The organism is Psychromonas sp. (assembly GCF_047632995.1).
Lineage (GTDB): Bacteria > Pseudomonadota > Gammaproteobacteria > Enterobacterales > Psychromonadaceae > Psychromonas.
Map to the genome: position 1 here is coordinate 1 of NZ_JBLIEK010000014.1, position 49,901 is coordinate 49,901.

Consider the following 49,901-nt stretch of genomic DNA (forward strand, 5'->3'; position numbering starts at 1 on the left):
GGAAAGGGTTAGAAGAGCGTTTAGAATTCTTATTTGATAAAAACGCCCCTGATTTTGCCGAAATCCGTAAACCCTATGATGAGCGTCTGCAGATTGAATTAGACGTTATCAATACCATGGGATTCCCAGGCTACTTCTTGATCGTTATGGAGTTTATTCAATGGAGTAAAGATAACAATATTCCGGTTGGACCTGGCCGTGGTAGTGGTGCCGGTTCTCTGGTTGCCTATGCACAAAAGATTACCGATCTGGATCCTCTGGAATTTGAGCTGCTGTTCGAACGATTCTTAAACCCTGAACGTGTTTCCATGCCCGATTTTGATATCGATTTCTGTATGGACAGGCGTGATGAAGTCATCGATCACGTTGCCGAACTGTACGGTCGTGATGCGGTTTCGCAGATTATCACTTTTGGTACCATGGCGGCTAAAGCGGTAATTCGTGATGTCGGCCGTGTACTCGGTCATCCTTACGGTTTTGTGGACGGCATCTCTAAACTGGTGCCACCAACACCGGGTATGACCCTGACCAAAGCATTTGAAGAAGAGCCCAGATTACATGATCGTTATAATGGCAGCGAAGAGGTGCGCGCGCTGATAGACATGTGCCGCACGCTGGAAGGGACGATTCGTAATGCGGGTAAACACGCCGGTGGCGTGGTTATTTCACCGACGACTATTACCGATTTTTCTCCGCTCTATTGTGATGAAGCGGGTAACAACCCGGTTACTCAGTTTGATAAAAATGATGTGGAATATGCCGGTTTAGTCAAATTTGACTTCTTGGGTCTGCGTACACTGACCATTATTCAGTGGGCGTTGGATATGGCTAATGCGCATAAAAAAGTGCGCGGTGAAGAGCCTATCTTTATTGAGAAAATCGATCTTACTGAGCCAGCTTGTTTTGAGCTGTTAAAAAAGTATGAAACTACTGCAGTATTCCAGTTAGAGTCGCGCGGTATGAAGGATCTTATCCGCCGTCTGCAGCCTGACTGCTTTGAAGATATGATAGCACTGGTTGCACTGTTTCGTCCCGGACCCTTAGGCTCAGGCATGGTAGATAACTTTATCGAGCGTAAGCACGGTCGTGAAGCGGTCTCCTACCCGGATGAAAAATGGCAACATGACTCATTAAAAGAGATATTGGATCCAACTTACGGCATCATTCTGTATCAGGAACAGGTGATGCAGATTGCGCAGATATTATCTGGCTATACATTGGGCGGCGCGGATATGCTGCGCCGTGCAATGGGTAAGAAAAAACCGGAAGAGATGGCCAAACAGCGTGCCGCTTTTGAAGAGGGGGCTGTTGCTAACGGTATCGATGCCGAACTGGCGATGAAGATCTTCGATCTGGTGGAAAAATTCGCCGGTTATGGTTTTAACAAATCCCACTCAGCGGCTTACGCCTTAGTTTCATACCAGACGCTGTGGATGAAAACCTTTTATCCCTCCTATTTTATGGCTGCGGTTATGTCGGCGGATATGGATAATACCGAGAAGATTGTGACATTAGTGGCTGAATGTCAAAACATGGGATTAGATCTTGGTCCTCCGGATGTCAATGAAGGGTTATTTAAATTTAATGTCGATCCTGATCTGCGTATTGTTTACGGGATCGGCGCGGTTAAAGGGGTTGGTGAAGGCCCCGTTGATGCGATTATTGAAGCACGTGAAGCGGGCGGTAAATTTAAAGATCTCTTTGATTTTTGTAATCGAATCGATCTTAAACGTTGCGGAAAACGGATCTTAGAAAAACTTATTTTATCGGGTGCATTAGATAAATTGGGGCCGCATCGGGCGGCTTTGATGGAAACATTGCCGAATGCACTGCAGTCCGCTGTACAGCATAAAAAAGCGGAAGCATTCGGGCAGCACGATCTGTTCGGGGTGCTGACCACAGACAGTGATGAGATAGCCAATAAATTTGCATGTGTCGCAACATGGCCTGAAAAAAAATGGTTGGCGGGTGAGAAAGAGACGCTTGGTTTGTACCTGACCGGTCATCCGATCAATCAGTATGAGTCGCATCTGCGCGCTTTTCACTGTACAAAACTGGTGGATCTTATCGCTAATCGCCGCGGTCAAAACAGCCGTGTGGCAGGTCTGATTTTAAGCATGCGTGTGATGGTCACCAAAGCGGGTAAACGGATGGGCATTATTACCCTTGATGATAAAAGTGCACGCATGGAGATCACCGTATTTGCCGATCTGCTCGATCAATATGAAGAATTATTAGTGGCTGACAGCGTTGTCGTTCTGCAGGGGCAAGTCAGTGAAGATTACTTCAATGGCGGGCTGAAAATGAATGCTCGCGAAGTGATGAGTATTGATCAGGCGCGCGAGCGATTTGCATCAAAATTACGTTTAAAAGTAGATTCCGAGCAGCTAGGGGATGATTTTCAAGATCTGTTAAGCGATGCTCTGCAGCCTGCCATGGGCGGTTTGTGCCCGGTTTTCATTGAATATAAAAACCGGCAGGCACAAACCGAGCTTTCATTGGGGCGGGCTTGGTCGGTAACGCCTTCTGATGACCTGTTATTTGCCTTAGCACGTTTATTTGGTGAACAAAATGTCACCTTGCACTTTGATCATCTCAGTTAACTTCTGTTGCGGGTAAGCGAATGAAAGAAAATGATTTTTTGAAAGAATTTGCAGGGCAGTTGGCGCCTTTAGCAAAGCAGCCAGAGGTGAATTTCCATATTGCCTTAAGCGGCGGTTTAGATTCGGTGGTGCTGCTGCATCTTTTTACGCGCCTGCGTGAAACTGCGCCGAATTTAATCCTCTTTGCCCATCATATTAATCATGGCTTAAGTAAAAATGCGCAGCACTGGCGTGATTTCTGTAGTCAGCTCTGCGCTCAGTTGGGGGTTGATTTCACCTGTTCAACGCTGCAGTTAACTAAACCCACGCGTACCAGTCTCGAGGCACTGGCCAGAGATAAACGCTATGGCTGTTTAAGCGAAAAATTATCATCGCAGAGCTACTTAGTCACCGCTCACCATCAAGATGATCAGCTTGAAACTGTGCTGCTTGCGTTAAAACGTGGCTCTGGTAATACCGGATTACAGGGTATCCGTTATAAGCAAAAATTGAGTTCGGGGTATCTGCTGCGTCCTTTATTAAATTACTCTCGGGCGCAGTTAGAGGGCTACGCGGCTCAGTTCCAGTTAAATTGGATTGAAGATGAAAGCAATAGCGACCAGGCTTTTGACCGCAATTTTATCCGCCATACTATTTCTCCCTTATTAAAAGCGCGCTGGCCGGGTATAGCTAAATCGGTGGCGCGCAGCGCGGCTATTTGCCAAGAGCAGCAACAGATCTTAGATGAAATTGCGCAGCAGGATTTTGCAACACTGGTGTTTTATTTTTTAAATCAGCAAGCCCTTGATTTTGAAAAATTAAAAAAATTGAGCAGCGGCAGGCGCAACAATGTATTACGTTTTTGGTTTAAAGAAAATGGCTTGGATTACCCCTCTGCTGCGCAGTTGCAAGCCGTTTGGAGCGATCTTGTTTTAGCAAAAATTGATGCGTTACCTGTTATCCAATTTAAAGGTTATTCTGTGCGCCGCTACCGCACCCATATTTATCTGCTCAAAGATACGGATATTGCAGCAAACTGCAGCGAGTCAGTTATTTGGCAGGGAGAACCGATACTCAATTTAGCCGATGGGCGGATAGCCTTAGCATTCAGTGAGCTTGAGTTTAAAGATAATTTAAGTGGCGCGTTGCTGGTGCAAGAAAATTCAACCATTGAAATCTGTTTCCGCCGCCAGCTTGCTGCGCAATTAAGCTGCAAACCGATTGGCCGAACAGGCTCGCGCAGTATTAAAAAATTACTGCATGAATACCACGTTCCGCCCTGGTTACGTGATTTTGTGCCGTTTATTCTGATCAACGGTGAGTTGAGGATGGCGGTTGGTTTATGGCAGTGCCAGACTTCACTCAGTGAAGAGTACGCTTATAACTTAAGCGTCTCCTTCGCTTAACGCGGGTTAGCTAAAAGTCATCTGTGCGACTATCTTATTTAAGATAGGGCGCTAACTCTTTGGCCATAAACTGTGCAATCCAAGGCTGTGCTTTTACGGTGGGATGCAGTCCATCTTTCATTAGCAATTGTGGTTTTTGCATTAGAGGTTCGAGAAAAAAAGGCAGTAAGGGCAGGTTATTGCGTTCACTCAATTGTGGATAAAGTGAACTAAAGGCCTCTGTATAGCGTTTACCATAGTTAGGGGGAATTTTAATCTGCAGCAGAATGACCTGACTGTTTTGCGCTTTAATCAGACTTATTATCTGTTCAATATTAGTTATAATGGTCTTTACCGGGAAGCCGCGTAAGCCATCATTGGCACCTAATTCAATTAATACTGTGCTGGGTTTATATTGTGCCAGCAGGGCAGGCAATCGTGCTAAGCCATTGCCTGTTGTATCACCGGAAATGCTGCCGTTCACCACTGTGGTTGGCGTATCCAGTCGCTTAAGCTGCTCGCCCAGCAGTGCCGGCCAGCTTTGCTCTATCGGCATTTGATAACCCGCACTTAAACTGTCACCTAGAATAAGAAGCGTGCTACTGTTTGACTGCACTGAAAACAGCAGCATAAATAGCAAAGGGAATATTTTCATCATGTCATCATCCATTATTAAAGCAATATCGGTCTGTAAGTCGGTTATCTCCAATGCAGCCGAGTTATCTATTTTAAAAGATGTCTCATTGGAACTCTTTGCATGTGAGAGTGTTGCTATTATTGGCACATCTGGGGCAGGTAAATCAACCCTAATGGCATTATTAGCGGGTTTAGATAGCCCAAGCTCAGGTGAAATTGAGCTGCTCGGTCAGCCATTGTCATCATTGAATGATGAGCAGCGCGCGAAAATCCGCAGCGAGTCAATTGGTTTTGTGTTCCAAAACTTCCTCCTGATCCCATCATTAAGTGCACTAGAAAATGTCACCTTACCTGCGATTTTACGCGGTGATGGAGAAGATATAGAAAGGGCTAAACAGTTGTTGCTGTCGGTCGGTTTATCGGGTCGTGAAACGCATCTGCCTGCGCAGTTGTCAGGTGGCGAGCAGCAGCGTGTGGCATTGGCGCGGGCGTTTATGACGCAACCCAAAATCCTCTTTGCTGATGAGCCCACGGGCAATCTGGATCAAAAAACAGCAGAAAACATTATTGAACTGTTGTTTGAAATGAACCGTAATAATGGCACAACCTTAGTGCTGATAACCCATGATGCCATGCTTGCTAAGCGCTGTGATCGCACACTTATTATTGATGCCGGTCAACTGCAGGAGGCGTAATGAAAAAAATCAAAACTGCTTCAGGCAATACCATGCTCTTTCGTTGGAGCCTGCGCGAGATATGGCAAGGACAACTTTGGCCTGTGGTGGCTGCGCTTACCCTGATTGTTGCCTGTGTCGTGGCGTTATCGGCCTTGGCTATTCGCGTTGAAAAGGTCATGACAGCGCAGGGCCGCACTATGATGGCTGCCGATTTGGTGTTCAGATCCGCCAATCCCGCGCCGCAATGGCTGATTGAAGATGCGCACACGTTAGGATTGACTGTGTCTGTGCAAACGCGTTTTCAAACCATGGCGTTTAGTGACAATGACATGCAGTTGGTCAGTGTTAGATCCGTTGAAACGAGTTATCCGTTACGGGGTGAGTTTAATTTAGTGGGGCAAGGGGGGAAAGTCAGCCACTCTGTATTGCCTGGCGAATTATGGATTTCGGCGCGACTGTTTTCATTACTGCAGGTGGGCATAGGAGATCGCCTGGCAATTGGTGATGCCGAATTAACTGTGGCGGGGAGCATAGCTGCGCAACCTGAACTTACTTTTAACCCGTTTAGAACCATGCCCAGCGTGTTTATTCATCAGTCTGATCTGCCTAAAACTGGGGCGATTCAATTGGGTAGTCGAGTGCAACATAGGATTTTTTTTAATGGTGAAGAGAGTGCATTAAATAAGCTCCAGCGCGGTCATCAACTGCAACCTTCTGAGCGCTGGATAAGTGAAGATAATCAAGGAAGAACCGCAGATTTAATTAAAAAAGCCAAACAGTATTTATCGCTCACTATTGTGATGGTGATATTAATGGCAGCAGTGACTTTAGTGCTTACCTGTCAGCATTATGCAAGCAGTCGGACTGATACTGTGGCGATGTTAAAAAGTATGGGCGCGAGTAAAAAATGGCTGCGTAGATGGTTATTGGCGCAAGTTAGCTTAATGTTTGCTGCGGCTTTATTGTTTGGATCATTGCTTGGTTTAGGATTAGAGCTACTTTTACGTTTACCCCTGCAGGATATTTTGCCTGCTCAATTGCCAGGTTACGGTTACCTGCCTTTTGTCGCTGCGACATTGGTCGCGTTGTTGATTGGTTTACCCGCTTTAGGTATCCCGTTAATAAGATTATTGGATACCTCCGCCGTTGCTGTGCTGCAGGCTCAAGCCGTAGCGCCATCTAAAAAGGGATGGTGGCTGGCAGGACTGCCGGTGCTGGCTTTTATGCTTTTCTATGGTGGTAACGCCTTAGTGTGGATGGTGCTTGGCGGCTTAATCATGCTTTTCGTACTCTTAGCAGGCAGCAGTTATAGCTTGCTCTCTTTGCTGCAAAAACAGCGTTGGGGGCCAGCGATGACCCTGGCATTAAGCCGCATTAGACGCTCAAAGAAAGGCAGTATAATGCAGTTGGCTGCACTTTCAGGATCTCTGATGCTGGTGACTGTTATCTGGCTGCTGCGCAGTGATCTGTTGGTTGATTGGCAGAAGAGCTTACCGGCCGATGCCGCTAATGTCTTTGCTCTCAATATTGCCCCAACGCAGCGGTTGGAATATCTACAAAAGTTGGATGCAAATAATATTGAACGATCACAAGCTTATGCCATTATTCGGGGCCGTGTGACGCAAATTAACGGGCTTAATATTAAAGAGGTCATTACCCAGGAGAAACAAAATTTAAATGTGCTGCACCGTGAAATTAACTTTACGTGGGCAGAACAACTGCCTGTTTATAATGAACTTCTTGCAGGACAATGGACAGCAACGAAGGGGGTGTCTGTTGAGCAAAGCGTCGCGCAGGATCTGGGGATTGAAGTCGGGGACAGTTTAAGCTTTTCTATTAATAGCCAGAGCGTGAGTGCGACTGTTAACTCGATTCGCTCTGTGCAGTGGCAAAGCATGAAACCTAACTTTTACTTTATTTTCACTCCGGATCTGATAGCCAACTTACCGGCAACTTGGTTGCTCAGTTTTCGTATCAGTGAGCAGCAAATTCCTCTATTGAATCAGCTTGGCCGTGATTACCCAACCGTAAGTTTATTGGATTTTCGTATTGTGGGCGAGAAAATTCAACATCTGCTGATGCAGATAGTCTGGTCGTTAACTGTCTTAGCCGGGCTGGGAGTGGTTAGCGGTATTTTACTGATTTTTACACTGCTGCGTTTAAGTTTAACGCAGCGCCAGCGAGAAATTACGCTTTATCGGACATTGGGTGCGAGCAGAAAAAGGATCAGCCAAACATTATGGAGTGAATATGGCGTAATGGCGATAGCAGCCGGTTTTGTTGCCGCTGTTGGCGCAGAGTTGGTTGTCTTTAGTTTGATAAAATGGGGGTTCAAATTAACGCCGAGTTTGCATCTCGGCATCTGGTTTGTGCTGCCGCTACTGGCTGCGCTGCTGGTCTTTGCCAGTTTGATAAGTGCCATTAAAGGGCTATTAAAACCATTGAAATAGCGCTGAAAAATGGCGGTAGAGAGAAACGACTTGAACAGACTCTAATCTGCATCTTCAAGTCGTTTGGCTATATGGCTATTGATTTGAAGTTTTCTGTGACGCTTTATTAATGTATAAGTTTTGATCGGCAATGGAAAACAGTTCGTTAGCACTGAGTCCCATCAGCCAGTGGCTAAAACCGATACTGCTTGAAAAATTTAACTCAGTGAAAAAACTATTATTCGAAATCTCCTGATGCAGGCGCGCAATCACTTTATGGACCGATTTTTGGTCACTCGGCTGAAGAATAACTGCAAACTCATCACCGCCTAAACGAAATACCATATCCGAGGTACGTATGCTTTTAATAAGAGCACCGGAAAAGTGTTGTAATACTTGATCACCTTTCAAATGACCAAAGGTATCATTAATAATTTTAAAGTCGTTAATGTCTAATACGATTAACGACAATCCCTGATGACTACGGCTACTTTGTAATATCGCTCTTTCCAAACTTTCATCATAGTAGGCACGATTACCAATATTGGTCAGGTGATCTTTAAACACCATGGAGTTTAATTCTGAAAATTTTAATGCATGCCTTAAGCTGGGCACCAGTAACTGATGTAATTCAGTTAGTAATTTATTTTCTTGTGCAGAGAGAGGAGTTGTACTTTGGTAGGTAATAGAGCCGATTCTTGCACTTGTCGATGAGATAGATAGATTGAAACTGTCGCTGCAATGGAATTTATTTTCATTATTAAGGCTAAAAAAGCCATGTGCAGATTGAAAACGTATATTAAAGGGGCGGATAAATCTTGCCACTAAAGAGGCAAAAGTTGTCATCATCTCCTTTAAATCAAGAGATGTTTGTAATAGCTCGAGGCAGAGCAGTTTATTTTCAACTGTTAAAGCAGGATTATTAGAAAATACCGTAAACAGTCCATTGCCGAGGGGATAATTCCCCGTTTCTGCTTGTGTTAATGTTTTGATAATAACCTCCTTATTTGACAATCCCATCTTACCCTAAAATTTAATGCACATTTCATGCCGTATTTAGCTGTGTTGCCATAAATAAACCGTTATAAATATTCATGATTTTGTCGGGATTGGCTATGCTTAAGGTATGTGCTTTAAAAACTAAATTTTTTTCATTTTCTGTGAAAAATAGGGTATCCATTTAAACAATGAAAACAGGGAATTTATAATCTTGTACTTTGTTGTTACTTTTTTTTTGACGCTAAAATAGGACGTATAGCAAGTGATGCAATGAGGAGATAGTAAAGAGAGTGTTAAGCGATCTTTTATTACTGTTATTGTTTGCCATTATTAGTGTGATTGTATTGCGGCAATTTAGGTTGTCGAATATCGTTGCATACCTGTTTACGGGGTTTATGCTTGGTCCTTCCTTGTTAAATTTTCTTAATTCCTACCATGAAATAGAGTTAGTTGCTGAATTTGGTATCGTTTTTTTAATGTTCTCATTAGGTTTAGAATTTTCCTTAAATAAAGTAATCGCGATGCGACGCTCACTGTTTGGCGTGGGGGTATTGCAGGTCAGTGGGTCATTTTTGGTGTTTTATCTGTTAAGTCAGTTATTGGCCATGAACTGGCAGCAATCTTTTATGGTGGCGTGTGTATTAACTATGTCATCAACGGCAATTATTGTTAAAATTTTATCCGATCAGCAAAGGTTGCATTCGCAGCAGGGGAAGCTGGCTGTTGCAATTTTACTATTTCAAGATCTTGCTGTTGTTCTTTTTCTTATTATTATCCCTATTATTGCACGGCCTGCATTAGACGGTGAATTTGTAACATCCTTATCGGTTGCTTTTGTGAAAGGGATATTTGCAGTTACTGTTTTACTCTCCGTTGGTCGTTGGTTACTACCACATTTTTTTTATGAGATGGGGCGCTTACGTAGTGATGAAGTTTTTATTTTATCGACCCTTTTTGTAACCTTATTAGCCGCTTGGTTTACACAATTACTTGGTTTATCAATGGCACTCGGGGCTTTTTTGGCAGGTATGATGCTGGCAGAAAGTCATTATCGCCATCAGCTCTCCGCGGATATTCGCCCCTTTAAAGATATATTGATGGCGATGTTTTTTATCTCTATTGGCACCTTACTAGATTTCGGTGTATTACGAGATAACCTGGCCACATTGTTTTTGATTGTAGCGGGTATGATGGTGGCGAAAACACTAACGACCATGCTGGCCGCCTTAATTATGAGAGAAAAGCTGACCACCTCTCTGGCGGTGGGGATTGCTTTAGCACAAATGGGCGAGTTTGGTTTTATATTGGTGGCAATGGCAAATAAATATCAGTTGCTCGATGAGCAATTATCGTCGCTGCTTATCGCAACCGGGGTGATTAGCATGTCACTCACACCTGTGTTAGTTAAATACAGTAGCAGGATCACCCGTGAGTTTTTGCATCAGTACGAAAATGTTTTTCGTTTTCAAAAAACCTTACCCGGGCAATTTAACGATCATATTATTATTTGTGGTTACGGGCGTGTCGGACAGATAGTGTCGCGTTTTTTAAGAAGTGAATCATTACCTTTTATGGTATTAGACAGAGATCCGATGCGTGTTAAAGAGGCGCGTAAGGGAGGGGAGCAAATTGAATTTGGTGATGCCAGTCGGCGCGAAATCTTGCTGGTAGCGGGCATAGAAAAAGCCAAGCTATTAATTATCACTTTTGATGATCTGCAGCGTTCAATGGCACTGTTAGCACAGATTCGTTTACTCAACCCCAGCGTTAAAGTATTAGTACGTACGAAAACGGATAAAGGGTTAGAGGCACTGAAAAAAGCGGGGGCAACGGAGGTAGTGCCGGAAGTATTAGAAGGCAGCTTGATGTTGGTTGCGCATGTTTTATTTTTATCCGGTATTCCCCGGCGGCGAATAATGGAACGGTTAGAGTGTGAGCGGAGAACTAAATACCAGCATCTGCATGGTTTTTATTACGGCCAAAAAAGTCCCAAAGACAAGGAAACATGGGTTATTGAACCTTTACATGCGGTTGTATTAACTGAAAATTCAGCAGTACTGGACAGTTTCGTTGAGCAGTTTAATTTTTCTGGGATAATTATCAAATCATTACATCGTCAAGGTGGTGAAGAGGTTGTTATCTCGAAAGATGTGCGTTTTAACGTGGGGGATGTGGTGTTGCTGCAGGGCGCAAAAAAGGATCTACTGAAAGCTGAAAAAATTTTATTGGGGAAAACAGATGAACCCTTAATCTAGTCAGCATTGAGTAACATATGCAAAAAAGTTAAGGGATAAAAGTCCTTATTTAGTGCGTTAAAATATCTGTTACCACTTAACCCGGGCGCTGATCGGTGCGGGCTGAAAGTAACATTTTAGCGTAAAACAAAACAAACAAGACAAAAGCGCAACACCAAAATAGTATGCTAATCCAATATGCCATTAGAATAAGATCCGGCATTAAGTAGGGAAAAATGAGTCTTACTAGCGCTGAAATGATGGTCGCAAAAAAGGCAATATTCATCCACTTAGAAGGATTTAATGGGCGGCCAGTATGGCCCAATGAAACCCGACTGATCATCGCTAAAATAATACCGCCAATACCTGCGATAGCAGCAAGGTGAATCATAGTGGTGGCATTGATAGTAGGAATAAACAGCCCTAGCGAATAAAAAACCAGACCCAGTGAGAGCAGCAGATAACTAAAATGTAATGACCAGAGTAATGGCACTGACAGCGTAATTAAGGGTTTCCAGCGAAGAACTCTAATTAAATTAGCAACACCTGCAAGCAGAGCAAGCGCCGCTGAAATAACAGATAAATTAGGCAACCAGATAAAAATTGCCAATAATAGTAGCGGAGCAAGCGCTAAATACTCAAGGTAATTGTGAGGCTGTACTTTTTCCGTGCCCGTGCCTTTGCTGGTAAAAAAAGGAATAACCCGCCCGCCCATTGCCGCGATAATAAAGAAAACTAAAAACAACATACTCCAGATAGCGTGTTGGGAGAGAATATAATCATAATGTAGAAAACCATAAAGGCTCACGGCATTTAAGATGGACATAAGCAATAAAAGCGGCACAAAAAACAGATTGCGCCATTGCTTGGCATGGATAACCGCTTTACCTAGCACTAAGGCGGCCAATGGCATCCAGCTTAATTCTAAAATAAAGGTGAGCCAGTAGAACGGGGGGGGCAAAGCAAACATTGCGATTCTCCCAGCTAACCAAAGAAACAGTAGGGCGGCCAGTTTTTTCCCCTTTAGTCCGGGATAACCTGTCCAGTTTTGTACTGCGGTGAGCAAAAAACCTAAAATAATAGCGCCCGCAAAACCAAATAACATTTCATGGGCATGCCAAAGGCTCGCGGGTAATAAAGAGGGAAGTGTGATTTTTGCCGAAAGTAATAAACCCCACACTAGCATGCTAACGAGGGAAAAAACCGCGCCAGCTAAAAAGAATGGACGAAAAGCCAGACGAAATAACGGCAATAATTGCTGTTCTTTTATATTATCGGTAATCTGTAACATTATTAATTCCCAATTTATATTACGCTATGCCAGCGTGAATTTTATAAGACGAGTAGCTTATGTCAGAGAACTTATCCAAAACACTTTTTGCTCATAAATTTAATGCGCAAGAAACTACAATGATTATCCCTAATTCATCAACAAAAAAAAACCATGTTTTAAATGATGTCATTATGGATGGCGAGAAACACAATGGTTGGTATCGTTTGTTAAAATTTATGCTTTGGTCATGGCAAGGTTTAGATCTTATCGATTGTTACGATGTGCTTTCGCATATTTCAGCCTCCACGAATCAACGCAGTAATGAGGAGATATTAGACAGCGTTATTGGTTTTAGAAAGGGTAATTGGGCTTATGAGTGGACGCAACAGGGGATGCGTTATCAAAAAAAGGGCAATGAATTTGCTAAACTGGGCGAACGGAAAAATGCAAAACAAGCTTATTATTGCGCTTCTCAATTTTATAGTGTCGCCAGCTACCCGCATTTAAAAGGTGATGAATTAAGTCTCCAGGCTCGGGTTTTGGCGTTTCATAATTATCGTGAGTCATTTAAGTTTGATGACAATCACCTGCTAAAAGAGATAAAAGTGCCTTTTCAAGGAAAAGAGGTTATTTGTTATCTGCATCTTCCTGATACCGAGACAATCCATCCTGTGGTTATTATTAGCGGTGGAGTGGATACCCTGCAATGTGATCTGTTACAGCTATTTGAAAAAGATCTTGCTCCGGCGGGGATTGCGATGTTGAGTGTTGATCTGCCGGGGATAGGTCATTCTACGCATATTAAATTAGATCAAAAATCCTCTGACTTATACCAGGAAATTATTGCCCATTTGAAAAGTGTACCCTGGGTGGATCATGATAGAATTTCCGTAATGGGGATGCGTTTTGGCGGTAATATTGCTGCCCGCCTGGCTTTTTTAGAGCCTAAAAAGGTCAAGTCTGTGGTCTGTGTGGGCGCGGCGGTCGGTAGCCTATTTGATAAGAAAGAGAGCTTTAAACAGTTACCTCCTATGTTCTTGGATTGCCTCGCGTCACGAATGCAAATTAAGAACTCCAGTGTTGAAACCCTATACCCGTATTGCGTGCCATTTTCCTTAATCAAACAAGGATTGCTGGCGCGCAGACGCATCGAAACACCGCTGCTCAGTATCGGTCATAAAGATGATATTATCTGCAATCAGGAAGATTTACGCCTAATCGCACGTGCAAGCCGCGAAGGGGAATCGCATATTATTGATAAGCCTCCCATTTTTGAATCATATTTAAACTCTTTAAGTTATTCTGCACAGTGGTTAACAAGACATCTGTCTGAGTGAGTGTTAAATTAAGATCCGTACATTTCGCCAGTATCAGGAAGATATTTTTATGACACTAACGGTTAGAACAGGACCTTCTCGTGGCCGACTATTTAAGTTGTTCACTGATTTGGGACCTTATTTTCGCAAGCTACAATCAACGGAATTTTCATTCTTTTTTGATTGTTTGGAAATTTGTATCGATTCTGAAAATGAACCAGAGAAAAGAGAGTTTTATGGTTGGTGGCTAGTTGTTACAAAAGAGGAAAATGGTTTTTATTACCAGCGATTTGATGGCACTTATAATTTAGAAGGCGATTGGGTTATTGAAAATATTTGCCAAAAAGATCTGCAACAGCTTGATAACTCATTTGAGTTATTTATAAAACGACTGGAAGCCGTCATTAATATTGAAACCGGGCAGAAGTTTGAAGCGCTACAGCAAATTGCGCTGACTGAGGTGTAGGCTGTTGGTAATTATGCCCACGAGTGAACAGAAAATTAATAGTGGTATACTTATACCAAACCACCTGAATATACAGATTCAGGTGGTTTGGGTATCAAAACAGTAACTATAATGGAGTTGCTGTTTTTTTATATTGCGTACAAATTTTTTTTCTAGTTGCTACGCAGCGCAAGGCTCCGCGTAGGAATTTATATCTCTTAACTTCTAAGTAAAAATGAAATAAGCATGAAAATCAAGAAAAAAACGATTGTTGTTAAGTTAGGCACCAGTGTTCTCACCAGTGGCACAACAAAATTAGATCGTGCGCATATGGTTGAAATTGTCCGCCAATGCGCGCAGTTACAAAAACAGGGCCATCAAATTATCGTGGTGACCTCTGGCGCCATTGCTGCCGGTAAAGAGCATTTAAATATGCATGATATTGCGCCGACCATTGCCAATAAACAGATGCTTGCCGCTGTTGGTCAAGGTCAACTGATACGTGAATGGGAAAATCTTTTTAAAATTTATGATCTGCATGTCGGGCAAATGCTATTAACACGTGCTGATTTAGATGATCACGGGCGCTTTTTGAATGCACGGGATACCATTAAAACACTGCTTAAACATCACATTATTCCGATCGTTAATGAGAATGATGCGGTTGCAACCAGCGAAATAAAAGTGGGCGACAATGATAATCTTTCTGCATTAGTTGCGCTGTTAGCGGATGCGGACCAGTTACTACTGCTCACTGATCAGGCTGGATTATTCACGGCCGATCCGCGCAGCAATCCAGACGCGCAACTACTCACTGAAATTTCCCAAATCACCGATCAAATTTATGCGCTAGCGGGCGGCAGCGTTGGCGGTTTAGGTACGGGAGGCATGGCCACTAAAATTCAGTCGGCAACGGTTGCACATCGCGCTGGAATTGAGGTGGTGATCGCCTCTGGTCATAAAAAAGAGGTGATTATTGATGCGGTTAATAATCAATCGGTCGGCACACGATTTACCACGGTTAAATCCCGTTTGGAAACGCGTAAAAATTGGATTTTTGCAGGATCGCGTATTGCTGGTACTATTATTGTCGATGCGGGCGCCGAGCAGGCCATTCTTGAATCTGGCAGTAGTTTATTAGCAAAAGGTGTTATCGGTACTATCGGGCCTTTCTTGCGTGGCGACATAGTGGTGATTGTAAATCATGCAGGCAAAAAAATTGCCCGTGGTGTGGTAAGATATAAAAGTATTGATATCGAAAAAATTAAAGGTCTTCATTCAGATCAAATAGAAAATTGTTTAGGGTTTGAACATGGTCGTGTGGTGATTCACCGTGACGATTTAGTACTGCTCTAAAAATGTTTAATAGCGGCCTAACTAGGTGGTAATACAATAAGGAAACACAATGAATTTACAAACAATAGGAAAGCTCGCAAAAGAAGCAAGTTATGAACTTGCGATTGCAGATAGCAACCAAAAAAATTCGGCATTAGAAGCTATTGCATTAGCACTTGAAGCAAATGAAAGTGAGATTGTTGAGGCAAATAAACTAGATATACAAGCCGGTATTGATGCGGGACTAACCGATGCGTTATTAGATCGTCTATTACTCGATGAAACACGCTTAGCAGGTGTTATTGGCGATCTGCGCAGTGTTATTAATTTAGCCGATCCCGTTGGGGAAGAGTTTGATAGTAAATTACTTGAAAATGGCCTGAAACTGAGCAAACGCCGTGTGCCAGTCGGGGTGATTGGGGTTATTTATGAAGCGCGTCCTAATGTTACTATTGATATTGCGGCGCTTTGTTTAAAAACAGGTAATGCCAGCATTTTACGCGGCGGCAAAGAAACAATCCGCTCCAATATGGTGTTAGTGAAAGTGATCCAATCTGCACTGCAAACAGTGGGTTTGCCGAAATCGGCGGTACAGTATATTGAAAATACCGATCGCGCTTTAGTCGGTGAGCTGTTAAAAATGGATAACTATGTGGATATGATTATTCCGCGTGGCAATGCAGGGCTGCAAAAGTTCTGTAAAGAAAACAGCACTATCCCCGTTATTATTGGCGGTATCGGCATCTGTCATATGTTTATGGAGCAAAGCGCCGATTTTGATAAATCACTGGCGATTATTGCAAATGCCAAAATACAGCGCCCGAGTGTCTGTAATTCGCTTGACACACTGCTGGTCGATGAAAAAATAGCCGCAACATTTTTACCAAAATTAGCGGACTATATTGTACCAAAGGGTGTGACTTTAGTTGCTGAAAGCAAAGCCAAAGCAATTTTAGGTGATAAGGCGGTAGTGGCACAAGAGGGTGATTTTTCCCGTGAATGGTTATCGCTTAATTTAGGTGTAAAAGTGGTAACAGGGTTAAACGAAGCGTTAACACATATTCGCGATCATAGCTCAGAGCACTCTGAGGCTATTCTGACCAATGACTTTAGCATCGCCAATAAATTTGTGAATGCAGTTAATTCGTCGGCAGTCTATGTGAATGCCAGCACCCGTTTCACCGATGGCAGTCAATTTGGTTTGGGTGCTGAAGTGGCCGTTTCAACACAAAAGCTACATGCGCGCGGTCCGATGGGGCTACAAGAGCTAACTACTTATAAGTGGATTGGTATTGGCGATTATCTGGTAAGACCTTAACTCAACGTAGATAGTTCAAATCAAAATTAGCAATATGATTTTGATTTGACACTGCCATGATGGCTGGTTGATAGTGTTGCTGTTTTTCAAGCAAGAACGTGATACAAGAGCAGCTTTTATGGTATGGCTCAGCTTTTATTTAGGGTAAGATCTGATTATCTCTTTCAGGTAAGTTTACTATTGCGTGAATTTTTTAAATTATTCGTTGTCTAACTCCGTAGTTTTACAACACACAACACACAACATTTAGAATACAGGATTTACATATTATGAAAAAACAATCAGGTTTTACGTTAATTGAATTAGTTATCGTAATTGTTATATTAGGTATTTTAGCTGCAACGGCCGTACCAAAATTTATCGATCTACAAGGAGATGCGCGTGCAGCTTCTCTGAAAGGGGTTAAAACCGCCTTAGAAGGGGCTGCAAACTTAACTTATTCGCGAGCTGCTATTAAGGGCTTTGAAAAAACTGCATCTGGTGAAAGTATTGATGGAGTAGACCTTATTTTCGGTTATCCTGACGCGACAGAAAGTTCACTTCTTGCTGTAACTGAATTACCTGCTGAATATTGGACTATCGTTGATGGTACTGATCTAGCAACGATTACGGCTACGGGTTCAACGTCAGGCGCATCTAGTACCTGTAAAGTTACTTATAACGTAGCAACAAGTGTTGCTCGCCCAACAATTACAGTTGATGAAACTGACTGTTAATTATTAAACGAGTTGAATAAAAACTTCCAAATCCCACGTTTACCGTGGGATTTTTTTTACCTTGTTTTTTGCTCAGCGGTAATAAATATCCTCTATGCTTAGTTTAAGAAGTAAATAACGATGGAGAGTGGTGATAGTGAGCCGTAAATATCAATATAGAGAAACTGGCTTCACATTGATCGAATTGATTTTAGTGGTGACCTTAATCGGTATTTTAAGTGCAACAGCGCTGCAAAAATATATTGCTTTGGATGTTTCTGCTAACCTTGCTGTACTGCAAAATATGAAAGCAACACTCGAGACGGCAACCAGTTTAACTTATAATAAATCACTGTTAGCAGGCAATGAATCTAAGCTGTCTGGTTTAGTGTCAATACAGCAGGATCATCTGATTGATAGCAGTAACTTGAACGATCCCTTTGTGGTTGCTACCCGTTATGGTTACCCGCAGGCGGTTTGGAGTGAAATAATAAAAACCATCACCTTAGATAAAACGGACTGGCTTTACAGCGACCAGTTGGGCGCGATAGATCAACCTGGAACTCTTTATTTGTGGACCAAACAGGGGCCCGGATCGCTTTCTAGCTGTAATATCAGCTATCAAGGTGCTTTGGACAGTGGATTTCGCCCGCAAATCACCATTAATGAAGCAGGCTGTTAAACTAGCCGTTAACCCACATATTTAACTGGATTTAAAATGCCGTCAGCCAGATACAATAATGCAGCAATTAAAAGCGCAGGCTTTACACTGGTAGAGCTTGTGATTGTGATTATTGTGCTTGGCGTATTGGCAGCGACCGCCATTCCTAAGCTCGCCAGCAAATCAGGATTTGAAGATTATACTGTGCGCGATCAATTGATCGCCCGCTTACGCCTTGTGCAGCTGCAGGGGATGAATGCTGATCCTACTGCGGGGGCAACAGATAACGCCTGTTACTGGCTGGTGGTAAAAGACACTTGCTTTTATCATGAGCAGACGGAGAGAAGCAGCGTGGCGTGCATTGAACCCACCTCTAATCATTGTAGTGACGACAGTTACAATGAATTCAATAGTGTCAGCTTTCCAGAAAACATGTTAATTCCTGCTAAATACCGCTTTGATCTGCAAGGCAGATTAGTTTCAGGATCTAGCCTAATTAAGATTACTGGTGATAATAATTTAAAGGTTAAAATTGAAACAGAGGGGTATATTCATGATCAGTAAGGTTATGAATAAAGGCTTTACGCTGGTTGAGCTGGTGGTGGGAATTGTGGTATTAGCCATTGCTATGGTGGGCATGAATACCATGCTGGTATCACAAAGCAAAGATGCGCTGGAGCCTTTATATCGCCTGCGCGCATCGCAGTTAGGTCAGAATATTATGGAGGATATCCTGACCCGCTCTTATGATCAAAAATCTGATCATAGCGGTGGTTATTATCGCTGCGGGGAAATCTGGGGCGATGCTAATTTATGGTTTGACGGTACAGCCTGGCAAACAGCTGGCACGCCTACAGCGGTACCCTGTACTGCTATTATCGATTATGGCCCTGATGGTGCGCATTCAGATGGGGGAGAGAAACCCGATCCTATTAACCTCAATGAACAAAAACATCCTACCTTTAACGATGTGGATGATTTTGTCCTGACTGATTTTATTAGTGCGGTTAATTATGGTGACGTGGTCGGCAATCCCTTAACCGCTCAATATAATAATTACGCCGTAAAAATTGCAGTACGTGCAGACAGCACATCGCTTGCTGGCACAACCATGAAACGTATTGATGTGACCATTAAAACCCCCAGTGATGAAGAGATTGTATTTTCCGCGTTAAAGGGGAATTATTAATGGCTGCTGCACAGACGGCTTTACAAAAAGGCTTTACCTTAATCGAGCTGGTGATGGTGATTATTATTCTCTCCGCACTCGGTATTATGACCAGCAGTTATATCGGCACCGGGGTAGATATCTATACGGATATTACACAGCGCGACAGGTCATTAAACAGCGTGCGCTTTGTGATGGAGCGGCTACGAAGAGAAGTCTCCAATGCCCTGCCAAATAGCGCAGTGGTAACATCAGGCGGACAGTGTTTAACCTTTACTCCCATTATTGCCACTTCATTGTATGGCAGTGACTTTCCTATTCTACCGATAAGTAAGGCATCTGGCGCGATAGCGACAATTCCCGCCGGTGATTATAGCTTTGAGAGTGGCGACAAAGCTGTGGTATATCTTTTATCTTCGGATGAAATTACCAATACTGGTAAAGTTAAAACGTTAGTGGCTGGTACGACAAATAGTCGTTTGATGTTTGTTGATGCCGATGGTTTTGCTTTAGCTTCTCCTGCTAAACGTATTTATATTATCCGAAATAATATCAGCTACTATTTTAGTGCTAATCAGATCTTTCGTGGCAGTCAGTGCGATAATGGAGTCTTAATGGCGGCCAACATCACTGGCAGTTTTGCCGTTGAAGCTGCGACATTGCAACGCAATGGCTTGGTGCAAGTCACTTTTAATCTTGATTTTGATGGGCAGGAGGTACCGGTTGAACAAACCATACATATCAACAATGTCCCATAAGCAAGGGGGGCGTACGCTTAAAAAACAGTCGGGCAGTGCGCTGCTTATTGCCGTTTTTGTGATTATTGTGATCTCTTTATTGGGGGCAAGTTTAATGTCACTGCAGCGAGATAGCGCACAGGGCACAAGCTATGAAATATATGCCGCACGTGCTTATCTGGCCGCTTATTCAGCCAGTGAAATTGCTTTGACGCAGCTGTTTCCTCTGGGGGCTTCTGAGGCATCAGCGGCAAACTGTACTGGTAATAAAATAGAGCCAACACTGCCAAGCGATACCGCTGGTTTTCACGGCTGCGGCGTTAATTATACCTGCAATATCATCTCATCCGCTGTTGCTACCCGTTATAAAGTGGTTAGCACCGCAACCTGTAAAAACAGCCAAATCAATACCCGCCGTCAAATAACCGTCGAGGCGAGCAGTTTATAAACGCTCAGGCTTAATCGATTTCAGTGTACTATTTATCACTTTGATTACTTTATTGAAAAGACAAAACTGGGGACTTTAGCCCGCTTGGTTTGCTAATATGGGACTAAAGCCCACGGCCAAATGTACAGAGCTGAACAATGGGTTTCCGCAATATCACTCAAAAACTTCCCTGCGGTAGATAATGCGATCATTACCGCGATACAGTCCAAAGGTTGCCTGTGCAGAAGGATTGTCGTTATAGGGACCATTATTCAGGCCATCATCATTATTCCAATCGAATTGCAGCCAAGCTGGAACGCTGAACCTAACCGTTACAGAGCCTCGTATATTAGTGCCAGGCGATGATATTGTAAGGCGATTTGTTTCACCATTAAAAAACTGCCCCAATCCCCAAATGGTTGGATCGGGTGCTGCGGGTACTAACTCATTATCAATGATATTGGCATCTATAGCGTCAAATGTGCTGAAACTGTCACTTATATTGCGGATAAAATCACTTCCATCCCAGTATTGAACAGCCATAGGTATGCGAAGATCCGAGGTTTCCGGCCCGTAACTATTTTCCATAACCCAGCGACCAAAACGAATTTCGACACCAAGCGGTTGCATAGTTAAAACACCATTCGTTATGTCAGCATCAATATCTTCAGCAACCACACCGTCACTATCAGTAATTGAGGTTATCTGCAGATCGATACCAGCACTGAAGGGTGCGATGATTGCATTGCTATCACGGGTATAAACAAAATTATCCGTACTGTTAAATTGATAATTGATCACGCCATCAAGCTCTGGCAACGTTATTGGATCTGTTAACTTGGCGGTTAAGTTAACGTTATTAGTGCCATCAGCACCTTTTCGAGTCGCATCCTTTGTTGGCACCGCACTACTGATACCCCCAATGAGTAGCTTCATAAAATTACCCGTGTAATTTTTTGTCGTAGGGCACGTCGCTGGGGAATCGCACTTTGATTTGGCGGTAATGGTAAATTCAGGCTTTGTTGCATAAGAAATTTGCCCAACAGTTTCGCCCGCATCTGCAGATATCATCTGCCCGCTATAGACAAAGGGATTGCCGCCGCTGAGCGCGCCATTTTCGGTAGCTGTCAGAACAAAATGGTCGGGAATAAATCTACCCAGAAAAGGTAGGTCTCCCAGTACATTATTGCTGTCAAGGTAACTGCTGCTTGCATCCAGACTGATAATTCCAACTTCAGCCCAGCTTAGATCGCTGCGACTGCGGCTACCACTGTTAAAGTTAGTGAAACTACTATTAAGTAAAGGGGGATTATTTCCAGGGGTCGGTAAAAGAAGGGTAGGTGTGAGATTCGCCGTTGCAGGGGTGATCTCGTTACCAAAATTTGGCGTTACACTATTATCGCTTAATGCGTCATTGCTGTCAGGCTGTCCATCATTATTGCTGTCATTCCCCGTTTGCCATTGCATTGCTGTTAGCGTGGTTGAAAATGTTTCACCCGCTTTTTTAAAAGCCGCATCACCGGCACCTTCAGCAGCGGGATTACCGGTTACTTCGACATAAAAACCTAATGGTTTGACCACAAAACTATTGCTGTTACCACTCATATAATTGCCTGTTGGCGTGTCGTCGACAGGAATATTATAACGGGCGTGTAATTGTATCTTTCCTGCATCTGGATAATTGAAAACAAATATCGCACTACTCTCATTGCTGTTGCCAAAATCTAGGCTTATATTGCTATAAGACAATGAGGCACTGTTAGCTAAGGTCGGAATTGTACTGCTGTTAATCGATACTTGCTGCCCCGCACAAGTTGTTGGGTTTTTACACTGTGCGGCCATTTCAATATTGATATTATCGGTCAGTGCAGCTTCACAGGCACCGCTTACCGGATTGGTTTTTATTGCCTGTAATGATAAAACGGCCGCGTTATAACCTGTATTTGATGGTTTTCCTGACAGTTGCGTAGGAATCACTTCTGATATCGCGTTTGGTATCACTTCTGGCAATTTTTCAACTAAAAAACGAAAGCCAGTGTCAGCAAAAACAAGATCACAGCTGCTGCCGCTTCCATCATTACAAACGAAATCATGAATAGGGCTAATGCTGGGGTTGGCAAGTGACAGGGTTAACGTTTCAGCTAATGTATGACTTAAATTTAAACTGCTACTGCCAATAAAGAGGGGGGAGATTATCGTTGTCAAAGTGGGCGATGTCTGATTTTTCACCTGAAAATTTACGCTTACCTCTTCTGTACTCAAGCTTGTACAATCGCTATTAGTACAGGCATTGATGGTCACTGTTTCAGGTGCACAGGTTAAACCGCTGCCATCATGAATTATCTCATAATGATCGATTTGCTCCACATCACAAATCCTAGTCTCATTGTATAAATCAGTGACCTGAGCATCACTTAATACACTGTCATAAATTTTCAACTCATCAAGCTGGCCTTCGAAATAACCATTCCCTCCTTCTATGCGCCCAATACTACTGAATGCTGTACCAATCAACCCTGTACCTATTGTGCCACTTTTATTTAGGCTGCCATCGATATAGATTTTGTAGGCGCCTGTCACAGCATCACGCGTTAATACAATGTGGTGAAAGCTACCGTCATTAATGGCTGAGTTTGATTTACTGGAGTTATCATCGCCCACCGATATGCCGATATTTCCAGAAGCATCGATCCAGCCCCAAAAGATATCATCAGTCCCTCCATTTTGTTCAACGCCAGAAATTCCCGGCGCTCTCCACGCAGTGTTGTTCCCTGTTTGTGATGTTTTTATCCAAAAGCTCATCGAAGCAGTATTACTTAAAACGTCATATATGTCTGAGCTCTCGATGTAATCATTTATGCCATTAAATTCACCGGCTCGACAAATATGTGCGTCATTGGTAGTCGATAGACTGTTTTGAGCTGTGCCATGTTTGTCGTTACCTGTACTATCGATCACTTGATCCACTGTTCCGTCCCAGCCATTTTCATCCATACGCCATTCCACTAAGGGGGATAAGCTACAATTTACTGGTTCGCGCGTTGTACGATCATAATTGAATTCTGCATTTTGGTTAGTATATATTGAATGTATTTGACTTGCTGTCAGTACTGAATCGAACACTATAAATTCATCTAAGGGCGCTCGAAAACCTTGTGCATTATTACTTGTAACACCATCAAATGAAGTGCCAATATATTTTAATGTGCCTGTCGGTGCTCGATTTACTGAATCTTTATAAGTGCCATCAATATATAACTGAGTTTTCCCTCCACTATAAACTAACACCAGATGATGCCAGTTATTGTCTAAATCAGCGAATGAGAACCCGCCATCTTTTGATCCCGTATCAGCATTATATACCCCCCAATGCCAATCATTATTGCGATCTAAATACAACAAATCACCGCCATATTGCATAGCACCTAAGACAAAATAGGGATTATTAGTATTACTAGTCGGTCTTTTAAACCAAGTGCTTACGGAGAAGTTAGCCGACAAAGGTATACTCGTTTCAACGTGCTGATCTTTATCTGTTAGCTCGACTGCACGCTGTATTTGGCCATAGTCAAAAGTATTTACTGCGCCACCGCGAGTAGTAGCCGGATGGCTGCCAGTTTGGTCTATGACTTCAGGACCCATTCCTGTGTATTCACATTCATCGAAGCGGTATTCAGCAATGGGAAGAACAGGCTCAGGTAAAGTAACCGTAAGACCCTCATTGAGGGCCTTAGAATAGCTTGATGACCCGTTACAGTTATTTTTTTCATAGGTATCAAAAATAACATCATAACCGCCTGCAACGGCAGGTGCCTTAATGTAAAAATCTGTTGTATAAGTATTATTCCAGTACCAGTTCCCATGGTAGTTTCCGGTATCAATGCAAGAAGTAACACCACCGAAGGTATAAGATGTTGACTTCCACTTACTATTATTGTCTAAAATAACTGTGATAGTGACTTTAATCTCCGCGCCACTCGCTACTGTGATTGCCGATGCGTCATTAAGTAACACTTCATCAATGACTGTAGCTGCTTGAGCTGTATTGAAAAATAGACTTAATAATAGCAAAAAATTAATAGTTAAATACTTCATGGCGCATCCTTTCTAAATACTTCACGGCGATAGTAAATGCAATAATATCTAAGTAAAAATTTATTGTGAAATTTATCAAAATAAAATAAGGCTATGTTTGATTTTTTAAACTATTAGCGCTAATTAAGTTTTTAGTTGGCAGGAAAGAGGAACACTTCAAGCTGATAATAGCTGTTAACTCTCCAACACCTGCGCCTTAATCTCACCTTTATGCAAACGCACGTTTATTTTATCTCCCACCGCGAGTGCCGCGGCATCTGTGGTGACCTTGCCTTTTTTATCTTTAACAATAGCATAACCGCGTGCCAGTGTGGCCAGCGGACTAACCGTATTTAATTGTGCTATGTTGCTCTGTAAATCGCTTTCACTCTGCTTGAGTTTGCTTAACATTGCTGTTTGTAAACGGGTTTTAAGCTGTTGTTGTTTTTGCAGAGCAATGTTAACTGTCTGCTCCGGGCTAAACTGTAATAACCTGTTTTGTAGCTGTTGCTGTTTGTGTGTCTGTTCATCGAGTATTCTGCTCATCCCATGGAGCAGACGCCGCGATAACTCATCGAGCTGCATGCTTTGCTGCTGTAATTTATGTTTAGGATCGTGCTGCAGTAATTTCTGTTTTAATAAATTCTGCTGATGTACCTTTAATTGCAGACGGCCTGACATGGCGCTTTTTAAACGTGTTAGCAGGGTCTGTAACTGCGTTTCCACAAACACTTTGTTTTGACTGACCAGTTCTGCGGCGGCGGAAGGCGTTGCCGCACGAAGATCGGCAACAAAGTCGCTGATGGTTACATCTATTTCATGTCCGACCGCACTGATAATGGGTAACTGACTGTTGAAAATAGCATAAGCGACCACTGCTTCATTAAAGCACCAGAGATCCTCCAGAGAGCCGCCACCGCGTCCTACAATCAGCAAATCACACTCATTACGTGCATTGGCTAACTGGATTTGCGCGGCGACCGATGCGGCGCTGCCAGCTCCTTGCACTTGGCTTGGGTAGATAATCACCTGCAGACGCGGATCGCGGCGTTTTAATACACTTAAAATATCGTGCAGTGCGGCACCCGTCGATGATGTGATAATACCGACACGCTTAATAATTTGCGGTAAGGGCTTTTTATTGCTCGGTGCAAACAAGCCTTGTGCGGCCAGTTCGCATTTTAGCTCTTCAAACTGCTGTTTTAATAAACCGTCACCTTCGGGGGACATACTTTCCACAATCAGCTGATAGTCACCGCGCGCCTCATAAAGGCTTAGTTTGCCGCGCACTAGGACCTGTTGGCCATGTTTGGGGGTGAAACCGCTGCGCCTATTATTGCCTTTAAACATAGCGCAGCGCACTTGGGCGCTGTGATCTTTGAGGGTGAAATACCAATGTCCGGATACGGCGATGGTTAAGTTGGAAATTTCACCGGATAACCAGATGACGCCAAGACCTGTTTCTAATAGTGATTTAGCTGCGCGGTTAAGGCTGCTAACACTATAGATATTCTTATTTTGTGAGATCATTATTGTTTATCGCAATTTGTTAGCCGTGAAAAGTGAGCTGAATCTTAACATTATTTATAAATTGTTAAAAAGAGTTGCTTAACAAGTGAATTTTTAATTGTAGTTAGCTCACAGAACGATTAAAATCCCAGCGCAATATCATACTCAGAAATTTGAGTATATTGAAAAACCCTCCCAACTATAAGTGAGATATTGCAATGTTACGAATTGCCAAAGATGCATTAACATTTGATGATGTATTATTAGTGCCAAGTCATTCGACTGTACTTCCAAATACTGCGGACTTAAAAACGCAATTGACTCCAACCATATCATTAAATATTCCAGTTGTTTCTGCAGCTATGGACACTGTTACTGAAGCGCGTTTTGCGATCGCTTTAGCGCAGGAAGGTGGTATGGGTTTTATTCATAAAAACATGTCCATTGCGCTGCAGGCAGAGCAGGTGAGATTAGTTAAAATTCACGAAAATGGTGTGGTTGCAAAACCCGTTACTGTTTCTCCTAGTACGACATTGGCTCAAGTCAAAGAATTAACCGAGCATAATGGCTTTGCGGGTTACCCGGTTGTTGAAAAAACGGGGGAATTAGTGGGCATTATCACCGGACGTGACGTATTGTTTGAAATTGATCTAAACAAACCTGTCTCTTCAGTTATGACCGGAAAAAATGATTTGGTGACAGCTAAATCAAATACGCCGCGTGATGAAGTCGAAGCATTAATGCACAAGCACCGTATTGAAAAAGTATTATTAACCGATGATAACTTTAAACTGTGCGGCATGATCACAGTTAAAGATTTCCGTAAAGCTGAGCAGAAACCCAATGCCTGTAAAGATGAATTTGGTCGTTTACGTGTGGGCGCGGCTGTTGGCGCGGGTGCGGGTAATGAAGAGCGTATTGCTGCATTAGTTGACGCAGGTGTGGATGTACTGTTAATCGACTCTTCACACGGCCATTCTCAAGGTGTGTTAGATCGTATTAAAGCAACCCGTGCAAACTATCCTACACTGCAAATTATCGGTGGTAACGTTGCCACAGCGGCAGGTGCATTAGCACTGGTAGAAGCCGGTTGTAGTGCGGTTAAAGTCGGCGTCGGCCCAGGTTCCATCTGTACAACACGTATCGTGACGGGTGTCGGTGTGCCGCAGATAACAGCTATTTCTGATGCGGTTGATGCACTTGAAGGTACGGGGATTCCAGTGATTGCCGACGGCGGTATTCGTTTCTCGGGTGATATCGCTAAAGCATTAGCTGCTGGCGCATCATGTGTCATGGTGGGCAGCATGTTCGCCGGTACTGAAGAGTCGCCTGGGGAAATTATTTTATACCAGGGCCGCTCATACAAATCTTACCGCGGCATGGGATCATTGGCCGCTATGTCAGAAGGCTCATCAGATCGTTACTTTCAGTCAGATAACGCGGCAGATAAACTCGTACCGGAAGGTATTGAAGGGCGCGTTGCTTATAAAGGCAAAGTGAAAGAGATTATCCATCAGCAGATGGGTGGCGTGCGTTCATCAATGGGGTTAACGGGTTGTGCAACAATCCATGAGATGAATACCAAAGCTATGTTTGTGAAAATAACCAGTGCGGGTATGAGCGAAAGCCACGTGCATGATGTTGCCATCACAAAAGAAGCGCCTAACTATACCGCCAGATAATAAACCAATAAACAGGGTATTTTAAAAGAGGGCATTGCCCTCTTTTATTCTTTATAAAAAAGGATTATTTAATGAGTAAAAACATTCATGAGCAGCGAATTCTTATTTTGGATTTTGGCTCTCAATACACACAATTAATCGCGCGTCGTATCCGCGAAATAGGTGTTTACTGTGAGCTTTGGAGCTGGGATGTTGACGAGCAGGATATTAAGGATTTTAACCCTAACGGTATTATTTTAGCCGGTGGTCCTGAAAGCGTCATCGCCGCTGACTCTCCACGCGCGCCTGACTATGTTTTTACTGCTGGCGTGCCGGTATTGGGTATCTGTTACGGTATGCAGACCATGTCTGAGCAACTTGGCGGCACGGTTATTAAAGGTGAAGGTGAAGGCGAATTTGGCTACGCGCAAATTGAAGTTAAAAATGCGTCTGAGCTATTCAAATCTATTGAAGATGCGGTTGCAGAGAACGGCAATGCACTGTTAGATGTATGGATGAGCCACGGCGATAAAGTGTCTGCCATCCCTGAGGGCTTTGTTACTGTTGCTAATACTGCAACGTGTGAGTTTGCTGCGATTGCCAATGAAGAGAAACGTTTTTACGGCGTACAGTTCCACCCTGAGGTAACGCATACTCGTCAGGGCGAGCGCATGTTACGTCATTTTGCTGTTGATATCTGTAATTGTGAAACCTTGTGGACGGCCGCTTCAATTATTGAAGATGCGATTGCGCGCATGAAAGAGAAGATCGGTGATGATGAAGTGATCTTAGGCCTTTCCGGCGGGGTGGATTCCTCGGTTGTTGCTATGCTGCTACAACGTGCGATTGGCGACAAACTTACCTGTGTATTTGTGGATAACGGTTTACTTCGTTTAAACGAAGGGCAACAGGTTATGGAGATGTTTGGCAATCACTTCGGCTTAAAAATTATTCATGTTAATGCTGAACATCGCTTTTTAGAGCAGATGGCGGGTGAAAGTGATCCGGAAGCGAAACGTAAAATAATCGGCCGTGTATTTGTGGAAATTTTTGATGAAGAATCAAAAAAATTAGCCAATGCAAAATGGCTGGCACAAGGCACTATCTACCCGGATGTTATCGAATCAGCAGCCTCTAAAACGGGTAAAGCGCATGTTATTAAATCTCACCATAATGTTGGCGGATTACCCGATGATATGGCGATGGGGCTGGTTGAGCCACTGCGTGAACTGTTTAAAGATGAAGTGCGCAAAATTGGTTTAGAATTGGGTCTGCCGTACAATATGCTTTACCGTCATCCGTTCCCTGGACCTGGTCTAGGTGTGCGCGTGTTGGGTGAAGTGAAGAAAGAGTATTGCGACCTGCTGCGCCGCGCTGATGCAATCTTTATCGAAGAGCTGCATAAAGCGGAACTTTACCATAAAGTCAGCCAGGCATTTGTGGTCTTCCTGCCGGTACGCTCTGTGGGTGTTATGGGCGATTGCCGTAAATATGATTGGGTGGTTTCACTGCGCTGTGTTGAAACGATCGACTTTATGACTGCGCGCTGGTCACATCTGCCGTACGATTTAATCGGTCATGTATCAAACCGCATTATCAATGAAATAGATGGTATCTCACGTGTGGTCTACGATGTGTCAGGCAAACCGCCTGCGACCATTGAGTGGGAATAAGCGCAAGCTATTTATCTGTTATTGAGAAAGGCGCATTGAGCGCCTTTTTTTTCGCCCTTATTTTACGTTATGATAGCGTTATGTGATTTTTACCTGGCAGGGCAGTGAGTGATCAATCAATTAGGTTTTTATCAAGGCGCTAAACAGATCGCCTCTCCTTTTTTTAATGAGCGGCCTGATGGCTGTGCAGTAACTTTATTAGTGATTCATTGTATTAGCCTGCCGGAAGGCCATTATGGCGGCCAGGCTATTGAGCAGCTTTTTAGCGGTTGTTTAGACTGTACGGCGCACCCGAGTTTTGCCGATTTAGCCGCGCTGGAAGTTTCCGCGCACAGCGTTATTCGCCGCGATGGCGCCGTTGAGCAATATGTCTCTTTTGAAAAACGCGCCTGGCATGCCGGCGCGTCAAGTTTTGCAGGCGTTGCCCAGTGTAACGACTATTCGATTGGTATAGAGCTTGAAGGGACGGACAGAACAGCCTATACGCAGGCGCAGTACAGGGCGCTGGTGGCACTGACCGCAGAGCTGCAAGGACGTTATCCGGGTATAACTAAAGAGCGTATTGTTGGCCATAGCGATATTGCGCCGGGACGAAAAAGTGATCCCGGCAGCGGCTTTGACTGGGATTATTATTTGCAGTTATTAGCGGACTAGTTTTCCGCGTTATTCTTTTAAGGCAATTTTTGATAGCCCTTTATGGCACTATTGGTGGCTGCATTGCATCCGCTGAATGGTTGTTATCATTGCCAGTGTTACTAACGCAAGTGGAATATCCAAGATATTAGAAAGTTGCGAGAGTAGATTGAGATTAAATAGTTCAGGCAGTGATTCGGCCGTTGCAGATAAACGAAAAACAGACTGACCCAATAGATTAGAGGTGATCCATAATCCCCACCAAATCGGTAAAATGAGCGACGTTTTGCCTGCGCGCCAATTACTGGGGTTGTTACTGGTCATCCAGATCTCTTTCATTGCCTGATAAGGCTTCCATAGATTAAAAATAGGAATAACATAATAGGCTATCGACCAGGCTGGCGTATAACTCATATTCTGCGCGCCAAGCTGGTGGGCATTCTTATTGGCTCTATAGATCCACGGCAGGATCAATAGCGCAGAGGCAATAAATGCAATTAAGGAGAGTATACCCACTCCCTGTAGTAGAGTAATGGCAAGCTGTGCATCGTTAAAGGCTTCTTCTAGGGAGTTGTAAATGCCGTCCTGATAAGCAGATAATGAGTGGCGCTCTATCAGTCCCAATATAATCGCTAAAACGGCAATGAATATTTGAGCATAAAGCACATACTTTATCCACTTGACTAAACGTTCTGGGCTTGCCAATCTTTTCTTTACACTCACAATATATTCTCCTGATAGGGTGAAACTTTTTTATGCTAATTAAGCAGGTATTGCTTAAGCTCGTTGCGCAGTGGTAGCGCCGTCATCGCCCCTTTCTGGGTTGTCGCTAATGCGCCGCAGCCGTTTGCCCATTTAACGGCTTCACGAATCTGCTCAATATCACTCCAGCAATCACTTTGTGCAAGATAGGTGATAAGTCCGCCCACAAATGCGTCACCTGCACCCGTAGTATCAACAGGTTTTACTGCTTTACCTGCAATCAGCTCCTGATTATTTTCGGTAATGAGCAGTGCGCCTTTTGCCCCCTGCGTAATTAAAACTAACTTATTGTGATACTTTTTAATTGCAGCCAATCCCGCTTCTAGGCTATTCGTTTTGGTTAAAAACAGTAACTCATCATCGGAAAATTTAACCACATCCGCCATGGCAACTGCATCTAATACAACCGCTCTGATTTCACTTTGATCTGCCCATACATCATCACGCAAGTTGGGATCAAAACTGATAAATCCACCTGCGTCTTTAATCTGGCGCATGGCTAGAAACGTACTGCTGCGGCTGGGCTCATTCGCCAGTGCAATAGAGCAAATATGTAACCACTGATTTTCTGAAAATAGGGGAATATCAGACGGCTGCATAAACTGATCCGCACTGGGTTTTACCATAAAGGTGAAACTGCGCTCACCGCTGTCATCTAAATCGACTACCACTGTGGAGGTACGCTGCGCTTGATCAATTACCATAAAATCAGTATTGACGCCTTCGCTGCAGAGCGTCTCTTGCATAAATCGTCCGAATGGATCGTCTCCAACACGGCCAAAAAACGCACTGTCGCCACCTAAACGGGATACGGCAACCGCCACATTCGCTGGGGCGCCGCCCGGACATTTCAGGTAGCTCGTTGTGCTATCTGGAATTAAATCTACAACGGCATCACCGCTAACCCAAACTCTATTCATAACAACTCCTTTATTTTTGTAAAAAAACCAGTCGCTAGTGACTGGTTTTTTCAATGAGTAACGAATGACGATTATGCAGTCGCTTGTTGCATCGCTTTAGCTTGTTTTTCACTTTTTGCTTTAGCGCGTGCACCCAGCACTATTGTTAATGCAAATGCAGTTGCAAACGCAATCGCCATACCAATCACATAAGGGGTAACATCGCCCGTCCGGATAGAGATGATACCTGGTAAACCGGCAGCACCTAATGCACTCGCTTTCACATTAAACAGCGTGATAAATGCACTTGCAGCAGCTGCCGCACAAATTGCCGCGATAAACGGGTAGCGAAGTTTCAAGTTCACACCAAACATAGCAGGCTCAGTAATACCCAATAGCGCAGTGACACCAGATGGGATTGCAATACCTTTAAGTTTGATATCCTTAGTCGTAAATCCGACTGCTAATGCAGCGCCGCCTTGCGCAATATTTGACATAGCAGCGATAGGGAAGATAAAGGTACCGCCAGTCACTGCAACATCAGCAAGCAGTTGTATTTCAATGGCGATAAAGCTGTGATGCATACCGGTTATTACAAAAGGTGCATACATGAAACCAAACACTGCGCCACCGATGAAGCCTGCAGAATCGTATAACCAGTTTAGGCCGTCACCTAACAGGAAGCCGAGATCACGCGTGAACGGACCGACTATGGTAAAGGTAATTACGCCTGTGATAAACAGAGCAAGCAGTGGTGTTAATAGGTTATCCAATACCGAAGGAATAAATCTGCGTAAGCCATTTTCAACCTTCGCCAAGATAAACGTCGCCACTAATACAGGGAGAACAGACCCCTGGTAACCCACTTTTTGGATTTCCAAACCAAGGATATTCCAAACCGGGATATCACCAGCAACAACTGCGCCGCCAAACCCCCAGCCGTTAAGCAGATCGGGATGAACCATTAACATGCCCAGCGCCGCGCCTAAGAACGGGTTCCCGCCAAATTTTTTGCTTGCAGAAAATGCAATAAGTATAGGCAGGAAGACAAAAGGTGCGTTTGCAAAAGTGTTGATCATAGCAGCAAGATCGGCAATACCCGGATTTGCATCAACCAGTGATTTGCCGTCAATAAATAACCCGGGCGCAACTAATACATTAAAGATCCCCATTAACAGACCGCCGGCAACAATAGCGGGGATAATTGGGACAAATATATCTGACAAACCTTTAACCGCCTGCTGGATAATATTTTGTTTCTCGGCACCCGCAGAAGCCACCTCTTTGGTGCTCATCTCTTCCAGACCGGTCAGTTTTGCCATTTGCGCATAAACTTGGTTGACTATGCCTGAGCCAAAAATGATTTGGTACTGACCTGCAACTTTAAATTGCCCTTTAACACCTTCCAGTGAGTCAATGCCTTGTTCATCAATTAACGATTCATCATCAATTGCCAGGCGCAAGCGGGTAGCACAATGCGCCAATGCTTTAATATTGTTTTTGCCGCCGAGCATTTCTATCAGCTCGGCTGCGATTTTAGGATAATTCATAACTTACTCCGTGTTATCATTTATATATTAGTTAATAAACAGGTTAATTAACTTTCGGGAACGTTTGCAAGATTAATTCTTGGCCAATACCGTATTTTTTTCAAGCGGTTTATCGAATAAATGTGATTTCGATCTTTTTTTGTGTATCAATTACATTCGTGTCTGAATTTGTTGGTTCTCATTGCTTTTGTTATTATTCATCGTAACTATTTAAAATTATAGGATAAAACTATGTCAGGACTGCATGCGGTAGCAAAATTAGCTGGCGTCTCAAAATCTACGGTATCTCGTGTTATTAATAATGAATACGGTGTTAAAACAAGTACCAAAGAAAAAGTGCAAAAAGCGATTGCTGAATGCGGTTATATGGCCAATCAAGTTGCCCGTGATCTGAAATCACAAAAGACCAGTTTAATTGGTGTGATTGCGCCGAGAATATCATCAAACGCTGTATCGCAAGGGTTGGAGGGGATGAGCGGGGTGTTTGAAGATGCCGGAAAGCATCTGTTACTGGCCAATAGCCATCAGGATAACGGCAAAGAAATTGAGTATATAACGCGTTTTAATCAACGCCGTGTTGAAGGAATATTGCTTTATGCAACCCATTTAGATACGGCTTTGGTTGAGGCCATTAGCCGTTCTGTTGTACCGATTGTTTTAATTGGACAGGATGGTTCACTGTTTAATATTCCCAGTGTTATTCATGATGATCTGCGCGTTGGTTTTAGTGCCGGTATGCGACTTATTGAGTCTGGCGCGTTAAATATTGGTTTTATCGGGGTAAATAGTCAAGATATTGCGGTTGATCAATATCGTTTTCAGGGACTGCAACAGTCATTACAACATGCCAAACAGATCTTACCTATTTTTCACAGCCGTGGTGAGTTTTCCATTGAATCAGGCTACCAGCAGACAAAAAAATTACTACTCGACTGGCCGCAACTAGATGGTTTATTTTGCGCAACGGATAGAATCGCAATCGGTGCAATGAAAGCGATCACTGAGTTTAATAAAGTACCCGGAAAAGATATTAAAGTGCTCGGCGTGGGTAATGATGAGTTAGGCCAAGTGTGTACACCTAGTTTATCTACATTTAACTATGCCTTTGAATTATCAGGGAAAAAGTCAGCAATCATGCTGCTTGATCTGATTCAGAACAAGCATGCGGAGGTCAGTAAATTAGTGCTTAGTTTCGATATTATTGATCGCCAAAGCTGCTAAAAACGACTATCTAGCGCACCTTAACAGGGTGCTTTCCTCACCTGTGCTTGAACTATAAAACGAGATCTCGCTCCTATTTTTCGCAACCATCTTTGTCTATTCCTTGCAAAATAAAATGTTTACAACTATCTTTGCAAACGTTCCCAAAGAAAAGGTGGTGTATGTCGTTATTATCCGTTATTGATGAGTGTGGTGGCCTTGAAAATGTTGTGCGCATTTTAAGCCCAGATACCCGAATTATCATAGAAATCAGAGATTGCAGTTTATTATCCACTCAATCAGCGCAAAACAGTTACGATTCAGCGTTACAGCAAGTGACCTATTGTAAAGATGCTGTTGCACCTGCCGATGAGCTTAAGCAGCAGTTGCTGCAAGCCGGAAAGTTGATTGCGCAGCAGCAGTTAGCAGATGCACAGCACTATCTTCAGCCTGTTCACTGCCCGCATCGTCCCGACTGGCATATCTCTCCGCCGCAGGGACTTTTGAATGATCCGAATGGTTTTATCTATCATCAGGGGCAGTACCATCTGTTTTACCAGTTATATCCCTATGGCTGTGAGCATAAAGATAAATACTGGACCCATCTGACCAGCAAAGATTTAGTGAACTGGCAGTGGCAATCGCTTTCCCTAACGCCCTCAGATTGGTTTGACAGTCATGGTGTTTTCTCCGGTCATGCCGTCAGTCAGGGCGAAGAGCTTATGCTTTTCTATACCGGAAATGTGCGTGTTGGTGAGAATCGAGACAGACACACGACGCAATGTTTAGCGACCTCAAGTGATGCGATTAACTTTACCAAACAGGGGCCGGTTATCACCGAGTTGCCGCCAGGTGTGACGCCGCATTGCCGCGATCCTAAGGTTATTCGTCACAATGATTACTGGTTAATGTTACTCGGCGCGCAGCGTGAAGATGAAATTGGCCGTTTAGCTATCTATAGGTCAAACGATCTCAAAAAATGGACCTTTGTTGCTTTGTGTGGTGATGAATTAGGTGATTTTGGTTATATGTGGGAATGCCCTGATTTCTTTACCTTAAATAATCAGGATTTTATTGTTATTTGCCCGCAGGGTATTTCATCCCCTTATCCGAGTCATACGGTTAAACATCATAACTGCATCTTTAAGGCTGCTATTGATAATGACGGGAAAGTACAGCTCTGTGATGGCCAGCCGCTGGATCATGGTTTTGATTTTTATGCGCCGCAGTCATTACAAACTGTCGACGGACGTCGCGTCATGTGTGCCTGGATGGGATTGCCTGATGAAATTGATCATCCGAGCGTAGATAACGGCTGGCTCCATCAGTTAACAACGCTTCGCCAGTTATCTTATGAAAACGGTCAGTTAATACAGCAGCCTCTCAAGGAGCTGCAATCGCTGCGCGGTGATGCTGTTTATATACCGGCAGGTGAGAGCGTTTTTGACCTGCAAAGCAAAACATTCGAGCTAAAAGTCACTATGGGGTGGGGAAGTTCATTGCGTCTGCATCAGTCTGAGTCTGGGTATTGTGAAATCCGCTTAGATAAAGAAACGAAAACCCTCTATTTCGACAGAGCCAATACCCTGTTGCGTGTGGGTGACACTATTAGAGAATTGCCCCTTCTCGAGTCTGAATCTGTGCAGTTACATATATTGTCGGATAACTCCTCGCTGGAACTGTTTATCAATAATGGCGCGGCCGTGATGTCAGCGCGTATTTTTACCCCTGAAAAGGCAACCGCAATAAGCTCAACAGGTCAGGTCGATTTTGACGCATGTTGGTTATTGCATAAAGCAGCATCACCCTTTGTTAATTCGCAAGAATAACTGCAGAGATGGCAGGCTTATTTGAAACCTATGTTTGAGAGTAAGTCTGTCTTTTTATTCACTTTAATGTGTTTGAAAATTTTTACTGGAAGTAAAAAAAACGCCTGACTTAATCAGGTATACCTCGTAATTAGGAGAAATGGAACGATGAAAAACATAATGAAAAAAAGCTTACTCTCACTAGCAGTTGGTTTTGCTGTTAGCGGCTCATGCGCTGTATGGGCACAAGATGATGTTACTGATTTAGAGCAAAGAATCACTAAATTAGAAGAACGCTTGGTAAAAGCGGAACAGGTGGCAACTACTGCCGATAAAAAAGCCTCTGGTTTTGAATTTCACGGGTATGCACGTTCAGGTTTGTTAATGAATGATAATCTAAACGGCGCAACGGGTACTGGCCCGTATATGACAGCAGCAGGTGCACTCGGCGGTGCCGTTGGTCGTCTGGGTCTTGAAGATGATACCTATGTTGAATCTAATTTGGTGCATAAGAGTACCAATGAAGATGGCTCTTGGTCAAAATACAAGATCATGTTGGCAGACAGTGTTGAAACCAGTAATGAATGGACTGGCTCAGAATCACAACTGAATGTGCGTCAGGTTTATGCTGAACTCGGCAACTTAGCATCATTTACAGGCGCATTTGAAAATGCGTCTATCTGGGCGGGTAAACGTTTTGACAGAAATAACTTCGATATTCATTTTGTAGACAGCGATATTGTTTTCCTATCAGGAACAGGTATCGGTCTTTATGATGTTCAGCTTGGTGATGATTGGAAAACTGATGTCTCACTCTATGGGCGTGATTTCGGCGCAATCGACAGCGATGGTACCGATGTTGAAAACTATATTGTCACTATGAATAACCATATGGGACCGTGGCAGTTAATGTTAAGCGCGATGACAGCAGCTGATAATGAAGAGAGAAGTGCAGATAGTGCCGATAATGGTTTCCATGCATTACTGGCTTACCATGCGAGCAGTTTCTACGGTCTAAATGACGGCTTCTCTAAAACAGGGGTGTTAGTTGGTAATGGTTTAGGGGCTGAGCTTAAAGGCATCGGTTCAAATGGCGGGCTTTATAAAGATGCAAACGCGGTGCGCGTATTTAGTTACGGTGTAACTAAGTTTGCGGATAACTGGCGTATCGCGCCTGCTCTTTTGGCTGAATATAGCCAAGATAGATTTGTCGAGGGTGATGAGTTTACATGGGCGACAGTCAATGTACGTATGGCACAAGAGCTTACTCAAAACTTTGAAATGGTTTACGAAGGTTCATTACAATATATGGATCTAGATAACGGCACAACGCAGGCTGATGGCAGTTATTACAAAGTTACTGTTGCACCCACCTTTAAATTAGACACCGCAGCCGGTTTCTTTGAACGTCCTGAAATTCGCGTAACAGGTTCATATGTGGATTGGAGCGAAGCGTTGGATAACTACTCAGTGAGCGTAGCGGATGATGCCAGCACTATGGGTGACGGTGGTGAATTTATCGTTGGAATGCAGATGGAAACTTGGTTCTAAGGCTATGATTATTGCGTCTCTCTCCATGCAATAGTTTGCTCCCTCAATGTTTCTGTTAAACCTTTTTACGGTGGCCTTGTGCCACCGTTTTTTTTGCTAAAAACAGTTGTTGCTGTCTGGACTATGTATCGGTTTCACTTCTTATAACCATAGGTAATGGCTGTTTTAGAAGGTTTTTAAGTGCATTTATGCCTTGCTATAGCAGCGCACAAAAGTGCTGCACTGCTGCTTTAAAGCCCTAGCTCTGTTAATCTCTCCGTTGCAGGCAATTAAACCGTGATGTGCACGCCATAACGGCAGCCTTTGTGTTAAAACAGAGTTCAGTAACCGTGCTTTGTTTGATCTTATTTAGATCATGAGCATGTTACGCAGGCCGATAGCTGTTCTCATTATTTCGTAACCTGGTATCAAGCGCAAAACAGGCGCGACTATTTTAATCAATAAGGAGTTAACATGAATTGGACTATCTCAGCTGCAGAGGTTTTTGCTCAATCACCTGTTGTACCAATGCTAGTAATCAATAAGGAGTTAACATGAATTGGACTATCTCACCTGCACAGGTTTTTGCTCAATCACCAGTTGTACCTGTGATGGTAATCAATAATATTGAAGATGCACTGCCAATGGCCAGGGCGCTGGCGGCGGGGGGGATTAACATTTTTGAGGTGACCTTAAGAACAGCGGTCGCTTTAGAGGCTATTAAAGCTATCGCGACAGCGATGCCTGAGGCAATGATCGGGGCTGGCACTATCATCAATGCGCAACAATATGATGCTGCCGTTGCAGCCGGGGCGAAATTTATTATCTCTCCCGGATACAGCCAACGATTATTAGAGCATGCCAAAACGGGCTATGCACCCTTGATTCCCGGTGTTTCAACTCCTTCTGAGATTATTACCGCCTTAGAATTAGGTTATGATCATCTGAAATTTTTTCCGGCCGAGGCAAATGGTGGCGCGGCTGCGTTAAAGGCAATAGCAGGGCCGTTACCTCAGGTGCGTTTTTGCCCGACGGGGGGAATAAGTCCTAGCAATGTTGCTGACTATATGGCACTAAATTGTGTGTTAACAGTGGGTGGTTCCTGGATGCTACCTCATGATGCTATTGAAAGAGGTGATTGGGCGAAGGTGACTGAGCTCGCTAAGCAAGCCGTGTCCTTGATTGCAAGTCTATAAAAAACTCACAGTATTGTTAATGCAAGCCAGAGTAGTATCGGCATGGTAAACAAGGATAAAACGTTGCCGTAAAGCACCATAGCGGCAACGGTAGGGCCATCAAGTTTATACCTCTCTGCAAATAAATAATTCATAACAGCGGGTGGTAACATGGTAAAAAGTACCATCATTTGCAGCTCGATATGTGCTAACGGAATTAACCACAGTATTACGGCAAAAGAGATTGCGCCGGTAAGTAGCGAGGTGACTGTGCTAATCAGGCCAATTTTTAAGCCCGAGCGATTTAGATAAATCAGCTGAGCGCCTAAAGAAAATAGCATTAATGGAATGGCGCTTTCACCGAGTAAGCTTGCTGCTTCCAAGAGTGGTTTCCAGACATGCAGATCGGATAGATTCAGTGTTAATGCAACCATAGTTGCATATATGATCGGCATTTTTAGTAATTGTTTTATTCCCTGCTTATTTGCCCCGCTGACGATAAAAAGCCCTAAGGTCATCTGTACGCAAGTTGACAGCACCATCAATAATACGGCATTCCCCTTAACCATCTCCCCAAAAGTATACACAAAAAGAGGGATCGCCAAATTGCCGCTGTTGCGAAACATGTGGGGTGGTATCCATACCTTCAGATCCAAACGATAAATGCGACATATTATCCACATTAGTAAACCGGGAAGTAAGACTGCAATAAGACTCGCTGCAATTAGGTTTACCTGCTTTGTTCCCAACGGCATATTTACCAGAGAAGCAAAAACAAGTGCCGGGGCAAAGTAATCTAAATTCAGTTTGTTGATTGAGCCCATATTGATTGAAGTTCGACGTGCGCAAATATAACCGGCTACGACAACTGCAAACATAGGAAATAGAATTTCTATAACACGAAATAACATTGTGATAATTCAAATAGATATGATGCATTAATTAAATCATAGTTATATTTAACATACTAGGGCCGGTGGGATGTTAGCTAGAAGACTTATAATGCCTTCTTTATGGCACCCGCCTATCCGGTAATAAAGTTGTGATTCCAGTTGTGAACTAAAGCACGCGTACATTTACAATTTATTAACATGTCAGGCGGATTGGTCTTACCTTTTTTCTGCTGCAAAATTAAATGCTCTCTTTTCTCTCAATAGGTAGTGAGGTTTTTCAATAGATAGTGATATTTTTTGATTTATATCAATATTCGCTAGACGCATGGCAAAATAATTGTTAATTTACATGACTAAAAGTAAAATGGTAATACCAATGAGCTTGCCGACAAAGTTTCTGTTTATTAAGGGCATTATGAGTTACGCAAAGATCAAACAACCCAAACTTGCAGATATGATTGAAAATAGTCTTGAAAGCATGATTCTAGATGGCTCTTTGGAGCTCGGTGAAAAATTACCTTCGGAACGGGAGCTGGCTATTCAGTTTGATGTTTCCCGTCCCTCACTGCGTGAAGCCATCCAGCGCTTAGAATCGAAAGGGTTACTGATGCGTCGTCACGGCGGCGGAACCTACGTAATAGAAAAGTTGCGTAAGCAGTTGACCGACCCCCTATTTGAACTGTTAAATACCCATCCCGAATCTCAATATGACTTGCTTGAATTTCGTTATGCACTGGAAGGTGTTTCTGCGTATTACGCCGCGCTGCGTGGTACATCTGCTGATTTTGAAAAAATAAAAAGTAGTTTTGCAGCGATCGAGAAATCCCGTCAAGCCCGCGATATAGAACAAGAGATTCAGCACGTTGCACAGTTTTATCTGTCGGTAATAGAGGCCTCTCACAATGTGGTCTTTTTACATTTAGCGCGCGGTATTCAGCCCCTTCTGGAAAAAAATATTGCAGATAATGTGCAACAACTTTACGGTTATCCCGAAGTTGCCGAAAAAATTCATCAACATCGTCTGCAGCTGCTTGATGCTATCCTTTCTAAGCAGCCGTCAAGCGCGCAGCAAGCATCTGCACTACATCTGATTTATATCGAAGAAACACGTCTGGTGATGTTACGTGAAGAGAGTTCATTTAAACGCGCATTAGGGCGTTTTTAACTTACTAAAAAACAGCTCAATCAAGTAACTATTTAGATTACTTATTGCCGAAACGGCATTATCCAAAACGTGTTGTAAAACAGGTAATGGTTAATCTAAATGGTTATACATAAAACGCTTAACCTTAGGGTTAAGATTTTCTAGTGATAAGAAGGAAAATGTCATGACTGACATCCTAAATGATATTGATGCACAAGAAACGTCAGAATGGCTTGATGCCCTGGCAACAATTCTTGAAGATGAAGGGACTGAACGTGCTCAGTTCATCATTAAAAAAATAACCGAACAAGCCCGCATAGAGGGTGTTAAGTTACCAACGGATATTAATACAAGTTATATTAATACTATTCCGTTGGCAAAACAGCCGGCATATCCGGGGGATTTCGATATAGAACGTCGCATTCGTTCTATTATCCGTTGGAATGCGATCATGATAGTGATGCGCGCCTCGAAAAAAGATCTGGATTTAGGTGGTCACATGGCCTCTTACCAGTCAGCGGCGGCATTCTATGAAGTCTGTTTTAACCATTTCTTTCGTGCAGCGAATGAAACCGATGGCGGTGATTTAGTTTATTACCAGGGTCATATCTCTCCAGGTATCTATGCGCGTGCATTTCTTGAAGGTCGTTTAACCGCTGAGCAACTTGATAACTTCCGTCAAGAAGTTGATGGTAAAGGGTTACCTTCCTATCCGCATCCGAAACTATTACCTGAATTTTGGCAGTTCCCCACTGTTTCCATGGGACTGGGTCCAATCGCTTCTATATACCAGGCACGTTTCTTAAAATATCTTGATGGTCGTGGTTTAAAACCAACCTCTAATCAGCGCGTTTATGCTTTCCTGGGTGACGGTGAGATGGATGAGCCGGAATCGCGTGGTTCTTTATCATTTGCAGCGCGTGAGAAACTGGATAACTTGTGTTTCTTAATTAACTGTAATTTACAGCGTTTAGATGGGCCGGTAATGGGTAACGGTAGCATTATTCAAGAGCTTGAAGGGCTGTTTAATGGTGCCGGCTGGAATGTCGTCAAAGTTATCTGGGGTGGCAACTGGGATTCTCTGCTTGCGCAGGATGCATCGGGTAGACTATTGCAGTTAATGGAAGAGACTGTTGATGGTGATTATCAAAACTTCAAATCAAAAGATGGTGCTTACGTTCGTGAACATTTCTTTGGTAAATACCCCGAAACAGCGGCATTAGTGGCAACATGGACAGATCAAGAGATCTTCGCACTGCAGCGGGGGGGGCATGATTCATCTAAAGTCTATGCGGCATTTAAAAATGCTGTGGATACGAAAGGCAAACCAACGGTTATCTTAGCTAAAACCGTTAAAGGTTACGGTATGGGCGCAGCGGCTGAGGGTAAAAACATTGCTCACGGCGTGAAAAAAATGAACGAATCACATATTCAAAGTTTACGTGACCGTTTAGGCCTGCAAGACCTGTTAAGTGATGAGAAAGCGGCAACACTGCCGTACTTAACACTAGAAGAGGGATCGGAGGAATACAAATACTTACACGGTCATCGTGAAGCGCTCTTAGGTTACACACCGAAACGTTCCACTAAGTTTTCCGGAACACTTGCGGTACCAGCGCTGGAGAAATTTGCACCGCTTTTACAAGAGCAAAAACGTGAAATCTCAACGACCATGGCTTACGTGCGTATTCTAAACCTTCTATTAAAAGACAAAAATATAGGTAAAAACATTGTACCCATCATTGCCGATGAAGGACGTACTTTTGGTATGGAAGGTCTGTTCCGTCAAGTCGGTATCTACAATCCCGATGGTCAGGAATATACACCAGAAGATCGCGGCGTCGTTTCTTATTACAAAGAAACGAAATCGGGTCAGGTATTGCAGGAAGGGATCAATGAATTAGGTTCAATGTCTTCCTGGGTGGCGGCTGCTACCTCTTACAGCACTAATGATCTGCCGATGATTCCATTCTATATCTACTACTCTATGTTTGGTTTTCAACGTATTGGTGATATGGCGTGGATGGCGGGTGACCAACAGGCTCGTGGTTTCTTAGTCGGTGCGACTGCTGGTCGTACTACGCTAAATGGTGAAGGTTTACAGCATGAAGATGGTCACAGTCACATTCAGGCAAATACTATCCCTAACTGTATCTCTTATGATCCGACCTTTGTTTACGAGCTGGCCGTTATCATTCAAGATGGTATTGAGCGTATGTACGGTGAGAAGCAGGAGAATGTTTTCTACTACTTAACGGTCATGAATGAAAACTACGCTATGCCGGCAATGCCTGAAGGCGCTGAAGCGGGTATTCGTAAAGGTATCTACAAACTTGAGTCGCATGCTGGTAGCAATAAGGTACAGTTATTAAGTTCAGGTACTATTATGAATGAAGTGCGTAGAGCGGCTGTCATTCTAAGCGAAGAATATAATGTAGCGTCTGACGTTTTCTCGGTGACTTCATTTAATGAGTTAACGCGTGAAGGTCAGGATATAGAGCGAAACAATATGTTAAACCCGGAAGCGGAGCAAAAGGTGGCGTACATTACTCAAGTATTAGGTGATGAGCCAACCATTGCGGCAACGGATTACATGAAAAACTACGCTGAGCAAGTACGTGCATTTATCCCGAGTGATTCATATAAAGTGCTTGGTACCGATGGTTTCGGTCGCAGTGACAGCCGTGAAAATTTACGTCGTCACTTTGAAGTTAATGCCGGTTATGTTGTTGTTGCGGCATTAGCTGAGCTTGCCAAGCGTGGTGATATCGAACGTAGCGTCGTCACTCAAGCAATCGCTAAATTTGCTATCGATGTAAACAAAACCAACCCATTATTTGCGTAAATTAAATTCGCTGTTATTGAACAATAACAGCGTCTTTTATTGATTAGGAAAAATCATTATGTCTGAATTAAAAGAATTTTTACTACCTGATATTGGTGCTGATGCGGCTGATATTACTGATATTTTAGTATCTGTTGGTGACACTATCGCTGTAGAGCAAGATATATTAACCATTGAAGGTGACAAAGCGTCGATGGATGTTCCCTCATCGCTTGCCGGCACAGTTAAAGAGATTAAAGTAAAGGTGGGTGACAGTGTTTCTGAAGGTACTCTTGTATTGATCGTTGAAGTAGCAGGCTCTGCTGCGGATGCGCCTGCTGCAGATGTGCCTGCTGCAGATGAGCCTGCTGCCGAAGCGGCTCCTGCGGTTGAAACGCCTGCTGCTGCTGCCACTAGCCAATTAAAAGAGATATCTGTGCCCGATATCGGTGGTGACGAAGTTGAAGTGACGGCGGTATTGGTTGCTGTCGGCGATAGCATAACTGAAGATCAGGATATTTTATCTGTTGAAGGTGACAAAGCATCAATGGATGTACCTGCACCATTTGCCGGTACAGTGAAAGAAATTAAAGTTGCTGCTGGTGATAAAGTTTCTGAAGGTTCATTAATTTTAGTGGTTGAAGTACAGGGCGCAGCAGCGCCGGAGCCGGTAGTTGAAGCGCCAAAAGCTGCGCTAGCTGCCTCGGCTCCTGTAGTGGAAACAGCAAAAGCTGCGCCAGCTGCGCAACTATCCCCTTCACAAGTATCTATTGCCGGCTCAATCAAAGCATCGCCTTCGGTGCGCCGAACTGCGCGTGAGTTTAATCTGGATCTTGCCGTTATACCGGCAACAGGTATTAAAGGTCGTACCACGAAAGAAGATGTACAGACTTATGTTAAAGCACAGTTATTGTTGGCTAAATCTGGTGGCGGTGGCGGCGGCTTACAAGTGCTGGCTTCTCCTAAAGTTGATTTCGCTAAATTTGGTGAAGTTGAAGTTAAGCCGCTTTCGCGTATCCAAAAAATATCAGGTCCTACTCTGCACCGTAACTGGGTAACCATACCGCATGTTACACAATTTGATGAAGTGGATATCACTGAACTTGAAGCGTTCCGTAAAGAACAGAACGCAATTGCGGTTAAGCAGGATTTAGGTCTGAAAATTAGCCCGTTAGTCTTTATGATGAAAGCGGTCGCTAAAGCACTGCAACAATATCCTAATTTCAACTCTTCACTATCAGATGATGGCGAAAGTTTGATCCTGAAAAAATATATCAATGTCGGTATTGCGGTAGATACACCGAACGGTCTGGTTGTGCCTGTTGTTAAGGATGTATTAAATAAAGGGATCTACGATATCTCGCGTGAAATTGGTGAAATATCTAAAAAAGCACGTGCGGGTAAATTGACGGCTAAAGATATGCAGGGCGGTAGCATGACTATCTCCAGTCTTGGTGGTATCGGCGGTACACAGTTTACCCCTATCGTAAATGCACCTGAAGTGGCTATATTAGGCGTCTCTAAGTCTGCGATGAAACCATTATGGAATGGCAAAGAGTTCCAGCCCCGCCTAATGGTTCCGCTAGCGCTTTCCTATGATCACCGTGTTATTGATGGTGCAGAGGGGGCTCGTTTCATCACTACTATCAATAATTATCTATCTGATTTGCGTACGCTGATTTTATAATTGTGTTAACAGGTCGGCATTTGTCGACCCTTTGTTTTGCATTTATTTATCAATAAAATAGACTCGAAAAACTTCAACCGTTTTTCTGGCGTAACGGCTAAAATATAGAGGTCAACATGAATAAAGAAATTAAAGCACAAGTTGTGGTATTAGGCTCAGGCCCTGCTGGATACTCAGCAGCATTCCGCGCGGCTGATTTAGGTTTAGAAACAGTATTAATAGAAAAATACAGCACGCTAGGCGGTGTTTGTTTAAATGTGGGATGTATTCCATCAAAAGCACTGCTACATGTTTCAAAAGTAATAGAAGAAGCAAAAGCGTTAGCTGAACACGGTGTTTTATTTGGTGAGCCATCAACGGATGTCGATAAAATTCGTCTCTGGAAGGATAAAGTTGTTTCGCAGTTAACTGGCGGCCTGAAAGGGATGGCATCGATGCGTAAAGTGACCGTAGTGAATGGATTCGGTAAATTCACGGGTGCTAATACGATTGAGGTCGAGGGTGGCGATGAAAAAACCACTGTTAGCTTTGACAATGCCATTATTGCCGCGGGCTCGCGCCCGGTTAAATTACCCTTTATCCCGCATGATGATCATCGTGTATGGGATTCAACTGATGCGCTTGAATTGCGTTGCGTGCCGAAACGTCTGCTTATTTTAGGTGGTGGTATTATCGGACTGGAAATGGGAACCGTGTATAAATCATTAGGCTCAGAAGTTGATGTGGTTGAATTTGCAGACCAGCTGGTACCTGCTGCCGATATAGATATAGTGCAGGTTTACACTAAGAAAGTGAAGAATAAATTCAACATTATGTTGTCCACTAAAGTGACCGCAGTTGAAGCAAAAGAGGATGCGCTTTATGTCTCTTTTGAAGGTCAAAATGCACCAGCCCAACCGAAACCTTATGATGCGGTATTAGTCGCTGTTGGCCGTGTACCAAATGGTCTTTTGTTTGATGCGGAAAAAGCCGGGATTACTGTTACTGAGCGCGGTTTTATTGAGGTTGATAAACAGATGCTGACTAATGTGCCGCATATTTATGCGATCGGCGATATCGTCGGTCAGCCTATGCTTGCACATAAAGGTGTGCATGAAGGACATGTGGCTGCGGAAGTTATTGCGGGTAAAAAACATTATTTTGATCCTAAAACCATCCCTTCAATCGCTTACACTGAGCCGGAAATGGCTTGGGTGGGGATGACTGAAAAAGAAGCGAAAGAGCAGGGGATTAACTATGAAAAAGCTGTTTTCCCATGGGCTGCTTCCGGTCGTGCCATTGCATCTGATTGCAGTGAGGGTATGACTAAGCTTATCTTTGATAAGGAGACGGATCGCGTAATTGGTGGCGCCGTAGTGGGTACTAATGCAGGTGAACTATTAGGTGAAATCGGTCTGGCGATTGAGATGGGCTGTGATGCAGAAGATATCGCATTAACCATTCATGCGCATCCAACACTACATGAATCAGTTGGTTTAGCGGCTGAAATTTATGAGGGTTCAATTACCGATATGCCGAATGCGAAAGCGGTAAAACGTAAATAGTAAATTGAACTTTGAATAATACGGCAAAGGGCGCTTTTTAAGCGCCTTTTTTTATTTGATTAATTTAGCTTAAAACTTCTAGCCTTTCTGCTGACCTTTTCAAGGTAGGCTTTTGTACAGTCAAGTTCATAGGTGACACTTTGCTGGCGCATAACTCACAGAGCCTGTCTGCGAATTTGCTCAGTTCCCCTTATATTCTGTGCTTTTACTGCAAATAGGAAAATTTCCGTCTTTTTATAACAGCCAAATCCTATTATGAAATGTAACCATTTGATAAAAAAAAGGTAAGGATGTAAGGTTTGTTTGTATTATAAAAATTCAAACCAGTTAAAAATAATTCTTTAAAGGTAAAAGCATTCATCGCTTTGCTGTAGTCGTAGATGATAATGAGAAGTTGGATCTAACTATCCACATTTATTACTTACTAAAACAGCACAATATGTTGCCCTTTAAGTTGCTGCTCGCGCACTCGATACGGTTGTCGCGGTTTTTTCTAAACGAAAAAGCAGCAAAAATAGCACCAACTTACCCGCCAGTGAACGCGGCATTAACTTTTACAATAAGCGACGCAAAAAGGGGATTGTTATGATATCCAAGATTATTGAAGCGATTACCAGTGAACATGCACTTGAAAAGTATTCAGATAGAAACCGTTTGTTAGGGGAGGCTGTACCCTATATTGGTGAGCCCAGACTAAGTGCATCTGATCCCGGTAAAGTTTTTTTGCGCATTAATCCCTTATCAAGTCATGGCGAGTTGCTTGAATTTAAAAACGAAGATGTTCTGTTTGCCGAAAATGTAGAAACTGTGGCTGATAAAGAGGGGGGGATATTTCAGATTGTTAAAATATGGGTTCGTATCGGCAGTATAGGCCTCAAGCTGGAGCCCTTCTCCGTACAGGATTATTCAAATGTTTTAGACAGCGTTTTTGATGTTTTGGCAGATAAAAAATAAAAAGTAAAAATTCGACTGTTTTTACCTCTACACCATGAGGGCTTTAATTTTGACTGTCAATTAATTTGAGCTGGTTTTTAGTTGCTTGATTAATAAAAGGGTTGGATACATTGCTTTTTTCATTTCCGAGCAGAGTCATTCGGACTGCTCGGAAATATACCCAAACCACCTCAAGATGCAGGAATCAGCATATTGAGGTAGCTTGGGTATACCTTATAAAGTTATGCCCTGTTCAAACCAACCTATTTTGTGCTTCCTATACACTTTACTACCCGAGGATACAGTGATGTTGTGCCGGACCACTGCTGGCTAACTATTATTTTTCGTTGCTCTACCGAGATAGTGCTTACAGTGATTATTAAATAAGGAGTCGTATGTACGCAACATTATCAATTTTTGCAATTTTTGTGTTTTTTTATAGCATTGCAAGTGCAGGGTTAGAGAAAACGTCTACCAGTGGTGCCATTGTATTTACAGCATTTGGGCTTTTATTCGGCCCGCTTGGTTTAGGCTTGATCGGCGTCGGTGTCGAAACAGAAATTCTAGGTACACTGGCCGAGCTGACACTGGCTATTTTGTTGTTTACAGATGCCTCGAATGCAAATTTGGGTGTATTAAAACGTAATATTGGTATCCCCCGACGTTTATTGTTGATTGGTTTACCCATGACGATTTTACTGGGTTACGGTTTAGGCGTTTTGATATTTGACCAATTGGCGTTATTAGAAGTTGCTCTGCTTGCGACAATGCTTGCGCCGACTGATGCTGCATTAGGTAAAGCGGTGGTCACCAATGAGAATGTGCCTGCTAATATCCGTGAAGGGCTGAACGTTGAAAGCGGATTAAATGATGGTATTTGTGTGCCGATTATTTTTATTTTACTGGCGCTGCTAACTGGAAAGTATGGTCAAGAGAGTACAACCCTGTTAGCGCTGACTTTACTCACAAAAGAGATTGGCATTGCTGTTATTGTAGGGGGTGGGTTTGCGTTTTGTGGGGGTCATCTTCTTCATTTTTGTATGAAACGTGACTGGGTGACTGAAACATGGCAACAGCTACCTGTTCTGACTATGGCACTCGCGTGTTTCAGCGTCGCTCAATGGGTTGGAGGCAGTGGCTTTATTGCGAGTTTCATTGGCGGGTTGGTATTTGGCTCTATTGCAAAAGATCATAAGCATAAGCTGCTGGTGGCTGCCGAGGGAATGGGCGATACATTAGCGTTGATAACCTGGGTCGTTTTTGGTGCTTTGGTTATCGGGCCGTCAATAGAGTCATTTAGTTGGAACATTATACTCTATTCTGTATTGAGCCTTACGCTTATCAGAATGCTACCAGTCTTTCTGGTGTTAACGGGGCAAAAACTTCGAACAGATGAAAAACTCTTTATAGGGTGGTTCGGCCCACGTGGCTTAGCCAGTATTGTTTTTGCCTTGATTGTAATAAAAGAGCAGCTGCCCGGTGGTAACATACTCGCGATGACCGTGGCGTGTACTGTGATACTGAGCATTCTTGCTCATGGGCTAAGTGCGAATGGGTTAATCACTAAGCTAGTGGCGCGGATAAGCTCTTCAGGTAGTTAATAAATCAATGAGGTCAGTTTTTTAATCATGACTCTGTGGCTGTTATCTGATTTTCTGAAAACTTCATTAACCGAATTAATAGTAAGAGAAGGCAAATCAATATGGTCTGTATTTAAACCGGCTGGCTGAAAGCCTCGTTATCTGTTTTCGAAAATAGATGTAGGGGACAATGGTGGACTTAACTGAAATCGCCGCAAATGGGCGAAATTTAGATCTGATTACACCTTGGTAAAGAATTAACAATGATTAAGCTTCGACCACTGATATTAGATGAATATTTAGGCTGTTGTGATTGTTTCTTTGACGATTACGGCCGTGAAATTTCTACAAATTATGGCCATGCAATTGAAAAGGTAATTGAATTAACGAAGAAAGATCTTTTTCTGCTGCTTTCTTAATTGATTGAAAAAAAATGAGCACAAATTTTTGTGTATATAATTTGCCTCGAAAGTTATAGGATGTTTATGGAATACTGGCAAGTAAG

At 43.2% G+C, this 49,901-nt stretch carries 38 protein-coding genes; 29 read left to right on the top strand and 9 right to left on the bottom strand.

Features of this window, described 5'->3' with window-relative positions:
* Together dnaE and tilS are read left to right on the top strand one after the other, a co-directional pair.
* The coding region (gene dnaE / locus ACJAT7_RS04295) for a DNA polymerase III subunit alpha (protein WP_415225564.1) at nt 1-2,603 on the top strand (2,603 nt) is incomplete at its 5' end.
* Between the two features lie 20 nt (nt 2,604-2,623).
* Complete coding sequence (gene tilS / locus ACJAT7_RS04300) at nt 2,624-3,988, top strand: tRNA lysidine(34) synthetase TilS (RefSeq protein ID WP_415225565.1); 1,365 nt, start codon at nt 2,624-2,626, stop codon at nt 3,986-3,988.
* Nucleotides 3,989-4,022: 34 nt separating this feature from the next.
* On the opposite strand, the gene ACJAT7_RS04305 is transcribed toward tilS, so the two are convergent.
* The gene (locus ACJAT7_RS04305; protein WP_415225566.1) at nt 4,023-4,625 is read right to left on the bottom strand and encodes an arylesterase; all 603 of its coding nucleotides are present in this window, start codon (nt 4,623-4,625) and stop codon (nt 4,023-4,025) included.
* Between ACJAT7_RS04305 and ACJAT7_RS04310 the strand changes: the two genes are divergently transcribed.
* Both ACJAT7_RS04310 and ACJAT7_RS04315 read left to right on the top strand, forming a co-directional pair.
* Nucleotides 4,624-5,298: an ABC transporter ATP-binding protein gene (locus ACJAT7_RS04310; protein ID WP_415225567.1), complete on the top strand. Its 675-nt coding sequence runs from the start codon at nt 4,624-4,626 to the stop codon at nt 5,296-5,298. The genes ACJAT7_RS04305 and ACJAT7_RS04310 overlap by 2 nt on opposite strands.
* A complete protein-coding gene (locus tag ACJAT7_RS04315) occupies nt 5,298-7,730 on the top strand; it encodes an ABC transporter permease (RefSeq protein ID WP_415225568.1) in 2,433 nt (810 codons plus the stop codon). The genes ACJAT7_RS04310 and ACJAT7_RS04315 overlap by 1 nt, the downstream gene beginning before the upstream one ends.
* A gap of 75 nt (nt 7,731-7,805) precedes the next feature.
* On the opposite strand, the gene ACJAT7_RS04320 is transcribed toward ACJAT7_RS04315, so the two are convergent.
* The gene (locus ACJAT7_RS04320) at nt 7,806-8,729 is read right to left on the bottom strand and encodes a GGDEF domain-containing protein (RefSeq protein ID WP_415225569.1); all 924 of its coding nucleotides are present in this window, start codon (nt 8,727-8,729) and stop codon (nt 7,806-7,808) included.
* A gap of 269 nt (nt 8,730-8,998) precedes the next feature.
* Between ACJAT7_RS04320 and ACJAT7_RS04325 the strand changes: the two genes are divergently transcribed.
* Nucleotides 8,999-10,963: a cation:proton antiporter gene (locus tag ACJAT7_RS04325; RefSeq protein WP_415225570.1), complete on the top strand. Its 1,965-nt coding sequence runs from the start codon at nt 8,999-9,001 to the stop codon at nt 10,961-10,963.
* A 76-nt stretch (nt 10,964-11,039) separates the two neighbouring features.
* Here ACJAT7_RS04325 and ACJAT7_RS04330 read toward each other — a convergent pair whose 3' ends face one another.
* Nucleotides 11,040-12,233 carry an NnrS family protein gene (locus ACJAT7_RS04330; protein ID WP_415225571.1) on the bottom strand — a complete coding sequence of 398 codons (1,194 nt, stop codon included), beginning with the start codon at nt 12,231-12,233 and terminating at the stop codon, nt 11,040-11,042.
* Nucleotides 12,234-12,292: 59 nt separating this feature from the next.
* Here ACJAT7_RS04330 and frsA point away from each other — a divergent pair, with 59 nt between their 5' ends.
* The 10 genes from frsA to ACJAT7_RS04380 all read left to right on the top strand — a co-directional run bounded on the left by frsA (nt 12,293) and on the right by ACJAT7_RS04380 (nt 20,338).
* Entirely contained in the window at nt 12,293-13,552 is a 1,260-nt protein-coding gene (frsA, locus tag ACJAT7_RS04335) for an esterase FrsA (protein ID WP_415225572.1), read from the top strand.
* A gap of 49 nt (nt 13,553-13,601) precedes the next feature.
* Complete coding sequence (crl, locus tag ACJAT7_RS04340) at nt 13,602-13,997, top strand: sigma factor-binding protein Crl (protein WP_415225573.1); 396 nt, start codon at nt 13,602-13,604, stop codon at nt 13,995-13,997.
* Between the two features lie 225 nt (nt 13,998-14,222).
* Nucleotides 14,223-15,332, top strand: coding sequence for a glutamate 5-kinase (gene proB, locus ACJAT7_RS04345; protein WP_415225574.1), 1,110 nt, complete (start codon nt 14,223-14,225; stop codon nt 15,330-15,332).
* A 49-nt stretch (nt 15,333-15,381) separates the two neighbouring features.
* On the top strand, nt 15,382-16,629 hold the full coding sequence (locus ACJAT7_RS04350; protein WP_415225575.1) for a glutamate-5-semialdehyde dehydrogenase: 1,248 nt from the start codon (nt 15,382-15,384) through the stop codon (nt 16,627-16,629).
* Between the two features lie 269 nt (nt 16,630-16,898).
* Nucleotides 16,899-17,345, top strand: a complete 447-nt coding sequence (locus tag ACJAT7_RS04355; protein WP_415225576.1) for a type II secretion system protein — start codon at nt 16,899-16,901, stop codon at nt 17,343-17,345.
* Nucleotides 17,346-17,481: 136 nt separating this feature from the next.
* Entirely contained in the window at nt 17,482-18,006 is a 525-nt protein-coding gene (locus tag ACJAT7_RS04360) for a type II secretion system protein (protein WP_415225577.1), read from the top strand.
* Nucleotides 18,007-18,042: 36 nt separating this feature from the next.
* Nucleotides 18,043-18,549, top strand: coding sequence for a Tfp pilus assembly protein FimT/FimU (locus ACJAT7_RS04365; RefSeq protein ID WP_415225578.1), 507 nt, complete (start codon nt 18,043-18,045; stop codon nt 18,547-18,549).
* Nucleotides 18,539-19,174, top strand: coding sequence for a type IV pilus modification PilV family protein (locus tag ACJAT7_RS04370; RefSeq protein ID WP_415225579.1), 636 nt, complete (start codon nt 18,539-18,541; stop codon nt 19,172-19,174). Before ACJAT7_RS04365 ends, ACJAT7_RS04370 begins: the two co-directional genes overlap by 11 nt.
* Nucleotides 19,174-19,911 carry a type II secretion system protein J gene (locus ACJAT7_RS04375; RefSeq protein ID WP_415225580.1) on the top strand — a complete coding sequence of 246 codons (738 nt, stop codon included), beginning with the start codon at nt 19,174-19,176 and terminating at the stop codon, nt 19,909-19,911. Before ACJAT7_RS04370 ends, ACJAT7_RS04375 begins: the two co-directional genes overlap by 1 nt.
* On the top strand, nt 19,877-20,338 hold the full coding sequence (locus tag ACJAT7_RS04380) for an MSHA biogenesis protein MshP (protein ID WP_415225581.1): 462 nt from the start codon (nt 19,877-19,879) through the stop codon (nt 20,336-20,338). Before ACJAT7_RS04375 ends, ACJAT7_RS04380 begins: the two co-directional genes overlap by 35 nt.
* A 153-nt stretch (nt 20,339-20,491) precedes the next feature.
* Here the strand turns inward: ACJAT7_RS04380 and ACJAT7_RS04385 are convergent, their stop codons facing one another.
* Together ACJAT7_RS04385 and xseA are read right to left on the bottom strand one after the other, a co-directional pair.
* Nucleotides 20,492-24,412 (bottom strand): DUF6701 domain-containing protein, encoded by a 3,921-nt coding sequence (locus tag ACJAT7_RS04385; protein ID WP_415225582.1) that lies wholly within the window; start codon nt 24,410-24,412, stop codon nt 20,492-20,494.
* A gap of 174 nt (nt 24,413-24,586) precedes the next feature.
* Nucleotides 24,587-25,921, bottom strand: coding sequence for an exodeoxyribonuclease VII large subunit (gene xseA / locus ACJAT7_RS04390; protein ID WP_415225583.1), 1,335 nt, complete (start codon nt 25,919-25,921; stop codon nt 24,587-24,589).
* 197 nt (nt 25,922-26,118) lie between these two features.
* Here xseA and guaB point away from each other — a divergent pair, with 197 nt between their 5' ends.
* The 3 genes from guaB (at nt 26,119) to ampD (ending at nt 29,888) form a co-directional block, all read left to right on the top strand.
* Complete coding sequence (guaB, locus tag ACJAT7_RS04395; RefSeq protein WP_415225584.1) at nt 26,119-27,582, top strand: IMP dehydrogenase; 1,464 nt, start codon at nt 26,119-26,121, stop codon at nt 27,580-27,582.
* Between the two features lie 71 nt (nt 27,583-27,653).
* On the top strand, nt 27,654-29,234 hold the full coding sequence (gene guaA, locus ACJAT7_RS04400) for a glutamine-hydrolyzing GMP synthase (RefSeq protein ID WP_415225585.1): 1,581 nt from the start codon (nt 27,654-27,656) through the stop codon (nt 29,232-29,234).
* 108 nt (nt 29,235-29,342) lie between these two features.
* Entirely contained in the window at nt 29,343-29,888 is a 546-nt protein-coding gene (gene ampD, locus ACJAT7_RS04405) for a 1,6-anhydro-N-acetylmuramyl-L-alanine amidase AmpD (RefSeq protein WP_415225586.1), read from the top strand.
* Nucleotides 29,889-29,936: 48 nt separating this feature from the next.
* On the opposite strand, the gene ACJAT7_RS04410 is transcribed toward ampD, so the two are convergent.
* The 3 genes from ACJAT7_RS04410 to ACJAT7_RS04420 all read right to left on the bottom strand — a co-directional run bounded on the left by ACJAT7_RS04410 (nt 29,937) and on the right by ACJAT7_RS04420 (nt 33,078).
* A complete protein-coding gene (locus ACJAT7_RS04410) occupies nt 29,937-30,590 on the bottom strand; it encodes a DUF4328 domain-containing protein (RefSeq protein WP_415225587.1) in 654 nt (217 codons plus the stop codon).
* A gap of 35 nt (nt 30,591-30,625) precedes the next feature.
* On the bottom strand, nt 30,626-31,549 hold the full coding sequence (locus tag ACJAT7_RS04415) for an aminoimidazole riboside kinase (protein WP_415225588.1): 924 nt from the start codon (nt 31,547-31,549) through the stop codon (nt 30,626-30,628).
* A gap of 71 nt (nt 31,550-31,620) precedes the next feature.
* Entirely contained in the window at nt 31,621-33,078 is a 1,458-nt protein-coding gene (locus tag ACJAT7_RS04420) for a sucrose-specific PTS transporter subunit IIBC (protein ID WP_415225589.1), read from the bottom strand.
* A 231-nt stretch (nt 33,079-33,309) separates the two neighbouring features.
* On the opposite strand from ACJAT7_RS04420, the gene ACJAT7_RS04425 reads away from it, so the two are divergent.
* The 4 genes from ACJAT7_RS04425 (at nt 33,310) to ACJAT7_RS04440 (ending at nt 38,812) form a co-directional block, all read left to right on the top strand.
* Entirely contained in the window at nt 33,310-34,299 is a 990-nt protein-coding gene (locus tag ACJAT7_RS04425) for a LacI family DNA-binding transcriptional regulator (RefSeq protein ID WP_415225590.1), read from the top strand.
* Between the two features lie 161 nt (nt 34,300-34,460).
* Nucleotides 34,461-36,107, top strand: a complete 1,647-nt coding sequence (locus tag ACJAT7_RS04430) for a glycoside hydrolase family 32 protein (protein ID WP_415225591.1) — start codon at nt 34,461-34,463, stop codon at nt 36,105-36,107.
* Between the two features lie 147 nt (nt 36,108-36,254).
* On the top strand, nt 36,255-37,637 hold the full coding sequence (locus ACJAT7_RS04435) for a carbohydrate porin (RefSeq protein WP_415225592.1): 1,383 nt from the start codon (nt 36,255-36,257) through the stop codon (nt 37,635-37,637).
* A 533-nt stretch (nt 37,638-38,170) separates the two neighbouring features.
* Nucleotides 38,171-38,812, top strand: coding sequence for a bifunctional 4-hydroxy-2-oxoglutarate aldolase/2-dehydro-3-deoxy-phosphogluconate aldolase (locus ACJAT7_RS04440; RefSeq protein ID WP_415225593.1), 642 nt, complete (start codon nt 38,171-38,173; stop codon nt 38,810-38,812).
* Between the two features lie 5 nt (nt 38,813-38,817).
* Here ACJAT7_RS04440 and ACJAT7_RS04445 read toward each other — a convergent pair whose 3' ends face one another.
* Entirely contained in the window at nt 38,818-39,702 is an 885-nt protein-coding gene (locus tag ACJAT7_RS04445; RefSeq protein WP_415225594.1) for an AEC family transporter, read from the bottom strand.
* A 397-nt stretch (nt 39,703-40,099) separates the two neighbouring features.
* Between ACJAT7_RS04445 and pdhR the strand changes: the two genes are divergently transcribed.
* The 7 genes from pdhR to ACJAT7_RS04480 all read left to right on the top strand — a co-directional run bounded on the left by pdhR (nt 40,100) and on the right by ACJAT7_RS04480 (nt 49,815).
* Nucleotides 40,100-40,849 (top strand): pyruvate dehydrogenase complex transcriptional repressor PdhR, encoded by a 750-nt coding sequence (pdhR, locus tag ACJAT7_RS04450; protein ID WP_415225601.1) that lies wholly within the window; start codon nt 40,100-40,102, stop codon nt 40,847-40,849.
* A 163-nt stretch (nt 40,850-41,012) separates the two neighbouring features.
* The gene (gene aceE / locus ACJAT7_RS04455; RefSeq protein WP_415225595.1) at nt 41,013-43,673 is read left to right on the top strand and encodes a pyruvate dehydrogenase (acetyl-transferring), homodimeric type; all 2,661 of its coding nucleotides are present in this window, start codon (nt 41,013-41,015) and stop codon (nt 43,671-43,673) included.
* A 58-nt stretch (nt 43,674-43,731) separates the two neighbouring features.
* Entirely contained in the window at nt 43,732-45,339 is a 1,608-nt protein-coding gene (gene aceF, locus ACJAT7_RS04460) for a dihydrolipoyllysine-residue acetyltransferase (protein ID WP_415225596.1), read from the top strand.
* Between the two features lie 116 nt (nt 45,340-45,455).
* Nucleotides 45,456-46,883, top strand: coding sequence for a dihydrolipoyl dehydrogenase (gene lpdA, locus ACJAT7_RS04465; protein WP_415225597.1), 1,428 nt, complete (start codon nt 45,456-45,458; stop codon nt 46,881-46,883).
* Between the two features lie 585 nt (nt 46,884-47,468).
* Nucleotides 47,469-47,837 (top strand): hypothetical protein, encoded by a 369-nt coding sequence (locus ACJAT7_RS04470; RefSeq protein ID WP_415225598.1) that lies wholly within the window; start codon nt 47,469-47,471, stop codon nt 47,835-47,837.
* A 374-nt stretch (nt 47,838-48,211) separates the two neighbouring features.
* The gene (locus ACJAT7_RS04475; RefSeq protein WP_415225599.1) at nt 48,212-49,417 is read left to right on the top strand and encodes a cation:proton antiporter; all 1,206 of its coding nucleotides are present in this window, start codon (nt 48,212-48,214) and stop codon (nt 49,415-49,417) included.
* A 242-nt stretch (nt 49,418-49,659) separates the two neighbouring features.
* A complete protein-coding gene (locus tag ACJAT7_RS04480; protein WP_415225600.1) occupies nt 49,660-49,815 on the top strand; it encodes a hypothetical protein in 156 nt (51 codons plus the stop codon).
* The last annotated feature ends 86 nt before the right edge of the window (nt 49,816-49,901 follow it).

Excerpts from the sequence above, each read along its gene's own strand:
- lpdA (WP_415225597.1), top strand. The coding sequence starts at position 45,456 with ATGAATAAAGAAATTAAAGCACAAGTTGTGGTATTAGGCTCAGGCCCT.
- tilS (WP_415225565.1), top strand. The coding sequence starts at position 2,624 with ATGAAAGAAAATGATTTTTTGAAAGAATTTGCAGGGCAGTTGGCGCCT.
- ACJAT7_RS04310 (WP_415225567.1), top strand. The coding sequence starts at position 4,624 with ATGTCATCATCCATTATTAAAGCAATATCGGTCTGTAAGTCGGTTATC.
- aceE (WP_415225595.1), top strand. The coding sequence starts at position 41,013 with ATGACTGACATCCTAAATGATATTGATGCACAAGAAACGTCAGAATGG.
- ACJAT7_RS04320 (WP_415225569.1), bottom strand. The coding sequence starts at position 8,729 with ATGGGATTGTCAAATAAGGAGGTTATTATCAAAACATTAACACAAGCA.
- ACJAT7_RS04315 (WP_415225568.1), top strand. The coding sequence starts at position 5,298 with ATGAAAAAAATCAAAACTGCTTCAGGCAATACCATGCTCTTTCGTTGG.
- ACJAT7_RS04480 (WP_415225600.1), top strand. The coding sequence starts at position 49,660 with ATGATTAAGCTTCGACCACTGATATTAGATGAATATTTAGGCTGTTGT.
- ACJAT7_RS04425 (WP_415225590.1), top strand. The coding sequence starts at position 33,310 with ATGTCAGGACTGCATGCGGTAGCAAAATTAGCTGGCGTCTCAAAATCT.
- ACJAT7_RS04415 (WP_415225588.1), bottom strand. The coding sequence starts at position 31,549 with ATGAATAGAGTTTGGGTTAGCGGTGATGCCGTTGTAGATTTAATTCCA.
- xseA (WP_415225583.1), bottom strand. The coding sequence starts at position 25,921 with ATGATCTCACAAAATAAGAATATCTATAGTGTTAGCAGCCTTAACCGC.
- proB (WP_415225574.1), top strand. The coding sequence starts at position 14,223 with ATGAAAATCAAGAAAAAAACGATTGTTGTTAAGTTAGGCACCAGTGTT.
- ACJAT7_RS04440 (WP_415225593.1), top strand. The coding sequence starts at position 38,171 with ATGAATTGGACTATCTCACCTGCACAGGTTTTTGCTCAATCACCAGTT.
- ACJAT7_RS04445 (WP_415225594.1), bottom strand. The coding sequence starts at position 39,702 with ATGTTATTTCGTGTTATAGAAATTCTATTTCCTATGTTTGCAGTTGTC.
- pdhR (WP_415225601.1), top strand. The coding sequence starts at position 40,100 with ATGAGTTACGCAAAGATCAAACAACCCAAACTTGCAGATATGATTGAA.
- ACJAT7_RS04475 (WP_415225599.1), top strand. The coding sequence starts at position 48,212 with ATGTACGCAACATTATCAATTTTTGCAATTTTTGTGTTTTTTTATAGC.
- ACJAT7_RS04330 (WP_415225571.1), bottom strand. The coding sequence starts at position 12,233 with ATGTTACAGATTACCGATAATATAAAAGAACAGCAATTATTGCCGTTA.
- guaB (WP_415225584.1), top strand. The coding sequence starts at position 26,119 with ATGTTACGAATTGCCAAAGATGCATTAACATTTGATGATGTATTATTA.
- crl (WP_415225573.1), top strand. The coding sequence starts at position 13,602 with ATGACACTAACGGTTAGAACAGGACCTTCTCGTGGCCGACTATTTAAG.
- ACJAT7_RS04355 (WP_415225576.1), top strand. The coding sequence starts at position 16,899 with ATGAAAAAACAATCAGGTTTTACGTTAATTGAATTAGTTATCGTAATT.
- ACJAT7_RS04375 (WP_415225580.1), top strand. The coding sequence starts at position 19,174 with ATGGCTGCTGCACAGACGGCTTTACAAAAAGGCTTTACCTTAATCGAG.
- ACJAT7_RS04350 (WP_415225575.1), top strand. The coding sequence starts at position 15,382 with ATGAATTTACAAACAATAGGAAAGCTCGCAAAAGAAGCAAGTTATGAA.
- ACJAT7_RS04430 (WP_415225591.1), top strand. The coding sequence starts at position 34,461 with ATGTCGTTATTATCCGTTATTGATGAGTGTGGTGGCCTTGAAAATGTT.
- guaA (WP_415225585.1), top strand. The coding sequence starts at position 27,654 with ATGAGTAAAAACATTCATGAGCAGCGAATTCTTATTTTGGATTTTGGC.
- ACJAT7_RS04370 (WP_415225579.1), top strand. The coding sequence starts at position 18,539 with ATGATCAGTAAGGTTATGAATAAAGGCTTTACGCTGGTTGAGCTGGTG.
- ACJAT7_RS04420 (WP_415225589.1), bottom strand. The coding sequence starts at position 33,078 with ATGAATTATCCTAAAATCGCAGCCGAGCTGATAGAAATGCTCGGCGGC.
- ACJAT7_RS04470 (WP_415225598.1), top strand. The coding sequence starts at position 47,469 with ATGATATCCAAGATTATTGAAGCGATTACCAGTGAACATGCACTTGAA.
- ACJAT7_RS04385 (WP_415225582.1), bottom strand. The coding sequence starts at position 24,412 with ATGAAGTATTTAACTATTAATTTTTTGCTATTATTAAGTCTATTTTTC.
- aceF (WP_415225596.1), top strand. The coding sequence starts at position 43,732 with ATGTCTGAATTAAAAGAATTTTTACTACCTGATATTGGTGCTGATGCG.
- ACJAT7_RS04305 (WP_415225566.1), bottom strand. The coding sequence starts at position 4,625 with ATGATGAAAATATTCCCTTTGCTATTTATGCTGCTGTTTTCAGTGCAG.
- ACJAT7_RS04435 (WP_415225592.1), top strand. The coding sequence starts at position 36,255 with ATGAAAAACATAATGAAAAAAAGCTTACTCTCACTAGCAGTTGGTTTT.
- ACJAT7_RS04365 (WP_415225578.1), top strand. The coding sequence starts at position 18,043 with ATGCCGTCAGCCAGATACAATAATGCAGCAATTAAAAGCGCAGGCTTT.
- frsA (WP_415225572.1), top strand. The coding sequence starts at position 12,293 with ATGTCAGAGAACTTATCCAAAACACTTTTTGCTCATAAATTTAATGCG.